Source organism: Streptomyces sp. NPDC048590, from assembly GCF_043199535.1.
Lineage (GTDB): Bacteria > Actinomycetota > Actinomycetes > Streptomycetales > Streptomycetaceae > Streptomyces.
The window spans coordinates 226,020-282,345 of record NZ_JBICWC010000008.1 but is presented as its reverse complement, the minus strand read 5'-3'; the positions used below and the strand labels follow the sequence as shown (position 1 = coordinate 282,345).

The window sequence follows — 56,326 nt, the reverse complement described above, 5'->3', positions numbered from 1 at the left end:
CAGGCGCAGCACCTGACGCTGCGGGCCCGGGAGACGTACCAGCTCGCCGGAGAGGAACACCTGGTCGAGGGCGCCGTCAGGAACGCCGGCCGTCCTGGGGCCGGGCGCCACGGCGAGCGTTCGGCCCGCCGCTTCGACGAGCCGTGCCCGCCTCGACCTGGCCGCGAGGGCGTCGACGGTCTTGCGGCGGGTGATGCCCACGATCCAGGCGCCGAGCGCCCCCTTCTCCGGGCGGAAGTGCCTACGGCCCAGCCAGGCCGCCAGAAAGACCTGCTGTGTCACGTCCTCCGCCTCCTGTGCGTCGCCGAGCGCCCTTGCCGCCATGGCGTGGACGAGTGGGCGCCAGCGTCCGTACACGGCTGCGAAGGCGCGCTCGTCGGATGCGGCGAAGGACCGCGCCAGCTCGTCCTCGGCCGAAGCGCCTTCGTCGGCGGGGGCGGTGCGCCCGGCGGGAATCTCGGTCGTGTGCATCGTCTCGTTCTCCTGGCGGAGAGATCATCGGACGGCGGGTGGCGTGGATCCACCTCGAGAGGCAGCGCTCCCGCGCCTCCCCAGTCTTGGACGCACGAACGACGCAGGGCAACATGCCTCGTTTGTGCGTCGTACGGTGAAGGTGTGGGTTCTCCGGAAGGTGCCGGGCGGCACGAGGGAGGCCTGACGACGGGCGAGGTCGCCAGGCGGCTCGGCGTCGCCCCGACCACGGTGCGTTCCTGGGACCGGCGGTACGGCCTCGGCCCGGACCGGCACAGGGGAGGCGAACACCGGCGGTGGACCGCGTCCGACCTGGCACGCCTGGAGCGGATGTGTGCGCTGACGGCCACAGGTGTGCCGCCCGCGCAGGCGGCGGAGGTGGCGCGGGAGGGACGGAGCCCGGCCGCGGACCCCGTACCGGGAGAGCCCTCGGCCCCTCGCTCCCCGTCGCCCGCCCCGGGTGCCCGGAGCCGGGCACCGACCGGCCTGCGGCTCGGGCACGTACGCCAGGAGTGCCGTGGGCTGGCCCGCGCCGCCCTTCGGCTCGACCCCGGCGCGATCGACGAGGTGCTGGACGCCGTGATCGCCGACCACGGACTGGTCTCCGCCTGGACCGAGGTGATCATGCCCGCTCTGCAGTCGGTAGGGCGCAAGTGGGACACCTCGGGGGAGCGCTACGTCGAGGTCGAGCACCTTCTGTCCTGGCACGTCATCGGCGCCCTCAGGAGGGCCGCCCCGCCGGCACCGGCAGGACCGACGGGTCCCACCGCCCTGCTCGCGTGCGTCCCGGGCGAGGACCACACTCTGCCTCTGGAGATCCTCGCGGCCGCCCTGGCGGAGCGCGGTGTGCCCTTCCGGAACTTCGGTGCGGCCATGCCGGTGGAGCCGCTCGTCGAGGCCGTGCGCAGAACCGGCCCCGCGGCGGTCGGCCTCTGGGCCCAGTCGCGTACGACCGCGAGCAGGCCCCTGGCCAGACACGTGGCCTCCATGGAGTGGGGCGTGCGCGGGGCTCGCCGACGCCCCGTGGTGCTGACCCTCGGCCCGGGATGGTCGGGACCGGCCACGCCGGGTCTGCTGCGGCCCGCGGGGCTCGACGAAGCGCTGACCGCTCTGCAGAGGGTGGGGAACCTGCCGGGCATCGAGACGCACTGACCCAAGGTGTCGCGCCGCAGGTGGTCAGCGCGTACGAGGCCCTGCGGACCATCGGACGGAGCGGGCCGACGGGATCAGCTCCACATCCGAGTACCCACCGTCGTCGAGGCCCTTCACCCGGCCGGTTCGAGCGTGTGCCAGTCCAGGCGCAGCACGGCGAGGTCGTCGGTGTGACGCCCGGCGTTCAGGGCACGGGTCTCCTTGATCAGGAGGTCGATGTGCGCGCCGGGGTCGGCGACCGGCAGCTTCTCGATGAGCGCGAGCAGCCCCTCCACACCCAGCCGTTCGCCGTCCCCGGTTCCGCTGTGGCCCTCGGTGAGGCCGTCGGTGAAGAGGGTCAGTGCCCCGGCGGGCGGGAGCCTGATCACGGTCTCCGGCCAGAAGCGCAGCTCCGGGGCGATCCCGAGGGCGATGCCGTGGGCGGCGTTCGTCGTCTCCGTCCCCGCCGCGGTGGTGAGCAGGGGCACGTCGTGCCCGGCCAGATGTACGACGACGGTGCCCGCCACCCGGTCCAGGGAGAGGAGGGCGCACGTGGCGAACATGGACCGTGTACCGCGTTCCGCGATGAGGATGCGTTCGAGCAGGTGCAGCAGCTCCGTGCCACGGTGACCGCCGAGGACCAGCGAACGCCAGGCTATTCGCAGGAAGACCCCGAGGGCCGCGGCGTCGGGGCCGTGCCCGCTGACATCGCCCACCACCGCGTGGAGCAGCCCGTCGTCCCCTTCGACGACGTCGAGGAAGTCCCCGCCGAGCAGGGCCTGGTCCCGTCCGGGCAGGTAGCGGGTGGTGACGGTGACGGTGCTCGTCGCCAGCATCGGCCGGGGGAGAAGCCCTCGCTCCAGCCGGGCGTTCTCCTCGGCGCGCAGCCTGGTGGCCTGTGCCTCGGCGCTCGCGCGCTCGGTCTGGCCGCGGTAGACCGCGTAACGCACCGTGCGACCGAGCAGGTCGGCGTCGACGTTCCCCTTGACCAGGTAGTCCTGGGCGCCGGCGGCCATGGCATCGGCACCGGCCTGCGTCTCGGACATGCCGGTCAGGACGATGACCGCGGTGTGCGGGGCGAGCCGGCGGATCGTCGTGACCCCCGCGGTCCCGGTGAGGTCGGGCAGGTGCAGGTCCAGGAGGATGCAGTCGGCCTGGCGGACCGCGAGTACGACACGGGCCTCGGCCAGGGTCCTGGCCGGGGTCAGCTCGAAGCGCAGACCCGTGTCGTGCAGCAGTTCCTCGACCAGGAGCGCGTCGGCCGCGTCGTCCTCGATCAGCACGATCCGGTACAGGGGGTCGTCCTGCTGTCGCTCTGTCACGATGTCCGCTCCAGCCCTTGCTGGTCGGCGCCGCGCTCGGCGTCCTGCTCGGGAGCGTCGGTCTCCGGCAGGGCGGTGTCCTCCGGCTGGGCGGCGCCCTCGGGAGGAGCGGCGGCGAGAGTGAAGGCGATGCGGGCGCCCGCGGTGTAGGTGGAGTCGATCTCGATCGTGCCGCCGTGGAACTCGACGATCTTCTTGCACATCGCCAGGCCGATACCGCTTCCGCTGTAGGCGTCCTTGGTGTGGAGACGCTGGAAGATCACGAAGACCTTCTCGGCGTACTCCGGCGCGATGCCGATGCCGTTGTCCGTGACTGCGAAGCGCCACAGCGCGCCGTCACGCTCGGCGGAGACGTGGACCGCCGGGGCTTCGTCGGATCGTCGGAACTTCACGGCGTTGCCGATGAGGTTCTGCCAGAGCATCCCCATCTGAGTGGGGTCCGCGACCAGGGTCGGCAGCGGGTCGTGGGTGATCACGGCCCCTGACTCCTCGACGCTCATGCTGAGAGCCGACAGGGTGTTCTTCATGACCTCGCCGAGGTCGAGATCCTGATGGGTGTGGTGCACCCGCCCCACCCGGGAGAAGTCGAGCAGATCGTTGATGAGCGTCTGCATGCGGTTCGCACCGTCGACGGCGAAGTCGATGTACTGGTCCGCGCGGGCGTCGAGCGCCCCTCCGTAGCGACGCTGGAGGAGCTGGGTGAAGCTGGAGACCTTTCGCAGCGGCTCCTGGAGGTCGTGGGAGGCCACGTAGGCGAACTGCTCGAGCTCGGCGTTCGACCGCTTGAGATCGGCGGCCTGCGCGTCGAGCTGCGAACGGGCCTGCTCGGTGAAGGCGAGTTCGCGCAGGAGCCGTTGCCGCATCGAGTCGATCTCGGCGCCGAGCCGTTGCACGTCGGCGGGCCCGCTCGGGACGATGGTGTGGGAGAAGTCTCCGTCCGCCACCCTGCGGGCGTCGGCCCCGAGCTTCTCCAAGGGGCTGGTGACGCCCCGGCGCATGCCCTCGAAGACCAGCCCGGCCATCGCCAGGATGACCAGTGCGATCGCCGAGAAGACCCAGTTCCGCAGGTCGTAGGTGGCCAGCAGGTCCGCGCGGGCCTTGACGCGATCCGCTCGGAGCTGGTCCTGCTGGGCGGCCAACGCGCTGCGGACGTCGTCGAACGCGGCCTTGCCCTCGGTGGCACGGGCGGCGGCCAGGGGGGAGGCCGTTCCCGGTGGGGAGGCGGCGACCGGCTCGGCTATCCGCTCCTGCCAGATCCGTACGTTCTTCTCGACGGCGGCGGATCCGGCGGCCTCGCCATCGACCAGCTGTGCGAGCTGAGCGGTGTACGTCTTCTGGTCCTGCAGGCCCTGCCGGTAGGGGACCAGGAACTCCTCGTTCCCGGTGAGCCCGTAGCCGCGGATTCCGGTCTCCTGGTCGAGCAGGGCCGATTCCAGGCGGATCGAGGTCGTCAGGGCCGGGGACTTCACGTCCACCAGATCCTCACTGATCGTGGCGGTCCGTCCGAGAATCCACGCACCGGTCAGCCCGAGGAGTGTGAGAAGCACGAGGGACGCCGCCACCCCCGACCGCAGCCACTGCCGGGTCGTCCACGTGGAGAGACCGCGCGGGCGTGATACCCCCGCTTCGCCAGTCATCTCGTATCCCTTCGGCCGTCTTCACGACTCCCCCACATCGGGGTGCAGTGTGCATACTTTAGAGGCACGAAGACAACCCTTGTTGTCGAGCCCCTCCTCGGGCGCCTAGAGTGCCGGGTATGCCGGGCAGGAACTTCGCGCACTTCGCACCGATGACGACCTCGCAGGACACGGCGGCGCTCATGGACGCGGCGGTCGCCGATCTCGCGGACCGTCTCACCCGGCGTCTACTGGACCTGCATGACACACCACGAGAGGGCATGGCGGAGGGGCCCGATCCCACCGAAGGTCTGGCGCTGCTGCACGTGCTCGACCAGGTGCGGCTGACCGCGGAACGCCTTCAGCTGAGGGCGGCCGCCGACGCCGCGAGGTCGGGTGCGGGGTATCCCCAGCTGGGCGACGCCTGCGGCATCACGCGGCAAGGTGCCCGCAAGCGCTGGCCCGGACTTTTCGACCACTCTCAAGACAAGCCAACGGAGCACCCGATGATGACCGCACCCGCCCGTCCTTACGACGTACTGCTGGTCGAGGACGACATGGCCGACGCCATGCTCATCGAGGAGGCCCTGTCGGAGCGAGGGACGCGCAACCTGGTCCAGGTCGCCGACGGCGTCGCCGCGCTGGAGCACCTGCGTGCCCCCGGCAGCGTGCGTCCCGACCTGATCGTGCTGGACCTCAACATGCCCCGTATGAACGGCCGCGATCTGCTGCAGATCCTCAAGACCGACGAGAACCTGCAGAGCATCCCCGTCGTCGTCCTCACCACGTCGTCCGCGCCCGAGGACATCGCCGGTGCGTACGGAAGGCACGCCAACGCGTACGTCACCAAGCCCGTCAACCTGGACGAGTTCGAGAAGGCCGTGCAGAGCATCGACTCGTTCTACCTCGACACCGCCACCCGGGTGCCGCGCGAGCAGTGATCCGACGTGGCTCCTCGCCCTCGGAGCATGCTCATGACGAGACCGCCGGTGCGGAGCGCACCGGCGGTCTCGTCATGGGGCGGTTCCCGTAGGCCGGGCGGGCGGGGGCCGCGATATGCGGCCGTCGTAACCCGACGCGGCGGGCTCGGCCCGTCAGCCCCGGGCGAGGGTTCCCCGGCGGCGGACGAGGAGGGCGCCTCCGACCGCGACCATGGCCGCGGCAGCGGTGCCGACGGCAGCCGCAGGCGTTGAGCCGGTCTCGGCCAGCTCGCCGCTCCGGGCCGCCGGCTGGTTGCCGCCTGCCGAGTCGGAGCCTGAGCCGGCCGTGCCGGAACCGGCCGTGCCTGAGCCCGTCGAACCGTCACCGGTCCCGCCTGTCGAACCGGCGCTCTTCACATCCAGGGTGATGTCGTCCCTGTCGTTGCCCTTCTCGGGGTCGAAGGGCCGATCCGCGGATCCCAGCTCCACCGAGCCCTTGGCGCCCTCGACCTGCTTGTCGATCTTCAGCTGGAAGGTGTAGAGCCCTCCCTCGCCTTCGTTGACCCACCGCTGGTTGGTGCCGCACACGTACGTCCCGTCCTCGGCGTCGCAGAAGCCGTCGCTCTTGACGACCGATGTCCCGGCGGGGGGTGTGATCAGGACCTTGCGGACCGGGTCGCCCTCGTCGGTGAGTACCCAGGCGGGTCCGGCGTTGGTGAACTTCACCTTCAGGGTCACCACATCGCCCACGGCGCCCTCCAGATCGGCGCCCCGCACCTGCCAGTCAGCCGTGTTGACCGCCGTCACCGGTACGTCCACCGCCTCCTCGGAGGCCTTGCCTCCGGCCTGGCTCTCCACCAGCTTCACCGCAGCGGCCGTTCCGGCCACCGGCGGGGTGGCGGCGTCGTCCAGCGGCGGATCGATGTCCCAGACGCTCACCCGCAGTACGTCGTTGAGGGCGTTGTCCAGCGCCTTGAAGGCGAGCGGCGTGGCGGGGGTGTACGCCTTGCCGGGCTCCAGCTCCTGGTCGAACGCGCACACCACATTCGACTTGGCCGTCATCTCGTCGTAGGAAGGCACCTGGTGTGTCCGGCAGTTCGAAGGCACCTCCGCGTAGTCCAGACCGCGGGTGACGGAGTACTGCACCCAGACCTTGTCGGCGCTCGCCGTGCCGTTGTTCGCCACGACGACGGGCCGGTCGAACGTACTGCCGGGCTTCACGCCGTCGACGGGGGCGATGTCGCCCAGGGCGAGATCCGGTGCGGTCTGATCGGCGAACGCGGTGGGCGTGGAACCCAGCGCGATCAGGCCGGCGGCGCCCAGAACGGCGACGGTGGTGCGGACGGCACGGTGGGGGGAGAGTGACATGGAGAAGAACCTCTGTTGCACGTTGTCGGGCGGTTGATGTCCTGAGAAGTGAACGGCCTTTCGCTGATCGAAGACTGTTTTCGTAGTACATCGGTTGCACCGAGGCGCCTGATCCTGTGGCAGCAGTGGCATGCGACGGCCCGTCAGCCCAGGTCGTGCGGGGGGTGGTCCACAAAAAAAGTGAGGCCGCACCGGACGGTCCGGTGCGGCCTCAATCGTTGCCCTTGAATCTCAGGCGGTCCTGCCCGAGCCGGAGGAGGAGCCCATTCCCTCGGCCTTCTTGATGCCCTCGGTGATGTCGTCGAGGACGGAGAGCTTCGGCGCCTCGGAGTTGATGTCGAAGCCGGAGCGGATCACCACCAGCATGTTCTTGATGTTGGGGGAGGGGAAGGCGAGCGACTCGACGTAGCCGTCGTCGCCGTTCTTCGTCACCACCTTCCAGCGCACCGCGAAGCCCTTCTGCCCCGCGACGGTGACGGCTTCGGACTTCAGTACCTCGTGCGAGGTGATCCCGCCGTAGATCTTCTCGCCGTACGACTCCTCGGCGTTGGCCTTGATGTCGCCCTTGGCGGCGGCCTTCGCCGTCGTCGCCTTGTTCTCCAGGGCCTGCGCCGGTGCGGAGAACACGCCCCCGCGTACGCACTTCTCGCCGGAGTCCCCGGGGCACGCGTACTCGCCGGTCGTCACCCCGGCGCCGACCGGGCCCGACTGGCCGGTCCAGCCGTCGGGGACGGGGATGCTGATGCCGCTGGCCGCGTCGGTGGCGTAGCCGTCCTCGGTCTCCGGCATCTGGCCGCCGCCCTGGCCGTCTTCGTCCTGCCCGCCGTCGCCCTGGCCGCGTTCGCCCTGCCCGCCTTGGCCGCCGCCGTTGTTTCCTCCGTCTCCGGGAGCGCCCGGGAGGCGAGGGCCGTCCGAGGGGGCCGTGGCGGCGGAGTCGGAGCCGTTGTCGGAACGGTCGCCGAGCAGGTAGCCACCGCCGCCCACGGCCGCGAGGACGATGACACCGGCGGCTACGCCCGCGCCGATGCGTATACGACGGCGCCGGACCACCGCGGGGGATATTCGGAGCTCGTCGGTCCACCGACTGCCGTCCCACCAGCGTTCCTGAACGGGGCCGGTTCCTGAGTGCCCGGGGTCTGGATGCCAGCCGGGCGGAGTCATCTGCGTCACAGGAGCACCGTAAGGGCACTGGGTGAGAATCGTATGAAACGCACAGGGTGGTGGAGGCACCACCCCTCAGGCTTGGTGCCCGCCGGCGCGGCCCGGCTCCGCATCGACCTGACTCCGGCGTGGTCGCCGGGCCGATTCCCGTCCGGGCGTCGAGAACGACTTTGGTCCGACCACATACGCTGTGTGACATAGTCGGACTCATGTGTATCGCCCGGAGCAGGGAGTAGCGGATGCCCGTCGAGTGGCAACCCGTACGGCAGTCCCGCACGCATGAGCTGGTGCTCCAGAGCATCGAGGAGCGGGTCTTCGCCGGCGAGCTCAAGGCGGGGGACCGTCTTCCGCCCGAGCGTGAACTGGCGCCCGTGCTGGGCGTCAGCAGGTCCGCGCTCCGTGAGGCGCTCCGAGTACTCGAGACCATCGGGGTCCTGGTGGCCCAGCCCGGCCGAGGCCCGGATTCGGGGGCGCGCATCGTGCGCAACCCCGACGACGCGCTGGGGCGGCTGCTGCGGCTCCACTTCGCGCTCGGCAGCTACAGCCTGCACGACGTACTCGAGGCGCGGGTCGTGCTGGAGCGGTCCAGCTGGGACGCCGCCGCGCGCAATGCCAGGGCCGAGGACCTCGACGAGGCGGGCGAACTCGTCCGGCGGATGGGGGAGCCGGACGTGGGGGTGGCCGAGTTCAACGACCTCGACACCCGCTTCCACGTGCTCATCGCCGGGACCTCGGGCAACGCGCTCACCTCGACACTCACCTCCGCCGTCCGCGAGTCGGTCCGCCCGCTGATCCTGCGCGCGCTGGAGGACGCCGAGGACTGGCCGGCGACGGCGGCCGCGCTGAACGCGCAGCACGCGAAGCTGCTCCGCCTGGTCCGCGAGCGACGGGGCGCGGAAGCGGCCGACCTCGTGGAGGCGCACATCCGGGGGCTGCACGGCACGCTGGTCGCCGAGGATGCCGAGAACTAGGAGCTCTTCGAGCAAGGGAAATGCCACTCGTACACTGACGACATGGGGGACCACTCGGCCAGCGGGATCCATGCACGACCTGCGCCCGTCCTGCGCCAGTACGTCGACTCGTACGTCGGCTTCGACCTGCGCGGGCTCCCGGCCGGAGTGCACTGCGGCCAGCCGAGCCGAGGGCTCACCGCGGTGATCAGTCTGTCAGATCCTCTGGCGGTCGCCCCGGGCGTCGACGACGGGTCACCCGTCACCCGGTTCGGCAGCGTGGCGGGCGGTCTGATGTGCCGGTCCGTCGCGATTCACCACGACGGACGCCAGCGAGGTGTTCAGATAGCGCTGACACCGCTCGGGGCCCGGGCCGTCTACGGCATGCCCGCCGCCGAGCTTGCCCACCGGCTGGTTCCTCTCGACGAGCTTCTCGGAGCGCTCGCCGCCGAGTTGGCCGACCGGCTCCGATCGGCGACGACTTGGGCGGCGCGGTTCACCACGCTGGACGAACTGCTCCTGCGAGCCGTTGGCCGTGGCGCCAACGGCGATCGTGTGCACGGGGTGCGCCCCGAGGTGGCCGAGGCATGGCGCCGCCTGGTCGCCGCGCGGGGGCGCGTCCAGGTCGGTGCGGTCGCCGCCGAGCTCGGCTGGAGCCGCCGACACCTCACCGAGCGGTTTCGCGGTGAGGTGGGCCTGTCGCCGAAGACCTGCGCCCGGGTCCTGCGCTTCGAGCACGCGCACGAACTGGCGGCGGCGCAGGACCCGCTCCCATGGGGCGACGTGGCTGCCGTTTCCGGTTACGCCGACCAAGCCCATCTCGTGCGGGACTGGCGTGAGTTCACGGGCCGGTCGCCGACCGCCTGGCGTCGCGGTGAAGTCCTTCTCGGGGCCGGGTAGCCGCGATACGTCCGCCCTTCGCGTCGGTGTCCCTTCCCATTTCTTCAAGACTGCCCGACCATCGGCGTGGACGATCGTCGGCATGAGATTCGTCAATAACGCACGCGACGCCATGGACCTGCGGACCACCCCCGTACATCTCGGACCGGGATCGAGAGCGAAAGCCGTCGAGGGCTTCACCTGGGACCCGGAGGTGCTCCGGGCCTACAGCGCCGCGGTCGGGGCGGACGGCGCCGAGGGCCGGCTGGTGATGATCTTCGACGGCGAGGGGCACGGCGACCACTGGGAGCGCCACCCCGCGGGCGACGAACTGGTCGTCTGCCTCAGCGGGTCCGCGACGGTCACCCGCGACGTGGACGGGGTGCCCGATCGTGTTCGGCTCGGACCGGGCGAGGCCACCGTCAACCCGGCCGGGGTGTGGCACGTGGTCGACACGGACGGGCCGACGTCCCTCCTGGCCATCACCGCGACCCTCGGCACCGACCACCGGCCTCGGACCGGCACCGGCCCGTCCGGACACGTCGATGAGCACGGTCCGGAGGAAGCGCCGTGACGACACACGTCGCGTGCCTCGGCGACAGCCTCACCCGTGCCCAGTTCAGCGTCGATTACCTGGATCTTCTCGCACGGCTTCGCCCTCCCGGTGACGTACGGCTCGCCCGTTTCGGCGTCAACGGCGACTTCGCCCACAACCTCCTGCAGCGCCTCGATGCCGTCGTCGCCGACCCACCCGATGTGATCACCGTGCTGATCGGGACCAACGACGCGCGAGCGAGCCTGCCCGGCTACCCCGTCGAGCAGGCCATGAAGCGCAAGCGGCTTCCCGAACGCCCGTCGGCAGGCTGGTTCCAGCAGAGCCTGGGATCCGTCGTCGCACGGCTCCGGGCGGAGACCGACGCGACGATCGGTCTGCTGTCGCTCCCGGTGCTCGGCCAACGACTCGACGGGGCGGCGGCGCAGGCATCGCTGGCATACAGCCGTCTGATCGCCGAGGTCGCCGTCACCGAGCAGGTGGCCTACCTTCCGCTCCACGAACGCCAGTCCGGGGAGCTGCGCCGAGCGGAGCCGCAGCCGATTCCGTACCGGGAGGCGACGCCCGCGGCGGTCATCGGTGTCCTCGTCCAGCAGGCGGTGCTGCGCCGCAGCCTCGACTCGATCTCGCGACGGCGAGGTCTTGTGCTCACGACCGACCACATCCACCAGAACAGCCGCGGCGCCGCCCTTGTCGCCGAGGTCATCGACGGCGGGCTGCTGTCCCGGGGTGCGTAGCTCGTTCTCGTTCGGGTGCCCTGGTGCGTGCGCACCACCCCGCCTCCGCCTCCCCAGGAACATCGGGCCGCCATGGTTCCCGATGCGGACCGAGGCTAGTATGGTCGGACCATAAACGACCGAGGAGGTCCCATGCGCATCGGACTCTTCGCCACCTGTCTGGGAGACACGCTCTTCCCGGAGGCGGTGAAATCCACGGCGGTGCTGCTCGCCCGCCTGGGACACGAGGTCGTCTTCCCACCCGGGCAGACGTGCTGCGGGCAGATGCACGTGAATACCGGCTACCAGCGCGAGCCCGTCCCCCTGGTGCGCAACTTCGCCGAGCAGTTCGGCGACGCCTCGATCGACGCGGTCGTCATGCCGTCCGGCTCGTGCGCCGGATCCGTCCGGCACCAGCACGAGATCGTCGCCGAGCGGTACGGCGATGCCGCACTGCGTTCCGGAGTCGCGACGGTGAAGGCGAAGACCTACGAACTCTCCGAACTCCTCGTGGACGTCCTGGGCGTCACCCAGGTCGGCGCCTACTTCCCGCACCGGGTCACCTACCACCCCACCTGCCACTCGCTGCGGATGCTCAAGGTCGGCGACAAGCCGCTGCGGCTGCTGCGCGCGGTGGAGGAGATCGATCTGGTGGAGCTCCCCGAGGCCGATTCCTGCTGCGGCTTCGGCGGCACGTTCGCCGTCAAGAACGCCGACACCTCCACCGCGATGCTCCAGGACAAGATGCGCCACATCGCCGACACCAAGGCCGATGTGTGCGCTGCCGGGGACTCCTCCTGCCTGATGCACATCGGCGGCGGACTCTCCCGTATCCGGTCCGGTACACGCACCCTCCACCTCGCCCAGATCCTGGGTTCCACGCGAACCGCGCCCTACCCCCTGATGGAGGCCGCCCGATGAGTACGTTCCTCGGCATGCCGGCCGCCCCGCCCCGTTCCCCTTACGGAACGGGAAATCTGCGCGGCGACCGGAAGTTCCCCGCGGCGGCGCACGACGAGCTCCGCAACGGCCAACTGCGCCGCAACCTCGGCCGGGCGACGCGCACCATCCGGTCCAAGCGCCTCAACGTCACGGGGGAACTGCCGGACTGGGAGGCGCTGCGCGACGCCGGCTCCGCGGTGAAGACCGACACGATGAACCGCCTGCCGGAACTCCTCGAACAGCTGGAGCGGAAGGTCACGGAGCACGGCGGGACCGTCCACTGGGCGCGCGACGGGGTGGAGGCCAACGAGATCGTCACCCGGCTGATCCGGGAGACCGGCAGCAGCGACGTCATCAAGGTCAAGTCCATGGCCACCCAGGAGATCGGCCTCAACGAGCACCTCGAAGCGGCCGGCATCACCCCGTACGAGACCGACCTGGCCGAGCTCATCGTCCAGTTGGCGGACGACAAGCCCTCGCACATCCTGGTTCCCGCGATCCACCGCAACCGCGACGAGATCCGGCAGATCTTCCTCGACCACATTCCCGGCGTCGATCCGGACCTCGACAACGTGCCCGCGCATCTCGCGGCCGCCGCCCGCGCCTATCTGCGCGAGAAGTTCATGACGACCAGGGTGGCGGTCTCCGGGGCCAACTTCGGCATCGCCGAGACGGGCACCCTCGCCGTCGTGGAGTCGGAGGGCAACGGCCGGATGTGCCTGACCCTGCCGGACACCCTGATCACCGTGATGGGAATCGAGAAGGTCCTGCCGCGCTATCAGGACCTGGAGGTCTTCCTCCAGTTGCTGCCGCGCTCCTCGACGGGCGAGAGGATGAACCCGTACACCTCGATGTGGACGGGGGTGACTCCCGGCGACGGACCGCAGAACGTCCATCTGATCCTCCTCGACAACGGACGCACCGCCGCGCTCGCCGACACCATCGGCCGGGAGGCGCTCAACTGCATCCGCTGCTCGGCCTGCCTCAACGTCTGCCCGGTGTACGAACGGGCGGGCGGCCACGCCTACGGATCGACGTATCCGGGGCCGATCGGTGCCGTCCTCACCCCGCAGCTCGCGGGGATGCACGCGGCGAAGGACGACCCCAACAGCTCGCTCCCGTACGCGTCGAGTCTCTGCGGAGCGTGCTTCGACGCCTGCCCGGTGAAGATCGACATCCCCTCGATGCTGGTCGAGTTGCGCCACCAGAGCACCGAACAGAGCGGAACGACGGTGGAGAAGCTGGCGATGAGGGCGGCTGCCGGGGTGATGAGCAGGCCGGGGCTCTACACGGCGGCGCAGAAGGCCGCGGGCTTCGGACGGGTGGTGGGACGGGACGGGAACCTCCCACGGCTGCCCGCGCCGTTCGACGGGTGGAGCGACAGCCGCGACACCGCCGTCCCGCCCAAGCAGACCTTCCGCGCCTGGCTCGCGTCGGCCGAAGGCGCGGCAACCATGCGGTCCGCCGCCGAGGAGGGCGCACGTCGCACCGCCCCGGACACCGAGGAGGACAAGTGACCACCACCCCCACAGCGCGGGACACGGTGCTCGGCAGGATCCGGGACGCCCTCGCCCTGGCCCCGGCGCCCGAGACGACGATCCCCCGCGCCTACCGGACAGGACGGACGCTCCCCGACGCCGAACGCCTCGCCCTCCTGACCGACCGGCTCGTCGACTACAAGGCGCAGGTCCATGCCTGTACGGGCGAACGTACCGCCGAGGTGATCGGCGGGGTGCTCCGGGACCGGGAGGCCCGGCGGATCGGTGTACCGGACGGACTGGACGAGGGGTGGCTGACCGGCTACGACGGTGAGGTCCTGCGCGACTCGGCGGACATCCCCGCACCGAGCCTGGGCGCGCTCGACGGCGTGGTGACCGGATCGGCCGTCAGCTGCGCCGAGACCGGCACGATCTTCCTGGACGGTTCACCCGACCAGGGGCGGCGGGCGCTGTCCCTGGTGCCCGACCTCCATGTGTGCGTCGTCGACCTCTCCACCGTCGTGGTCGGCGTCCCGGAGGCGGTCGCCCGACTCGAACCCCGACGGCCGACGACGCTCATCAGCGGCCCCTCCGCCACCTCCGACATCGAGCTGGAACGGGTGGAAGGCGTCCACGGGCCACGCAACCTCGTCGTGGTGATCAGGACCGACGCCTGATCAGGGCCGACGCTTGATGATCCGGAAGGACGCCGTCTCCGGCGGGTGCCCGCCGGGGACCGCACCGGGCCGGAAGCACGCAGGCGGGTGGGGCGACGGGTGCCTGCCCCGTCGTCCCACCCTCACCTCACCGTGCGTCAGATGTCGAGGTCGTACAGGACGAACTCCTCCCAGGAACCCGTTATCTCCGCGGAGCGGGCACGAAGGACGTACTGGAGCGAGCCGGTGAAGCTGTTCTCCATCGTGACGAACATCCCGTTCAGGGTGGACTGCAGCGCCCAGTGGTCCAGGTCCTCGTTGTAGTAAAGGACGAACCGCTCCCAGCCGCCCACCGCGGCGGAACGGGCGCGCAGAACGTTCTGCGCGTTGCCCGTGTAGTTCTTCTCGACCGCCACGTACTTGCCGTTGGCGAGCGACTTGAGCGCGACCGTCCCGGAGGCCTCGTCGAACTCGAAGGTGAAGCCTTCCCAGCCACCGCCGACCTGGGCGGAACGCGCGCGCAGGACACCCGTGTTCGGGGCGGCGTAGCCGGCCTCGGTGGCGACGAACTTCTCGTTGCGGACCGACTGCACGGCCAGGAGCTCCGGCTCGACAGCGGCGGCGCTGCGGCCGGCTGCCGACGAGGCCTGCCGGCCCTCCGCCTGGTCGGTGATGTGCCGCAACTCGGCACCGTCCACGGCGACCCAGCCGCTGGGAACGGAAGCCGCTCCGTCGGCCTGCGGCGCCGCGCCGGCCTGCGGCGCGGCGAGCGCGGAGGTCGCCAGAACAGCACTCAGGGAAAGAAATACGGACGCTATACGTCGCACAGGACTTCCTCACTCGTCGTCAAGGGAATTCAGTGCGGCGGAAACCTGGGATGAGGTCCGGCAGCGGTGCGCGGACGCTCTGCCACGCCAATGCTCAAGGCGGCACACACGCCGCCCCACCGGTCCCGCCGATCGGCGGAGCCACCCCCGTACGAATCCCCCACACCCCCCGGAAGGCCACCCCCGACGCCTCCCCAGACGTCATCAGCGGCCGCCGCGCCACATGGCGAAGCGGTCATCAGATAAGCGACGGGACGTGTGCTGGGGAAATGAATTCGTGAGTTTATGCGAAGACATGGCGCGGCAATCTTGAATTGTGAATTCCGTAGCCCCAGGTTAATTTCAGGAGTGCCTTTTGTTCGCCCGGTGTTCTTCTTGCCCGGCTCGGCCGCTCCACCACCGGGGCCCCAAGGGTGCGGCGGTGGAACGGCCGTCGTGCGGCGTCACCGGCTGTGCGTGACCTCGAACGGCGCGAACGAGACGCGGGTGACCGAACCGTCCTCGGCCCAGGCGACCTCGACGGTGTCCCCGTCGACGTTCACCCCGCTCACCGCCGCCGCAAGGGGCCCGGAGGCGGGTTCCGCCGTCAGCGACGCCAACGCCACCAGCAGTCGCGTCCCCTCCACATCGGCGCCGAGCCGTGGCAGCACCGCCCAGCGGGTGTACGCGGTGCCCTCCGGGGCACGGACCTCCTCCGGCTCCTCCCAGCCGTGCAGCCCGCGCAAGCAGGAGCGCACCTCGCCGCGCGGGTCCGTCGCCCAGCCGGTCTGCTCGGCACGCGCGCCCGCGGGGGCGCCCAGGACCCGGTGCACCCGGAGTTCGTACCGGCCCCGGACCACGGTGACGCTCTCCACCCGGAGGCCCGGCACGGTCGGAGCGCCCGCGGGGAAGACCGGCACGTGCCAGGAAGCGGCCCAGCCCCAGCCCTCACCGTGTCCCGCGCCCAGCGGACGGATCCGGACGCGTGCGCTGCGGGAGCCGCCGACCCGTAGCGACAGGTGGTTGTCCGCGGTGTTCCCCGCCGAGGTCGGGCCGCTCGCCGTCGAATAGGCGAGACGGGCGTAGAGCGGATCCGAGATGCCCGACGTCTCACCCTCGTGCGGACGGACATGATCGCTTCCGTGGTTGTGCAGCCGTACGATGCCGTCCGCCCGGGTCGACTGGAGCAGCAGCCCCGGAGCGGGGAGCGACAGCACGCTGTCCGGCCCCTCGCTGGGGGCGGGTTCCTCCTCCGCCGTCCACAGCGGGTGCTCCGCCGGAGCCAGCAGCGCGACGAAGGCCTTGGACGCCCAGTAGGGCGAGGAGGGGCCGGAGTACATCTGGAGCGTCGCGTCATGAGGCCCGTGCCAGCCCAGGCTGAGCAGACCGTCGTCCCCGGCCGCTCCCCGGTCCAGGAAGTACCGGAGCGAACCGCTGATCAGCCGACGGGACGTGCCGGGTGACAGAGGGGTGTGCCCGGACACCGCGCCCATCCCGACCGCCGCGCCCGCCGCGAAGCGGTAGGTGAGCGAGCGGCCGAAGTGCATCGGGGCCCCGTCGGCCCCGAACATCAGGCCGAAGCTCTCCAGGTGTTCCCGCAGACGTGCCCCGTAGTGCGCGGCGAGTTCCGCGTCGCCCGACAGATGGGCGTCCAGCACGGGATACAGATGCAGCGCCCAGCCGTTGTAGTGGTCGAACGCGCGCCCGTCACCGTCGGCGTACCAGCCGTCGCCGCGGTACCAGCCCTCCAGCAGGTCGAGAGCGCGCTGCCGAGCCCTTGCGGTCTCCGCGTCGCCCCGGCCCACCGATTCCAGGAACCCGGCCACGGAGAAGGGGAAGAGGTACCAGTTGTTGGGCGCCGGGGTGTGCCGCAGCGCGTCCCGCAGCCACTCCTCCGCCCGGTCCTGGGTTCCGGGGTCCAGCCGGTCCCACAGCCAGGGGCGGGTCAGCCTCAGCCCGATCGCCACCGAGGCGGACTCCACCATCGGCTGGCCGAACACGGTGTGGTCCCGGATCAGCGGCCATGACTCGGCGTCGTCGCGCCCGGCCGTACGGGTGCCGGAGCGCAGCCCGTCGGCGTACCGCTCCAGCCAGTTGTGGGGGTCCTTGCCCTCGGCGCCGGCGACGCGGAAGGCCGCGGTGAGGAAGGTCCGCGCGTACCCCTCCAGGCCGTCGGAGCGTACGCCGGAGCCTGAGGGGCGGCCGGGCAGGTCGAGCATGGCACGGCCGGGGGTGGACCACTTCCAGGCGGCGTCCAGCAGACCGTCCGCCGCCGCTTCCCAGTGGGCCCGGGTGTACCCGGTGTACGGGCTCGCGCCGCGGTCTTCGGGAGGGAGTTCCAGGAAGGAGGAGGTCATGCGAGGAATGCCAGCCTTTCACGTCGTACGGGATGGGCGAAGCCGTCGCCCGCGGCCCAGCGCGCGACCTCACCGACGGCGAGGTCGGCCAGCCGGCGCAGTTCATTGCCCTGGGACCCCGCGAGATGCGGGGTGATGAGCGCGTTCTCGCAGTCCCACAAGGGGTGGCCGGCCGGCAGCGGATCGGGGTCGGTGACGTCGAGCACGGCCCGGATCCGGCCCTTCCGCAGGGTGTCGGTGAGGGCGTCCTGGTCGACGACCGCGCCCCGGGAGGTGTTGATGAGTACGGCGTCGGACCGCATGGCACCGAGGAGCTCACGGCTGACCAGCCCGGTGGTGGCCGGCAGCAGTGGTGTGTGGACGCTGACGACGTCGCTCTCCTCGAAGAGCCCGGCGAGTGTCACCGGCCGCACGCCCAGAGCCTCCGCCTCCGCGTCCGACACGTACGGATCGTGCAGCAGGACCCGCATGTCGTACGGGCGCAGGAGCTCGATCACCCGCCGTCCGATCAGCGAGGCCGACAGGATGCCCACCGTACGGCGGTAGTTGCCGACCTCCTGGGGCTGCGCGAGCCAGTCGTCGCGTACCCGGCCGGCACGGAACGCACCCGCCCGCTCCAGGACCCGCTTGCCGGAGAGCAGGATCATCGCCAGCGTGTACTCCGCCACCGGCAGGGCGTTGGCCGCCGCGGCGGAGGAGACCTCGACGCCCCTGTCCCAGCAGGCGTCGGTGACGTGGCCGCGCACGGAACCCGCGGTGTGCACGACCGCGCGCAGAGCCGGGGCCGAGGCCAGTACGTCCGCGTCGATCGGAGGGCAGCCCCAGCCGGTGACCAGGACCTCCGTGTCCGCGAGCACCGCCCTGGCCGGCTCCGTCGTGAAGTCGCCGATGGCCGGCAGCGGCGCGAGGTCGCACACCTCGGCCAGCGCCGCGAGGGAGTCGGGGGTGAGTACCGCGGCGGCGGCGTCGGCCCCCATGGCGAGTGCGGCTCGCGGCCGGCGGGATGCGGGGGAAGTGCTGGACATGTTTCTCCTGTGCGGTCGTACGGGCACGGCGGCGGGACTACTTGACGGCGCCCGCCGTCAGCCCCGAACGCCAGAATCGCTGGAGCAGGGCGAAGGCGAGGACCAGCGGCACCACCGCGAGCAGGGAGCCCATGATGACGGCGGGGTAGTACTCGGGGGACACGGACGCGGCGCTGTTCCAGGTGTAGAGGCCGAGGCTCACCGGATAGAGGTCCTGGTCGGAGAGCATCACCATGGGAAGGAAGAAGTTGTTCCAGATCGCTGTGAGCTGGAAGAGGAAGACGGTGACCAGACCCGGGCCCAGCATGCGGAGCGCCACCCGGAAGTAGGCCGCGAGTTCGCCCGCTCCGTCCATGCGCGCGGCCTCCAGCACCTCGTCCGGCACGTAGCCCTGGCTGAAGATCCGGCCGAGGTAGACGCCGAACGGGTTGAACAGTACGGGGATGAAGACCGCCCAGAAGGTGTTCACCAGCCCCGTGCCGGAGGCCATCAGATAGAGCGGCAGGGCGAGCACCGTCTGCGGGACCATGACCGCCGCCAGCACCAGTCCGAACAGCTTCTCCTTGTGGGCGAAGCGGTACTTGTCGAAGGCGTAGCCGCAGGCGATGCTGATCAGCGCGCCGAGCGCGGCGCCGAGCACCGCGTACAGCAGGCTGTTCCCGTACCAGCGGCCGTACAGCCCCCCGTCCATCGCGAACAGGTCCTTCATGTTCTGGACGAAGGAGAAGTCGCTCAGCGAAAGGATGTTGCTGCTGAACAGGGCGTCCCGGTTCTTGCCGGCGGCCAGGACCAGCCACAGCACCGGGAGCAGGGTGTACAGCACCGACACGAACACCACGAGGTTGACGACGGAGCGCCCGAGCAGACGGGGGCGCAGGGGTGCGGCGATACGGGATGCGGTCGACGCGCTCATCGGGCGTCCTCCTCGGCGGCGGAACGGTTGGTCCAGCGGGTGACGCCGTACGAGAGGGCGATCGTGCACAGCAGCAGGATGACCGAGGACGCGGCCGCTAGACCGTAGTTGTTCCGGGTGAAGGCGGCGTCGTAGATGTACATGCTGGGGGAGAAGCGCGAGTTGATCATCGGCGTGGACTGGCTGAGCAGCATCGGTTCGGTGAAGAGCTGGAGCGCGAAGATCAGGGTGAACATCGCGACCATCACGATCGAGGAGCGCACCAGCGGGGTCTTGACCTGCAGCGCCGTGCGGACGGGACCCGCGCCGTCGACGACCGAGGCCTCGATCACCTCGTGCGGGACCGCTTGCAGGGCGGCGTAGAACACCACCATGTTGTAGCCGAGGTTGCTCCACAGGGCGATGTTCACGATGGACGGGAGCACCATGTGCACCCCGAGGAAGTCGACCGTGATGTCGGCCTTGCCGAGCAGGTCGATCACCGGGCTGATGCCGGGGGTGTAGAGGTACAGCCAGATCAGCGCGGCGATGATGCCGGGCACCGCGTGCGGCAGGAACAGCGCGAGCTGCGCGGTACCCCGCAGGCGGGCCACGCCCGAGTCCAGCAGCAGGGCCAGCGCGAGCGCGCCGACCACCATCAACGGGATGTAGATCAGGCAGTACAGCGCGACGACGCCGAGCCCTCCGAGGAAGGTCGGATCCGCCAGCACCGCAGCGTAGTTGCGGAACCCGGCGAAGACCGTGCGCTCGGGTCCGAAGCCGAGCCCGGGCTGGTCGTCGCTGAAGAAGCTCAGATACACGGCTGTGGCGACCGGGATCAGGAAGACGGTCACCAGAAGGACGAAGAACGGTGTCATCAGGACACCGCAGGCGCCGAACTGACGGCGTCGGGCGGACCGGCGGGCCGCGGGCGCGGGTGTGGCGGCGTCCGGGCTCTTCGGCGACGGACGGGCGGGGGCGTCCGCGGCCACGGGAGTCGCGCTGGTCATGGGGTGTCACCTGCCTCTCTGCTGCTGGGTAAGGGGGTTGCGGATCGCCGGTCAGGTGGAGTGCTGTGTGGTGGAGAGCCCGAGGGCCTTGAGGTCCGGCATGGTGCCCTCCTGCGCGGCACGGACCGCGTCGATGATGGAGCCCTGGCCGCCGCTCGCCCGTGCCAGTCCGTCCTTCATGATCTTCCCGGTGGCGGTCATGCGCGGTCCCCAGACCCAGTCCGGCCTGATCTTTTGGGCCTCGCGCTCGAAGAGGGAGTAGATGTCCTGGCCGCCGTAGTAGGCGCGGTCGAAGGCCTTGCGGCCGGTGGCGACCAGCCCGGGCGCGGCCGGGTACTGGCTGCTCGCGCCGCTGGAGAGCCGGGCGCGCAGGGCGTCGGGATGCGACACCTGCCACTCGATGAACTCCATGGCGGCCTCCGGGTGGGGGCTGTCCTTGGTGACGGCGAAGGTCGATCCGCCGTGGGTCCCTACACCCGGGTCGGCGGGGTCCCACTGGGGGATCGGTGCCAGCGTCCACTTGCCCTTCTGCGCGGGACGGGCCTTCATCTGGGCACCCGCGTCCCATGCGCCGCTGAGCCGGCTGAGCACCAGGCCCTCGGCGATCTGCACATCGCTCTGCCTGCTCTCCACCGCGTTCATGAACACCAGGTCCTGGTCGGTGAGCCGCTGCCAGAAGGCGGCGACCCGCCGGGTCGGCGCATCGGCCAGCGAGAGGTTCCAGGCACCGCCCGAGGTGTCGAACCAACGCGCGCCCGCCTGCCAGGCGAACGCGGCGAGCTGGGTGTCGCCGTCCGTCGGGAAGAGCGCCATCCGGCGCTCACCGCCCTTGCGGCGTACGGTCCTTGCCGCCTCCTCGAACTCCTCCCAGGTACGCGGAGCGGTCAGCCCGTAGCGCTCGAAGAGGTCGGTGCGGTAGTGCATCACCATCGGCTCTATGTCGAGCGGGACGCTGAACACCCGCTTCTCGAAGGTGGTGAGCCCGAGGGCCTGCGGAAGCAGCTTCGCCCGCAGACCGTCGCCCACCAGGTCCGTGATGTCACGGCACACGCCGTCGATCGCGAAACCGGGCACCTGCGGATACTCGATGGTCGCGATGTCCGGGGCGTTCCCGGCCCGTGCCGCGTTGCTGAGTTTGGCGTACCCGCCCTGACCTCCCGAGGGGATCTGCTGGAAATCGACCTCGATGGTGTCGTGTCCGCGGTTGAACGCGTCCACGACCTCCTGACTGCCCCGCAGCGCGGACCAGAAGGTGATCCGAGTCTTCCTGCCGGTCCTGCTGCTCACTGACGTACCGGTACTGCTCGTACTGCCAGACCGTGTGTCCCCGCCCCCGCCCCCGCAGGCGCTCAGAGCGCCCGTCAGGGGAAGTGCGGCGATCGTGGCGAGCACGGATCGACGGCTCTGTCGACCAGGCATGTTGCGCCTCCCGCGGCTCCTGATTCGAGACACCGGGAATCCTGATCGGCTGAGCGAACGTGGTCAATAGATCGATCAAAAGAAGCTTTAAGTGTTCAATCGATCAGTCCTCGGAGTCCGGGAGCCTCCGTGTCGATCCCCGCACCACGAGATGGGGGAGCAACTCGGTCCGGCGTACCGGGCCGGCGGCCGCCGGACCAGCCAGCCGGTGCAACAGGAGCTCGGCCGCGACCCGCCCGATCTCCGCCCTCGGCGGGGCGACGGCGGTCAGGGAGGTGCTGCCCATCGCCGCGACGACGTCGTCGTACGCCACCACGGAACAGTCCCGCGGAACGAGGATGCCCCGCTCGGCCATCCGCTGGACCAGCATCAGGGCGTCCTCGTCGCCGTGCAGGACGGCGCCGGTCACCCGGCGTTCGCGCAGCAGCGCCGTCAGGTCGGGTGCCTCCTCCCGGGCGCCGGGCTCACCGGGGCCCGCGTTCGGAGAGCTGAGCACCACCGACCACTCCTCCACCTCCGGCCGGGACGCCGCGATCTCGGCGAACGCGGCCCGTATGGAGCGGGCCGTGGGGCTGTCGTTCCTGGCGGCCATCACCAGCCTGCGGTGCCCCAGCGAGATCAGGTGGTCCACGGCCAGATGGACTCCGTACCAGTGGTCCGAGCACACCGTGTCCAGGGCGTGCAACGCGCTGCCGGGCCGGGGTCGTCGCTCCATCAGGACGGTCGGCACGTCCAGTTCGGCGAGCCAGCCGTAGTCGGCCTCCTCCCCGGCGGCGCTGCGCCACCGGGGAGCGATCAGGAGACCACGGGCCCCACCGGCCAGCGCCCTCTCCACCTGCGGCCGTTCGGCCCCGGCGGCCTGCGGCGCGATGTGGAGCGCGATCCGTGCCCCGGCCTCCTCCAGTGCGGTCCGGGCGCCGTGCAGCGTCTCGTGGAGGTAGGAGTGCCGCTCCGGGACGACCAGCGCGATCGCGGCCCCCTCGTCGCCGGGTCCGGACGGTTCACCGCTCCGCGCGGCCGGCACGGCCGTGGACGGTCCGGCCTCGCCCATCGGCCGGACCACGCCGTGCCCCCGCCGCAGCATCCCCGTCCTGGCCAGTTCCTCCACGTCCCGCCGGAGCGTGACCGCGGAGACGTCCAGTTCGGTGGCGAGCGAGCTCACCTTGACCGCGCCCCGCGCGTGCACCACCGCGAGAATGCGCTTGCGCCTCAGCTCGACCGGCTCCCGCATGCTGGCCCCCTTGCCTACTGTGCGATGTTCGTTTGAACGCTTTCGCGAGCGTTCGCAGCATAGTCAGGAAGACGTCATCCAGGTGGTCATGGGATGGGGTGATGATCCGCAGGAAGGAAGATGCGTCTACCATCTGATCCGCGATGGACTCCCTCACACTCTGGCAACTGGCCCTGCTCGCGGCGGCATCCTGCCTTGTCGGCTTCTCCAAGACCGCGGTCAGCGGCGCCAACACGATCAGCCTCGCGGTGTTCGCGGCCGTACTGCCGGCCCGCGAATCGACCGGCGTGCTGCTGCCGATCCTGATCGCGGGCGACCTCCTCGCCGTGCTGGTCTACCGGCGTCACGCGCACTGGCCCACCCTGCTGAGACTGTTCCCCGCCGTGGCCGTCGGCGTGGTGGCCGGGACGGTCTTCATGATGTGGGCCGACGACGAGGCGGTACGCACCTCCATCGGTGCGATCCTGCTCTTCATGGCAGGAGTCACCGTCTGGCGCCGGCGCTCCGGGCCCGAGGCGGTGCCGGAGGAGGACGGCGGGCCCTCGCGCGCCGCGCGGTTCAAGGCCCGCTCCTACGGGACGCTCGGCGGGTTCACCACCATGGTCGCCAACGCCGGCGGCCCGGTGATGTCGCTGTACCTGCTCTCCGCCGGGTTCAAGAAGCTCGGCTTCCTGGGGACGTCGGCGTGGTTCTTCCTGATCGTCAACACCTCCAAGGTCCCCTTCAGCGTCGGACTCGGCCTCATCGACGCCCGTTCGCTCCTGCTGGACGCCGCCCTCGTGCTGTTCGTCCTGCCCGGGGCGTACCTCGGCCGCGCCTGCGTGGGCCGGATCAACCAGAAGCTCTTCGACCGGATCGTGATCGGCGCCACCGTCCTGGGCGGCCTCCAGCTGCTCCTGCGCTGAAGACCGCCCCTCAGGAACGGGTTCAGACGATGCCCTCGGAGATCTCCGCCTGCTCACGGGCGTTGCCGTACGCCGACGGGGTGCTGTACGAACGGCGCGCCACGAACCACCACACCGTGGCCAGGACCAGCACGGCGACGAGGGCGATCGACGCGTAGTTCATCGAGTCGACGGTCACCGGCGAGGACTGCGGCAGCAGGAAGAGCACGCTCACGACGGCCACCCACGCCACGGCGATCCAGCCGATCGGCTTCGACCAGGCGCCCAGATGCCACGGGCCTCGCTGGAACCGGTCACCGGCCCGCAGTTTGAGATAGATCGGGATGGCGTACGCCGGGGTGATCCCGATGACGTTGATCGCGGTGACGGCCCCGTAGGCGGTCGCGGAATACAGCGACGGCACCGCCAGCAGCGCGGCCACCCCCACCGAGAGCCACACCGCGGGCACCGGGGTCTGCGTACGCGCGCTCACCTTGCGCCAGAGCGCGGAACCCGGCAGCGCGTTGTCACGGCTGAACGCGAACACCATCCGGCTCGCCGCCGCGACCTCGGCGTTGCCGCAGAACAGCTGGGCCGCGATCACGATCAGCAGCATCGCGGTGGCCCCGGCCGTGCCCAGGGCGTCGATCAGGATCTGGGCCGGCGGCACGCCGGTGGCGCTGTTCTGGGTGCCCGCGTAGTCCTGGATGGCGAACGTCAGCCCGGCCAGCAGGACGAAGCCGGCGATCCAGGAGACCCAGATCGCCCGGACGATTCCCTTGGCCGCCGTCACCGACGCGTTGGACGTCTCCTCGGACAGATGCGCCGAGGCGTCGTACCCGCAGAAGGTGTACTGCGCGAGGAGCAGACCGATCGCCGCCACGTAGACCGGGTTCTCCCACCCGGTGCCGTTGACGAACTCCGTGAAGACGAACGACGGCGACTGGTGGTTCGAGGGCACCACCGCGAGAACCGTGACGATCACGGCGACACCGGCCAGGTGCCACCAGACGCTGATGGAGTTGAGCAGACTCACCAGCCGCACACCGAAGAGGTTCAGCACGGCGTGCAGCAGGAGGATGCAGAGGAAGATCAGCATCGTGGAGCCCGGAGTGGGATCGAACCCCCACTGCAGGTTGAGCAGGGCACCGGTGAACAGCGCGGCCCCGTAGTCGATGCCTGCGATGGCGCCGAGCAGGCCGAGCAGGTTGAGCCAGCCCGTGTACCAGCCCCATTTGCGGCCGCCCAGCCGGTCGGCCATGTAGTACAGGGCGCCCGACGTCGGGTACGCGCTGGTGACCTCTGCCAGGGCCATGCCAACGCACAGCACGAACAGGCCGACACCCGCCCAGCCCCACAGCATCACCGCGGGACCGCCGGCCGACATGCCGAAGCCGTACAGGGTCATGCAGCCCGAGAGGATCGAGATGACGGAGAAGCTGATCGCGAAGTTCCCGAAGCCGCCCATCCGGCGTGCCAGCACCGGCTGGTAGCCGAGTTCGCGCAACCGCTGCTCCTCGTCCTTCTGCGGAACGGGTTCCGTGCTCGACGGGGTCGAGGCGGATATGGACATGGGGATGACCTCCGGTGGGGGATGGGGGACGTACGAACGGTGGAGAGGGCTCAGGTGGGGCGTGGGACGGATCCCTCAGCCATGGGGTCCTCTCTCCGGCTCGCGTCCGGCCGCCAGACATCGGCTGCGGGCACGCAGGAACACGTCCTCGGTACCGGCCGGATCGTGCGGTGGGCGCGTGCGGTGCGCCCAGGGGAGCGGCGTGAAGTACGGGCCCATCGCCCGGAACACCGGTGCCGCCTCGGTGAATCTGAGCGAGCCCCACAGCGCGTGGGCCAGATGGTTGAGATCGAGCAGCGAACGTGTGGCGGGGTCGGCGACGGCGAACCAGTTCTCCAGGGCGCGCCGAGCGTCACGCTCCCCGTCCTCGGTCACCCAGTGCAGGTCCAGGGCGTGCTCGTATCTGTGCTCCCGCCGGTAGCGCTCGACGCGCACGTACAGCGGCAGCACGTGGAGGGCCGACCCCTCGGGGGCGGACGACGCGGCCCACTGGACGAAGTTGACCGCCTGGGAGAGCGTCCCGCCGGCCTGGCGCGCATAGACGAACTGCAGCATCCGGTGGTAGGCCTCGCGGTTGAAGGGATCGCGCTTGTCCGCCTCGGCGAGCAGCCCCCACGGTCCGGGGAACAGCATCGGGCCGGGCGGCAGCAGACGGTGCTCCTCCAGCCGCTGCCCCTCGTCGATCTGCGAGAGAGCGAGCAGACAGACCCAGGGAACGGGGTCGCCCGGGGCGGTGTCCGCCGCCGAACGGCACCGCTCCCACGCCTCCGTCCACGCTTCGTGGGCGCCCGGTCGCCGCTCCCGGTGGGCGCGGACCGCTCTTTCCACGGTCACCCTGGCGAGCATCACGGTCGCCGCGACGCTTCCCGGCTCCTCCGTCAGCCAGGCGCGTACCGTGTCCGAGCCGGCGGCGACGGCCGCGAGCACCTGGGTCCGCTGGGTCCACGACGTCCAGTCGGGCGTGTTGTCCAGCAGATTCCGCATGGCGAGCCAACGACCGGTCCGGAGGTCCTGTAACGCGACGCGCAGCGCGTGATCGTGGCCGGCTGGGTGGTAGACCGGCCGGAAGTCACCGGCGGCCATGAACGCACCCTGACGCTGTGAGCGCGGTGGGGGAGCGGCGGTGCGCAGGGCATACCGGCGCGGCGAAGTCGGTTCTGGTCATGAATCCTCGAGAAACGTGGGGGGTTGAATGATTCGGCGAGGAACTGTTCCCGCAGAGCGTCCGGTCGGTCGTTCGGCGGTGAGTGTAGGGCTGTTGGCACCAGCGGCTCGGTGCCTTCGTGGATCTTACTCAAGTTGCCCCCGTCGACCGGATGTTGACCCACTCAAGGCGGACTCGCGCGGGATGATCCGGCAAGGGTTGACGCAGGGCCCGCGCTGCACGACTGTGGGGCGGCGACCGGATGATCACGATTCCGCCCGGGTCCGGGCGGCCCGCACGGCTGGAGCGTGGATTGACAGGACCGGTACTCGCCGTCGACCAGGGGACGTCAGGGACCAAGGCGCTGGTGATCTGCCCCGAGCGGGGTGTGATCGGTTCCGCTTCCGCGCCCGTGCGGCCCCGGTACGGCCCCGGGGGGCTCGTGGAGGCCGATCCCGCCGAGCTCATCGGCTCGGTCCTCGACGCCGGCCGGCAGGCCGTGGCGGATGCCGGGGAACCGGTCTCGGCCGTAGGCCTCGCCAACCAGGGCGAGACGGTGCTGGCCTGGGACCCGTCCACCGGCCGTCCGCTCACCGACGCCCTGGTCTGGCAGGACCGGCGCGCGGAACGGCTCTGCGCCGGACTGCAGCCGCACGGTGATGAACTCAAGCGCCTCACCGGCCTTCCGGTCGATCCGTACTTCGCCGCCCCCAAGATGGCTTGGATACGCCGCGAGCTGACCAGGGAGGGGGTCGTGACCACCAGCGACTCCTGGCTGATCCATCAGCTGACCGGAGCCTTCGTCACCGATGCCGCCACCGCGGGACGTACCCAGCTGCTCGGTCTGCACGACGTCGAATGGTCGGCCGCGGCCCTGGACATCTTCGGTCTGTCGGACGAGCGACTGCCCGCCGTCGTCGACTGTGCCGGCCCGGTCGGCACCACCACCGCGTTCGGCGGGGAGATCCCGCTCACCGGCCTCATCGTCGACCAGCAGGCCGCGCTGCTGGCCCAGAACGCCCTGGAGCCGGGTCAGGCCAAGTGCACCTACGGCACAGGGGCGTTCCTCCTCGCGCAGACCGGTGGCCGTCCCGTCACCGGCGCCGGCGGACTGGTCAGCTGCGTCGCCTGGCGCCTCGGCGGACGTACCGACTACTGCCTCGACGGACAGGTCTACACCGCCGCGTCGGCTGTCCGGTGGCTCACCGACCTGGGGGTGATCGCCGGGGCCCAGGACCTCGACCCCGTCGGCGCCTCGGTCCCCGACACCGGCGGAGTCACCTTCGTCCCCGCCCTCGCGGGCCTCGCCGCCCCCTGGTGGCGAAGCGATCTGCGCGGCTCGATGACCGGCCTCGGCCTCGGCACCACCGCGGGGCATCTGGTGCGCGCCCTGTGCGAGGGCATCGCCGCCCAGGTGGTCTCGCTCGCCGACGCCGTCGCCCGCGACCTGGGCACCCCGCTCACCTCGCTGCGGGTCGACGGCGGTCTGACCCGGTCCTCCCTGCTCATGCAGACCCAGGCCGACCTGCTGCAACGACCGGTCGAGGTGTCGGCCCTCCCCGACGCGACCGCCCTGGGAGCGGGCGTGACGGCACGGCTCGGGCTCGAGCCGGGGCTGCCGCCGGGCCGGGTGACACCCGAGTGGCGGCCGTCCGCCGTGTACGAACCGATGATCGGTCCCGCGGAGGCGGCGGAGCGACTCGCCACGTTCCGGACCGCGGTGGACCACCTGCTGGAGCGCGCATGACCCCCACCCTCACGACCACCGGCCCGCTCGCCCGGGAGCGGGGAGCACAGGACATCTACGACGTCACCGTCGTCGGGGCAGGCGTCGTCGGCGCGGCCATCGCCCGTGAACTCGCCCGCCACCCCCTGCGCACCGCGCTGCTCGACGCCTCCGACGACATCGGCAACGGCACCTCGAAGGCCAACACCGCGATCCTGCACACCGGATTCGACGCCGTCCCCGGCTCGCTGGAGGCCCGGCTCGTACGGGAGGGGCACGGTCTGCTCGCCACGTACGCCGCCGAATCCGGGATCCCCGTCGAGCGGGTCGGCGCACTGCTCGTCGCATGGGACGAGGACCAGCTCGCGGCACTTCCGGAACTGCGGGCCAAGGCCGGACGCAACGGCTGCCACGACTCCCGCCTCATCGACGCGGACGAACTGCGCGCCCTGGAACCGCACCTGGGGAGCGGAGCGCTCGGCGCCCTCCACGTACCCGGCGAGAGCATCATCTGCCCGTGGACCACCCCGCTCGCCTTCGCCACCCAGGCCGTCAGGGCCGGCGTCCACCTGCACTTGAACTGCCGGGTGCGCGACGTGGTCACCGACGCCGGCGGGCACACCCTCACCACCTCGCGCGGCCCTCTCCGGACCCGTCATCTGGTCAACGCCGCGGGACTGTACGCCGACGAGATCGACAGGCTCCTCGGCCACGACGTGTTCACCGTGACCCCGCGCCGCGGCCAGCTCGTCGTCTTCGACAAGGCCGCCCGCGACCTCGTGGGCCATATCCTCCTGCCCGTCCCCGGCCCGGCCGGAAAAGGCGTCCTGGTGGCCCCGACCGTGTTCGGCAACATCCTGCTCGGCCCCACCGCCGAAGACATCGACGACAGGACCGACACCGGATCCACCGCCGAAGGCCTGAACCTGCTGCGCGAGAAGGGCCGCCGGATCGTGCCCGACCTCCTCGACGAGGAGGTCACCGCCGTCTACGCCGGCTTGCGCGCCGCCACCGGGCAGGAGGACTACCGCATCCAGGAGTACCCCGGACTGCGCTACGTCGCCGTGGGCGGCATCCGCTCCACCGGCCTCACCGCGTCCATGGCCATCGCACGCCACGTCATGGCCCTGCTGGAGGAGACGGGCCTGAGAACCGGAGAGCCCCGCCCGCTGCCACCCGTGACCATGCCCGGACTCGGTGAGGCGGGCGACCGGCCCTACCGAAGTGCCGCGATGATCGCCCGGGACCCGGCGTACGGCACCGTCGTCTGCCACTGCGAACAGGCCACCCTCGGAGAGATCCGGGACGCGCTGGCCTCGACGATCCCACCGCGCTCCCTGGACGGACTGCGACGCCGCACCCGGGCCAGGGGCGGCCGTTGCCAGGGCTTCCACTGCGGCGCCGCCGTCCGCGCCCTGTTCGAGGAGGCACGCCGGTGACCAGAGCGGAACGGCAGGTCGACGTACTGGTCGTCGGGGCCGGCCCCGCGGGCCTCGCGGCGGGAGCCGAACTCGCCGCGGCCGGAACGGACCGGGTGGAGATCCTGGAACGCGAGCGGCAGGCCGGAGGCATCCCCCGCCACTGCCACCACGGCGGCTTCGGCGGCCCCCTCGACAGGTCTCTGTACGCCTGGGCGTCGGCGGCCGGATCCGCGTACGCGCGGAGGGGGCGGACCGGACCCGACTTCGCACGGCGCGCCGTGGCGGACGCCGAGGCAGCGGGCGCCACCCTGCGCACCGGGCTCACCGTGACCGGCTGGGCGGGCGAACGCACCGTGGACGTCACCGGCCCGCACGGGCTCGAGAGGATCACCGCCCGGGCCGTGGTCCTTGCCACCGGCGCCCGCGAACGCCCCCGCAGCGCCCGCCTCATCCCCGGCACCCGTCCGGCCGGGGTCTACACCACGGGCGAACTCCAGCAGGCCGTCCATCTGTACGGACAACCGGTCGGTACCGACGCGGTCGTGGTGGGCGACGAACCCGTCGCCCACGCGGCCATCGCCACCCTGCGCGAAGCCGGGGTCCACGTCGTGGCGGTGGTCACCGGGCGTCCCGCACGCGGGCTCGGCCCCCGCTTCGTACGCGTCCCGCTGCTCACCGGCGCCACCGTGACCTCACTCACCGGGAGTCCCCGGCTGACCGGGGTCTCGGTCCGCCACGAGGACGGACGCACCACCACGCTGCGATGCGACACCGTCGTCCTGACCGGGGACTTCATCCCGGACCACGAGTTGGCCAGGCGCGGCGGCCTCCAGCTCGACCCCGGCACCCGGGGCCCGGCGTACGACAGCGCGTTCCGCACCTCGCGGCCGGGCGTCTTCGCCGTCGGGAACCTGCTGCACGCCGTGGAACGAGCGGGGTTCGCGGCAGAGGAGGGGCGGGCGGTCGCCGTGCCGGTGCTGCACCGGCTCGCCGGTACCGACGTGGTCGACGGTGGGAGAGGGACACCGCTCGCCGTCGAGCCGCCGCTGCTGTGGATCGCGCCCAATGTGACGGGACCGCACCGGACCCGGCCGCAGGGGGACCGGTTCCTGCTGCGCTCGGCGCGGCGGCTGTCCCGTCCCCTGCTCGCCGTATGGCAGGGCGACGACGAACTCCACCGCAGGCGGCTGCTGTCGACGGTCGATTCCGGGAGGACGTTCTTCCTGGACGCCGAGTGGCTCGACCGGGTCGACCCGGACGGAGGGCCGGTGAGCATCACCGTGTCCTGAGTGGCCGGCGGCAACCGCCCGCTTCAGGGAATCAGCAGCCAGTCGGCGCCCACGGCCGCGATCAGCCCCGCGGCCAGCAGCCAACTGCCCAGCCGGGTCCTGCCGTTCCTGCTGAGCTCGATCACGACACCGCAGAGTATGAGCGCCAGCCCGTACACACCGACGACCAGCACCGAGGAACGGCTCGCGATCCTCAGGGCGAGCACGACGGCCATGGCCGCCATGCCCACCGAGGAGAGCACGACGCGCAGCCGACGCGCCTGACGTGGCGTCAGCCTGCTTTCCGGGCCGTCGGCCCCGGGTATGTCATCGGGGCTCACGTCCTGTTCACCCGCCGACACCGGACCGGCGTCCCCTTTGGGACCCGTCTGCCCCGCGAGACCGGCGCCCTGGGCGCGACCGGCGTCCTCCGTGGGTCCGGCGTCGCGCACGGGTTCCGGCCGGCGTTCCGGCTTCTGATCCTGCTCCTGGTCCGAGATGCTCATGAGGCCGGATCGTAACGGCTGGGCCGCGCCGTGTTCGCCCGGCTGTGCGAACACGGCGCGTGGATCAGGCGATCGACGCCGACACGATGGCCGAGACCGCCAGGTTGCACGCGGCCGTCACCCATACCGCGGGGTGCGGTTCGCGCTCCACCAGCGTGGCGCCCAGCTTTCCCGGGGTGACCAGGTCGACGACGAGGAAGGCCACCGCCATCATGACCAGCCCGAGCAGCCCGAACGCGGCCGTGGAGGCGAGTCCCTTGCCGAAGTCCTCGTACGTCGTCCAGATCGAGGTGAAGACGATGCCGCCGATGCCCAGCAGGGCGGAGCTGAGGAGGAGCGCCGCGTTGCGGTTGCGCTCCTCCCATATCTGACGGCCGAGCTTGCCCGGCGTCAGGGCGTCGATCAGAAAAATGCCGAGAACAAGCAGTACGACGCCGAGGGCTCCGTATGCGGTGGCGCGGCCGAGGCCGTTGACGATGTCGGTCATCCGGGCGTCCGTCTCCTGAGCGAGTGGTCGAGGAAGGGCACGTGAACCTGAGCCGCGTGATCGACACGCGGTCAAGAAGGAGCAAAACCTACCGCACGCGCGTGCGGGTTACATCGACCGGTCCCTCACCTCGACCGAACCGGTCCCTCACCTCAACCGAGGAGCCTCCGCGGCCGCGTCGACGACCGGTACGGCCCCGGCGTCCGGACGCCCGCCCTCCGGTGACCGCCCGGACCCCGGAGGGCGGCTGCCGGGATCCACCCGGTCCGCCAGCTTTCGCGCCCAGTCCACCAGTCCGTCCACCCGGAGCCCGTACGGCGCCTGCTCCCGGAAGCTCTCCAGCGCGGTGGCGCCCCGCCTGAGCAGCCGCGCCCCGCCGACCGAGTTGCCGCGAGCCGCATGCGTCAGGCCCACCGCCAACTGTGCGAGTCCGCGCCAGAGTTCGCGTTCGCCCTCCCCTCCCGACTTCCAGGCGTCCTCGAAGACCTCGTGGGCGTGGAAGGGCATCCCCGCGTCCAGCAGCCGCTGGGCCTCGCGCACCGTCCCGTCCGGGGAGCGGACCACCCCTTCGGGCTGGCGCTCCACCCCCGGGGTCCCGTACGGCAGGGGGCGCCCCAGCCCGTCCCGGGGGCGCGCGTTGCGCGCCCGCCCTTCCTCGTCACGGTCCCTGCGAGATGAGTCCACCCCTCGATTGTGCCTCGCACCTGCGGAGAAACCTGAGAACCCTGTCCGCGAACACCCGCGCGCGACTAGGCTCGGAACCCTCCGCAACCACCCTGGAAGGGGAGGCATGAAGCAGTCTCGGCCGTTGTACGAGCGCGAACCGGAACTCGCCGCAGCCGCAGAGGCGGTGGACGCCCTCTGCGGAGGACAAGCAGTCGGCGGACTGCTCGTCTTCAGCGGCGAGGCCGGCATCGGCAAGACGGCGCTGCTCGGCGAGATCCAGGCCATGGCCGCCGACCGCTGCACCGTCTGGTCCGCGCGTGGCGGCGAGACGGTCACCTCGGTGCCCTTCCACGTCGTACGCCAACTGCTCCAGCCCGCGCTCGACCGGCTCCCCGCCGACGAGACCCGTGCCCTGTTCGGCGACTGGTTCGACATCGCCGCGCCCGCCCTGGGGCTGGCCGACCCCAGCGGCCCGCAGCCGGACCCGCAGGGCGTCAGGGACGGCCTCGACCACGTCGTGTCCCGGCTCGCCTCCCGTCTCAGCCACCGTCCGCTGCTGCTCGTCGTGGACGACGCGCACTGGGCGGACGGTGAGTCCCTCGCCTGGCTCGCCGGGTTCACCGCCCGGCTGACCGAACTGCCCGTGCTCGTCGTCCAGGCCCACCGCCCGCAGGAGTTCGCCGACCGCGACGCCGACTGGGCGCTCGCCGGCGCCCCGAAGGACGGCGGCCCCGCGTCCCACCCGGCGCTGACCCGGGTGGCCCTGCGCGCCCTGACCCCCGAGGCCACGGCCGAACTCGTACGCGCCGGCCTGGGGGAGCACGCCGACGATCCGTTCTGCCGCGAGGTGTGGGCCGTCACCGGGGGAAATCCTTACGAGGCGGTCGAGTTGGTCGCCAAGGCCCAGGACCGCGAACTGGCGCCCATCGAGGAGTCGGCCGGCCTCCTCCGCGAGCTCGGCGCCTCGGCCCGCGGCAGCGGTCTCGTCGCCCGCCTCGAACGCCTGGGAACCAACGCCAACCGCTTCGCGTGGGCAGCCGCCGTCCTCGGCACGGAGATCTCGCAGGACCTCGCGGCCCGGCTGGCCGGCATGAGCTCCGCCGAGGCGGCCGACTGCACCGCGCGGCTGAGGGACGCCCGAATCGTCACCGGCTTCGACCCCCTCGAGTTCGTCCACCCGCTCATCGCGAGCGCGGTCTACCGCTCCATCCCGCCGGCCACCCGTACCGCCATGCACGGACGGGCGGCCTGGGCCATCACCCAGGCAGGGCTCGGTCCCGCGGCGGCCTCCCGCCACCTGCTCGAGGTACACCCGGACGACGACCAGGAACTCGTCGCCCAGCTCAGGGAAGCGGCCCGCCAGCATCTCGCCGTCGGCGCCCCGGAAGCAGCCAGGCGCTGTCTCGACCGCGCCCTGGAGGAACCCCCGCGCCCCGACGACCGGGCCGCCCTGCTCTACGAGCTCGGCTGCGCCACCCTGCTCTCCTCGCCGGCCACCACGGTGCAGCATCTGCGAGCCGCCCTCGACACCCCGGGGCTGGACGGGGCCATGCGGATCGACGCCACCTTCCGGCTCGCCTCCGCCCTGTCCCACAACAACCAGCTCAAGGAGGCCGCGCTCTCCCTGGCGGCCGAGGCGTCCCGCACGGCTCCCGGCCCCGGCCTCATGCGGCTCCAGGCCGCGCACTTCCTCTGGGAGGGCATGCAGGCCAGCGAGGACGACGGGCCGGGGCGGTCCGCCCGGCTGGCTCGCAACGCCGACCACCTCAAGGGCCGCGACAACGCCGAGCGCGCCCTGCTCACCCTGCGGGCCTTCGACGCCATGCTCCGCGGTGAGAACGCCCAACTCGTCGTGGACTTCTGCGAACGAGCGCTCGTCGACGGCCGGCCCGCGCGAGGACTCGGCTGGACCGACACGGAATGGGGCTTCGAACTCCCCACGATGGTCGGCATCACCTACGCCTTCACCGACCAGCCCGACCGTGCGGAGGCGCTCTTCAGCGAGGCGGTGCGCGCCTTCGAGATCTCCGGGTGGAGCGGTGCGCACCTCGCGTTCGCGCACACCCTCCTCGGCCTGGTCCACCGCCGGCGGGGCCGCCTCGCCGAGGCCGAGGGCTTCCTGCGCGAGGGTCTGCGCCGTGCCGACCGGGCGGGGAGCGGACTGCCCGTCCACTGGGACGCCGCCTGCCTCCTCATAGACACCCTGCTCGCCCGCGGCCGGACGGCCGAGGCGCGACTGGTGGCCGACCGGTACGACTTCGGCCCTCCGTACCCGAGCGCCATGGTCCTGCCCGACGCACCGTGCGTCCGAGGCCGGCTGCTGCTGGCGGAAGGGCGTACGGAAGAGGCCGTCGCCGAGCTCGAGGCGGCGGGAGCCGCCCTTGAGCCACGCGGCCGCTTCAACGGTGTCTGGGCCCCCTGGGCCGGCGACCTCGCCCGCGCCCTGGCCGACACCGACCCGGCCCGCGCCGCCCAGCTGGCCGCTCGGGCCAGGGTCCACGCGGAGCGGTTCGGCACGGACACGGCGATCGGAGAGGCGCTGCGCTGCGTGGCCCTCTTCGCCCCCGAGGAGGAGGCTGTGCAGCTGCTGGCGGATTCGGTACGCCACCTCGAGGCGTCCTCGTCCGCCTACGAGCACGCCCTGGCCCGGTTCGAGTACGGGGTCGCGATCAGCTCCCAGCGGGAGCTCGCCCGTGCCCAGAAGCTGGCCACCGCCTGCGGCGCGGAAGGGCTCGCCACCCGCGCCCAGCAGGTACGCGCGTCGATCCGGCCCCTGGAGTGAGGTAGTGTTTGTCCTGCGAGGCCGACCGGGAAGACCGGACGGAAGCGCATCGGGACGTGGCGCAGCTTGGTAGCGCACTTGACTGGGGGTCAAGGGGTCGCAGGTTCAAATCCTGTCGTCCCGACTGGAGACAGTCGCAGATCAGGGCCGGTTTCGGAGAAATCCGAAACCGGCCCTCGGTCGTTCCTGGAGACCGGATCCCCCGTTCCGGCCTCCGGAGCTCGTCAGTGAGTGCCGCTACGTGCGGGAGACCGGGAGAAGGTGAGGGCGCTCGGGACGAGGGCGGCGGCGTCGCGGAGCCGCATGCCCCGGTCGCCGTCAGGCTGTGCCGCCATGGCTCGGCCGGCTTTCGGATGCCGGCCATGGCCGCCTGCTCAGGGCTCGGCACCGCAGCGTCGCGCGATGGTTTTCAGACGCTCGAGTTCCCGCCGGGCCGCTGTCGGATGGGCGAGATCAAGGGCCATCCCGGCGCGAGCCGAGATGTAGAGAATGTCCTGCCGGGTGGCGGCATCGAGGCCGGAGGTGGTCCGGAGCCGTCGGCACGTGACACTCAGGAGGATCGCGATGGTGTCGAGATCCTCGCGCAGCCGCACGGGAAGAACCCGCCGTAGTTCGTCCTTGGCGTAGTCGCGCGTCTGCCGGTCAACTTCGCAGGGGCGAGGCGGCACGGGAGCCCACGGTAGGCCGGCCGCTCCGGCGTCGTCGTACATCTCCGCCACCAGGGTGCGCGCGGAGGCCGGATCACCCTCGGCGGCTGCCTCGCGGGCCGACCGCAACGTGGCGCGAAGCCGTGCACGCACAAGCGGATCCTCGCCGGTCCGGGCGTCCAGATAGCTGGACCAGACATCGAACGCCTTCCTCAACTCGGAATCCAGCATGCTCTGGTACACGTCCGGCACTCGGCCACCTTTCCGTCGGGTCCGCCCCGCGTGGACGGCAGCGGTCAGGATAGGACTGGCGTGGGGCGGAGTGCCCGTGAATATCCGGCGCTCGGCCGACGGAAGCCGGCGCCTCGGGCAGCATGCCGTTTCGGGCTGGACGGAGAAGTGGAACGCACCCCCGGGAGCGGTGGTGCCTTCCACTTCTCCGTCCGTGCGCTGCGGCGCGTCTCCGCCCCGGGGGAGCTCGCCGCACTACCGGTTCGAGTACGGAAGTAGCGCCATTTCCCGGGCGTTCTTGATGGCGGCGGCGAGCTGCCTTTGCTGTTGGGCGGTGACGTGGGTGACGCGGCGGCTGCGGATCTTGCCGCGGTCGGACATGAACTTCCGCAGCAGGTTGGTGTCCTTGTAGTCGACGTAGGTGATCCCGGCCGCATCCAGGGGGTTGGGGCGGGACTTCACCGGTTTGGGGGTTTTGCGTGGGGACACGGATGCTCCTTGGGTGAGGGGTGGGTGTGGGTGCCGCCGAGGTCAGGTGACGGGGTCGAGCAGGGAGTCGAAAGCGGCCGGGAGCTTCTTCCAGGACTCGACCCCCGCGCCGTATTCAGCGTCGGTGAGGAGGCAGGATGCGAGGACTCGTTCGAGTCCGTCGTGGTCGAGGCCGGGTGAGGTGAAGACGAGGTGTTGGCAGCGGTCGCCGTGTTCGGGGTGCCAGTCGAGGGCGGCGGCGGCTCGGCGGACGGGGGGTTCCATCTCCCATGCGGCGTCGGGGAGGGAGGCGAGCCAGGGTCCGGCGCTTTCGACGCAGAGGGCTCCGCCGGCGGCGTCCCAGGCGAGGAGGGTGTCGGGGTGGTCGGCGAGCCAGAAGCGTCCGCGGCCGCGGGCGGCGGCGCAGCAGAGTTCTTCGAGTGCGTGGTAGAGGCGTTGGGGGTGGAAGGGGCGGTGGCGGCGCCAGACGAGGGTGGTGACGCCTGCGTTGTCGGCTTCCTGGGGGAGTAGTGCGCAGGCGGGGTGTTGTGCGGCTGCGGCGGCTTCGATGTCGAAGCCGGCGAAGGCGAGGTGTGCGAGTTCGGGGGAGTCGGCGTTCACCTGGTGGGCGGTGGGGTGGAGCTGGGTGAGGAGGGCGCGGTCCTGGTCGTCGGCCTCGTCGCTTTCCACGACGGCGATGACGGGGGCGTATTCCAGTTGGCGTGCCCAGGTGTCGCCGACGGTGCGCTGGTCGGATGAGGCGGCGGCGAGGCCTGCTTCGGAGAGGTCGTCGCCGTTGCCGAGGCAGGGGAGGGCGAGGGCGGGGTCGACCGCTGTGATCACGTTGGTGAGCCGGAGGGTGCGGGCGCCGTGGTGGGCGATGACTTCGGCCATTCCCTTGGGTTCGACGGAGTCCCAGAGTTCGACGACGGCCAGCCGGGTGAGGCCGGCGTCGGCGAGCCGTTCCAGTTCAGGGATCAGGTCCTCGCGCAGGGCGCAGCACGCGCAGTCGTTGAACAGTGGGGCGTGGCCCCGGGAGAGTTCGCCGGATGCGTCGCTCACTCGGCGTACGACGGAGCCCTCGGTCGCTGTGGACAGGTCGTGGTGGAGGGCGACGCTGCCGGGAACGGAGCGCAGCAGGTGCTCCACGACCTCCCTGCGCGCTTCGGAGTGGAGTCCGCCGACGATGACGACGGGCAGTCGGGTGTCGTCCTGCATCAGTTGGCCTCGCGGCGGCCGTAGCGGCGCTCGAAGCGCTCGACGCGTCCGGCGGTGTCCAGGACGCGGGCGTTGCCTGTGTAGAAGGGGTGGCTGACGTTGGAGATCTCGACGTCGACGACGGGGTAGGTGTTGCCGTCCTCCCAGTCGATGGTCTTCTCGCTGGTCATGGTCGAGCGGGTGAGGAAGGCGTGGTTGGCGGCGCGGTCACGGAAGACGACGGGAGCGTAGGCGGGGTGGATTCCGGGCTGCATGGGGTGTCCTTCGGGTCTGTGGGCGGGGCTGGGGCGGGGTGGCGTTTTTGGTCGGTCAGCGTTCTTCGCGGAAGTCGACGTGGCGCCGGATGACCGGGTCGAACTTGCGCAGGACCAGGCGGTCGGGGTTGTTGCGGCGGTTCTTGCGGGTGACGTAGGTGTAGCCGGTTCCGGCGGTGGAGCGGAGCTTGATGATCGGGCGGATCTCGTTGCGTGCCATGGGGGTACTATATGGGAATGGTTTTCGTTACCAAAACCAGTGACCAGACGAGAGGCAGGTAAGACTTTGTCCGCCCACTGCCAACTGACCGGTGCCAAGCCGGGCTTCGGCAACAACATCTCCCACTCGCACCGGCGTACCTCGCGTCGTTTCGACCCGAACATTCAGAAGAAGCGCTACTGGCTGCCCAGTGAGGGGCGCAATGTCCGGTTGACGCTGAGTGCGAAGGCGATCAAGACGGTCGACACCATCGGTATCGAGGCCGCCGTGGTCCGTATCCGTGCCCGGGGAGTGAAGGTCTGATGGCGAAGAAGAGCAAGATCGCGCAGAACGAGAAGCGCAAGGTGATCGTCGAGCGGTACGCGGCCCGGCGTGCGGCGCTGAAGGAGATCATCCGCAGGCCGTCCTCCAGCGACGCCGAACGTGAGGCCGCCGTGGCTGAACTGCGGCGCCAGCCCCGTGACGCGAGTGCCACCCGGGTGCGTAACAGGGACAGTGCGGACGGCCGTCCCCGAGGGCATCTGCGCAAGTTCGGCCTGTCACGGGTCAACGTGCGCCAGCAGGCCCACGCCGGATTTTTGCCGGGAGTCACCAAGTCCTCCTGGTGACCCAGCCGCCCGCGCGGCGGGCGCGGCGATGCCGGTCGGGACTCCACGGCGTCCCGACCTGCATCGCGCAGGCCATGCGCCGAACCGGTTCCGGTGTGTTCCCCGGGGCCCGGCATACGCGACGGGTCGAGGCCGTTCCGCCACCTCAGAGGTGGGCGCGACGGCCGCTGTGTGAGGGTGAGGCGGTCTGCCGGTTCTGCCGGCCGTCCGCCGGCGATGAAGCAGGCAGGCCCGTTCGAGGCGTTCGACTAGGCTGGCAGCGTCGGCACACCTGAACGAAGGACGCACATGGCTCGCCCCTACGCCCCCGGACCGAAGCAGTTCGTCTTCGCGGCCGGTGACGGCGACGGCCAACTGGTCTCCGTCGGCGATCCGCAGGAAGCCTACGTGGCGTTCTCCGCGTTCTTCCGGGAACGTGAGTCGGACACCTATACGATCAACGACGCGGCAGCGGGGCAGAGCCTGGTGCTCATGCCCGGACGAGGCATGATCTCCCGGATCAAGGATGCGAACCGTCCTCGGTCGGAACACCTCAAGGTCGGCAGAGCCAACCGCTACCTTCCGAGCGCGATGCTGTTCTTCGAGAACGGATATGCCGGCCTCGACCATTTCGGCCAGTGGTTCCCGGAGCCCGCCGACCTCGAAGCGTCCCCGGAGGATCGGGGCGCCGCCCGCGCCGCCACCATCACCACGGAAGCCGCGGCCATCGAGGAAGTCGGGCGCATCTGGGGCGATTCAGGGATCGTGGACCCGAGTGACCGGTACTACGTCTTCTTCGACTCGCATGACGCCGACGACGACCGGGCCGAACGGGCCGAGCTGCTCCAGCTGGTGGAATTCCTTGGACTGGAACGCGTCGACGCCCCGGCCGAGGCCGCCGGCGGCGAAGTCTGGGTGCGCACCGACACCCGTCTCGACGTCGAATTCGCCCGGTGGTCGTGAACAGCCGGTGCGGGGTGGGGCGGCTTCACCGGCGGAACGCCGTCCACGGATCTGGGACGACCACGTCCATCGGATACGGAGACGGGGAAGCCTGAGCTCATGAGAGAGATCGTTTTCACGCGCGCCGTCGGCTGGATACCGAACGTGATCCGCGAGAACGGCGAGCTGAAGCTGATGCTGGGTGCCGGGGCGGACGCCAACCACGAGCCCCGCACGTTCACATTCCCCATCGGGGAAGCCCATCTCGAGGTGATCCGGGAGGACCTGGCCCGGCATCTGCTGCTGTGGAGCGCGGTCCTTCCGCTGTGCCACGCCGCCGGAACCCGGGGCCCACTCGACGAGCAGGCCGCCGTCGCGCTCCTGGACCCTGTGCTCCTCTCCCCGCCCGCCGATGTCGACGCGCTGTTCCGGCGCATCCGGTGGGAGAAGAGCCGTCTCATCGCCCATGGGGCCGACATCGCTCTGCTCGAACGCGGTCAGGTCTGCGCCGCGATGCGCGCGGCGACGGAGACGTCGAACAACGAACGCGCTCAGAAGTATCACGTGGACCGTCGCCGCGCCGAGCGCGGAGTGGTCCTCGGTCCACTCGACACCGCACTTCTGAGGTACACGGGGCAATATCCGCACGGTGCGACGATTCCGAAGAGGAAGCCCGACGCCGTCGACCCCGCGCTGCTGCCCGAGGTCATGCGTGTGATCGCCACCGCCGAGCAGGCGTGCGCGGGGATGCGGATCGGCCTCGATCCGCGACGAGGACGCCGCGCCACCGACAAGCGTGACTGGGACCGGATGACCAAGGCGGTGGATGCGGCCGTGCGCCGCGCCCACCCCGAACTCGTCGACGACTCGGTGCGGACGGTGAGTTTCCTGATGTGCTCGGAGGCCTCGGACCGTTCCCGGAGCATGCCCGTCGAAGACGACGAGGAGGCCGACGACGACGGCGCCGGCCTCGGGGGGAGCGCGAGAAAGACGGCTCTGTCGTTCACCGACGACAAGGGTGACGAGAAGAATTGGCTACGGACCGGCCCGCGCACCGCCGGCGCGGAGTTCTGGGACTTCGTCGCGGATCGATCCGCCGGGGACAACGAAGTGTTCACCATCGAGGACGAGGGGATGGGTGAAGGGATCCAGTTCCACTTCTACGCGGACTCCGTCGCCCGGGTCACGACGGTGAGAGAGGGGCGGGGTGGGGCGGAGCCGGAGTACCGGGTCGAGTACGGCCTCGTCGACGGGATCGCCGGCTACCGGAAGCTGGTGAGCGCCTTCGTCCGCGGCGGGTGCGCCGCACTCGACCGGTTCGGCCCCTGGACGACGGATGTCGCCGAGTTCGAGCGCGCGCGTCGGGGGCGCGACGGGACGTAGTGCCGGCGGACGTCGCGTGTACCGAGCGCTTCCCGAGGCCGTGGAGGGACGGCCCTCCGGGCAGGGGTGGGGCGCGGACTCAGTCCCGGAGCAGCTCCCTGGCCACCTCTACGTCGGTGATCAGGATGTTGACCCAGCCGCCGCGAGCGGCACCCCGGATCGCGGCCACCTTGTCCATGCCGCCGGCCACGCCGATCCGCCGGTCGACGGCGCGGAGCCGATCGGGTTCGATGCCGATGATGCGGTCGTTGAAGGGGGCGTCGACGGCTTCGCCGTCGATGTCGAAGTAGCGGGCGCACACGTCGCCGACCGCCCCCAGCTCCCCGAGGTGCCGCTGGTCCTCGGCGGTGATGGCGTTGCCGGAGCGGCGCAGGAGCGGGGAGGGGGCGAGGCTGCCGATGCCGAGCAGTGCGACGGTGAGCCGTGACCACGCCTTCATCGTGTCCGCCATCGCGGGCTCCCGAGAAAGCAGGTCACGTAGCTCGCGGCTCCCCACCAGAGCAGCTGACGGGGCGAACACCGGCTGCGCACCCGTGAGTTCGGCGAGGCGGCTGGTCAACCGGGTGGCGTGCAGCTGCACTTCCGGGCTGCCGGAACCGCCCAGGAGCTGGATCACCTCGCCGGCCACGGGGGGAGTCCTGGCCCGCATCACCTTCACAGCTTCCAGGAGAGTCGCGCTCCAGGACGAGACCCCGATCGTGTCGCCGCCCTTCAGCGTCGCGTCCAGGTAGGTGGCGGTGGCCGCGGCGAGAGCGGGAATGACGTCGATGCCAGGTCCCTCCGCCTCGATCACCACGGCGTCCCGGAGTCCGTACCGCTCCGCGAGCGCGTCCTCCAGCTCCGCGTGCACACCGTCGGGGGACACGACCACGGTACGCACCACCCCGCGGTCCACGGCCTCCTTAAGGAGCCGGGAGACCCGGGGCTGGGACATGTTCAGCTGCGCCGCGATCTCGGGCTGCCGTACGCCGCGCTCGTGGTACATCCGGGCCACCTTGACCAGCAGCCGCACGTGGTCGGGGCCGGGCGTCGACGACGCTGCCACCATGTTCCGGGCCTCCGTCCTTCCGTCATCCTGGTTCCGCCGGGTGCCGCAGGCATTATCGCCCGAGGCGCCGGCGCTGATGCACCGTCGCCCGGCCCGGCAGCCGCTCACCGCCCGTGGCCGCCGAGTCCACGCGCGGCCTCGACCCCTCGGTGCCAGCGGGCGAGAGCGGCACCTCGACGGGCGGAGCCGTCCCGGGCCGGCCGCGTGGTCCGCAGCCCGTCCCGGGCGCGCTCCTCCAGCGCATGGGACGACCACAGGCCGATACCGAGTCCCGCCAGGTGCGCCGCGCCTGCTGCGGAGAGTTCATGGTGCGAGGTCCGGACCACGGCGACCGCCGCGAGATCCGCCTGCAGCTGCATCAGTGTGTCACTTCGGCTCAGGCCGCCGTCCGCGACGATCTCCCGCACACCGGGAAGCGCGGCCAGCACGTCCGTGACCTGGAACGCGACCGACTCCATTGCCGCGCGGGCGAGTTCGGCGCGCCCCGTGCCGAGACCGAAGCCCGCCAGGACGGGCACGGCACGGGCGTCCCACCAGGGAGCGCCGATGCCCCCGAAGGCGGGCACCAAGGTCAGTTCACCGGCGTCGGCGTCGCCCGCGAGCCGGATCAGTTCCTCGGGTGTGGTGTCCAGCAGGTCGGCCAGCCAGGTGAGGGTCCGCCCCGCGGAACGGATGTTGGCCTCGTGGGCGTAGGCCACCCCTTCCCCGGCCGTGGACCAGGCGATGGTGGTGCAGAGCCGATCCGCCGTATCCGGCGAGTCCGCGGCGGTCATCACGGAGGATCCGGTGCCGTACGTGACCTTGACGATGCCCGGGCGCCAGCCGGCGTGGGCGAACAGCGCGGCATGCGAGTCACCCATGACAGCGAGCAGCGGCGTGCCGTCGAGGAGCGGCGCGACACCGCGCAGAGAACCGAACGGGCCGGTGGAGGCGACCACTTGGGGCAGGGCCTGTCGGGGGATGTCGAAGAGCGAGAGCAGTTCGCCGTCCCAGTCCCCGGTCGTGAGGCCGAGCAACTGGGTGCGTGAGGCGTTGCCGATCTCGGTGACGTGCTGCCCCGTGAGCGCCTGCACCAGAAAGGCATCCACGGTGCCCAGGCGCAGGGCACCCGAGCGGGCCCGCACACGACCTGGGTCGTACACGTCGAGCACCGACGCCATCTTCAGCGCGGAGAACATCGGGTCCAGCGGCAGACCTGTGCGCCGGCGTACCTCCGCACCGTGCCCCGCGAGGACGAGGCGTTCGGCGAGCGGCCCGCCGCGTTGGTCCTGCCAGCCGACCAGCGGGGCGACCGGCTGTCCCGTCCTCCCGTCCCAGGCCACGACGGACTCGCGCTGAGTGCTCAGCGCGAGTCCGGCCACACCGGCCGGATCGCTGCCCTCCATGCAGGAGGCGATGGCCGTGCGCACGCTGTCCAGCACCGTCGACGCGTCCTGCTCCACCAGGCCCGGACCCGGATGTGACTGTGTCAGTGGGACCTCGGAACGGGCGACGACCTGGCCGGCCGCGTCGATCAGCAGCGCCTTGGTCGAGCTGGTTCCCTGGTCGACGGAGAGCAGATGCGACTTCACCGTCGCACCTGCCCGAGGGCCTGGCGCGCCGCGTCCCGGATGCCCTCGGCATGGAGTCCGAAGTGATCGAGGAGGAAGTCCGCGCTGCCCGTCGGTGCGAACCCAGGAACTCCCAGCATCCGTACCGGCACCGGATGGTGTTCGGCCACCAGCTTCGCGACCGCCGCGCCGAGCCCGCCGGAGACGAGCCCTTCCTCCACCGTCACCACGGCTCCCGTCTCCCTGGCGGCCGCGATGACGGCGGCCTCGTCGATGGGTTCGACGAACGCCATGTTGAGGACCCGCGCGGAGATACCGTCCGCCGAGAGCAGTCCGGCCGCGTCGAGCGCTCGCGACACCATCGTGCCCACGGCGATCAGGGTGACATCCCCGCCCTCGGCCAGGCAGGTGGCCCGGCCGGGCTCGAACGGCGCGCCGTCGGGCGTGACCGTGGGCACCTTGAACCGGGGAACCCGCAGATAGACCGGCCGGCCCGAGGAGGCGGCGTACCGCACGGCCGCGCGGGTCTCGGACGGATCGGCCGGCACGATGATCTCCAGCCCGGACACCGCGCGCATCCACGACAGATCCTCGATGGAGTGGTGCGTGGGGCCGAGTTCGCCGTAGGCAATACCCGGGCTCTGCCCGCACAGCACGACATGCCGCCCCGTGTAGGCGATGTCCGCCTTGATCTGCTCCATCGCGCGGCCGGTCAGGAAGGGAGCGGCGGCCGATACGAAGGGCACGAAGCCGGCGTTGGCGAGACCTGCCGCCACACCGACCATGTCCTGCTCCGCGATACCCACATTGATCAGCCGGTCCGGGAACTCATCACGGAACCCGACGAGGTTGCTGGATCCGACGGAGTCGTTGCACACGGCCACGATCCGGTCGTCGGTGCGGGCGAGCTTGGCCAGCTCCTCGGCGAAATCGGCTCGGCAGTCGTACCGGGCGGGTTGCTGCGTCACTGAGGTCACCGGCTCAACTCCTCCAGAGCGAGGGAGAACTGCTCATCGCTGGGTACCTTGTGATGCCATTCGACGCGGTCCTCGATGAAGGAGACTCCCTTGCCCTTCACGGTGTCGGCGATGACTGCGACGGGACGCCCGGACGTCGACGGCGCGTACGCCTCCTTGATAGCCGCGTGGTCGTGCCCGTCGATCACGCGTACCTCCCATCCGAAACTCGACCACTTCCGGTCCAGTGGCTCAAGGCTCTTGGTCTCCTCCGTACGCGCCCCCTGCTGCAGCCGGTTGCGGTCCACCACGGCCGTCAGGGACGGGAGTTCGTAGTGGGCGGCGGTCATCGCGGCCTCCCAGTTGGAACCCTCCTGCAACTCGCCGTCGCCCAGGACGACCATGGTCCGCCAGCTCTCACCGCGCAGTCGGGCGCCGAGGGCGCAACCGACGGCAACCGGGAGCCCATGACCGAGTGGCCCGGTGCTGGTCTCCACGCCGGGCACCTTGAGCCTGGCCGGATGACCGTTGAGCGGAGAGAGCGGTGCCATGAACTCGCGCAGGCGCTCCCGCGGGAAGAACCCGCACGAGGCGAGCGTCGAGTACAGCGCCGCGGCGCAGTGCCCCTTGCTGAGTACCACGCGGTCCCGCTGCGCGTGGTCCGGCCGGTCAGGGTGCATCCGCAGAGCGCCCCACATCGCGGTGACGAGCAGATCGGTGACGGAGAGATCCCCGCCCACGTGTCCCATGCCCGCGGCCCGGATGGTGGTGAGGACGTCCCGTCGTACGAAAGTGGAGAGCGCGGCGAGTTCGCGTGCGGCTTCGGCCGACGACGCGGAGCGCAGCCGCGTGGCCCGCGCGTGGTAGACGCGTGAGGCGTCGGGGTCGGAGACCAGCGGCGGTGGGACCTGCGCTACCCCGGTCACGCGGATCCCCCTTCCGGTTCCGACTCCGATTCGGCCAGAGCGCGGAACAGCGCGCGCTTCGCGATGCGTTGGGCACCGAGCGCGTCCTGCGCGGCCTGCGCTGCTGTCAGCTCGGCACGGTCCAGGTAGCCAAGTGCCCGGTGGAAGGCGCGCATCGTGCGAATGCCGGTCCGTGCGGCTTCGACGGGATCCTCACGGAAGGGGAACTGGTCGAGCTGCCAGACCCCGGACCAGCCCCCGTCCTGCAACGCGTGGAAGAACTCGAAGGTCTCCAGGAGGTGGACGGAGCCGACGACCATGTCGTCGTCCCAGCCGCGGAAGTTGTCGTTGACGTCGATGGCGAAGAGCTTGTCGCGCGCGATCGCCAGCCGGGCTGCCTCTGCCGGGGTCTCGCCACCGTAGAGGGAGTGCCCGAAGTCCAGGAGCACGCCGACGTTGTCGACACCCATGTCCTGGATGGCGAGGAGGGTGCGGGCGACGGAGGAGAACACCATGCGGTTGCGGGGCTCACGCGGCTTGTACTCGATCGCGAACTTCAAGTCCGGGTAACCCTCGGCAAGTTCACGCAGAGCGTCGACGGACTTGGTCCACAGATCGGTGTAGTCGGCCTGGAAGGGGTAGTCGTACCCGTCCTGCCCCGGCCAGATCTTGACGTAGTCCACGCCGAGCTCGCGGCCGACCTCGGCGGAGGCGGCGACCAGGTCGATGGCCTGACGGCGCACCATGGCGTCGGGGTTCGTGAAACCGCCCTTGGCGAACTTGCCGGTGTAGAACTCGGGCGTCACGGCGATGGCCCGGAGGTTCTGCTCGGCCAGCGCGTCACGCACCTCGGAGGTCGTGATGTCGCCCGGCGGAAATGGCCAGTTGAGGTCGAGCACCGAGAGGTCCCCGACGGATCCGGCCAGCTTGATGGCGTCCAGGACGGTCCGCGGCTCGCCGTATCCGTCGGTGGCGTACCGGTCGACATACGTGGCGAAGTGCCAGACCCCGGCGCCGTATACCGGTTCACGCCGACTGGTTGGAATGTCTATGCGTGGTTGAGTGGACATGCGCGTCAAGCTATGGAGGTAGCCCCGTCACGTCAACCCCTCGTGCGTGAACGGTGCTGCCAGCGAGGTGAGTTCACGTGAGGTCCGCCGACATGGACCTTGGAGCGGCGCTGCTTGAGCGGGGGCCGACGGCGGACCAGCGGGGTGGCTGACCAGGGGGCTGCGCGCCGGGCGCGGAGCGCCGACGGGCCTACGTGGCTGCCGCACCGGCCTTGCGCCCTCGCTGATGGTGCCGCCCATCGGAGAGTCGTGCCCAGGTGTTCTGTCGTGGTCGGCCCGGCACTTGCATGAATGTCAACCGGCGGTGCGATTCCGGCCCGACCTCGCGACTCCGGCGACCGGGGCCGTGCCGGTGGACGGGTGCCGGCCGTTCGTCACCAAGAGCGCTGTAGGTGGGGTAGTCAAGCGGTTCTCCCCGACGGCGTCCCCCTCCAACCTTGAGTTCATGGACGAGCGCACCTTCAGCGGCCGACTGATCCAGGCACCGGGTGAGCCGCGGCGGCCGGTCCCACCAGGCCGGAGGCCGCGCCTCCGGACCAAGGACCTGGAGTGCGGCTCCGCCTGCCCCTCATCGGGCCGCCGCATGGTCCGAGGGCGACGCGACCGGGTCTCCGCGTCTCGGTTCCCAGGCGGCCGCGCACAGCGACTCGGCCACGGCTGCCGTGTACCGGGCCGAGGCGAGCCAGTGGGTGGCGAAGTCGTCGGTCTCCGAGGGGAGAATGCGGCCGAAGTGGTCACGATCACGCGCGGCCGCCGATGCGCACAGGGTGGTGAGGAGCCCGGCGGCCGTGGGCAGTCCCGCGCGGCGGAGGCGGCGGGCCTCGGCGGTGACATCGCCGAGCATCGCGAGTGCCGCACGGCCCGCCGGCACCGTCTGTTCGACCCTGCGCTCCAAGAGGTACAGGGGCGAGGAGTGCGCGCCCGCTTCGCCGGGCCGGAGCGGGGCAGGGGCCACGCGAGCGGTCGGGTCCGGGAGGTCGGCGCGGCGCAGGCGGTCCAGGCCGAGATCGATCGAGCCCTCGCCGGTGGGATGCGAGCAGGCGAGGAGTGCGAGCCGGGGATGCGGAGCGGGAACCAGACGGCCGATGATTCTCAGCCGTGCCCCGGGCGCTGTGGCCAGCAGCATGAGGTTGTCGCGGTGGGCCAGCGCGGGGTCGTCGTCGGCGGCCGTGAGCCGGACATGAGTGCCGTCGTCACAGCGCGCGAGCAGACAGCTGCCGCCCGACTCCTCGACAGCTCCGAGAAGTTCGACGTCCAGGAAGAGCAGATCGTCGCCCGTACCGGCCTGTTCGGTACGACGGGAGGCGGTCCGCAGAGCCCGCGCCGCCTGCACGGACGGCGAGGTCTCCCACAGAGCGGCGAGCGGAGGCTCCGTCCACCGAGCGCCACGGGCCGAGACCGCTCTGACACCCTTTCCCGCGCCCAGTCGGCCGTCCGGGGACACCGTCGCCCCCGAGACCGCCAGCCCCGCCCGGCCCAGCTCGCGATGGGTGAGAGCCGTGTCCCCGAGACGGACCGTCCGGTCCGCCACGCCCACGGCCCGCCCCGCTCCGCCCGGTGCGACGTCGCCGACCGTGAAGAGCCGGCCGCCGGGGCCGGCGACCCAGGTGCGGACCCCACCGTGCCCCGAGTCCGTGACCACGGGTTCGGTGAAAAGGCCGTACAGGCGCAGCGAGCCGTCCGGGCTGTAGGGACGGCGCGCCGCACCTCTGACGCCCGCCAGCTCCGCCCCGGCCGCTCCGCCCACCCGGTGCGCGGTTCCCAGCAGTTCGGACAAGGCCGTGACGAGCTCGGCGGTGCGGTAGGCGGGGTCACCGGAACGGGCAGCGCGCAGCAGTGTGACGACCGACAGCGCGGCGCCCGCGGGACGTGGCAGATGCCGCAGGCGGGCGGTGTGCGCTGCTCGCAGGAGTGCCGACTGCACGACGGCGCCCGCGCCGTCGACGCCGGCCTCCAGCACCGCGCAGCCCGCCGACCAGAGGGCCTCGGCCGCGGCGCGCTCGGCGGGGCCGGCCGTCTCCTGCGAGGGGGAGGGCGAAGCATCCGGTCCGGGGGCGGTAGGACCGACCGTGCTGCCGGAGCTGCCGGAGCTGCCGGAGCTGCCGGAGCTGCTGGAGCTGGCGGGGCTTTCCGAGCCGTCGGCGGGGGCGAGCATGTCGGCGCGCGAGCCTGCCTCGGTGACCTTCCCGGGCTGCGGCCCGGACGCTTCCTCCGACGGTTCCGCCATGGGCGCCGCGCACGCGGCGGCCGCCCGGTGGACGCAGGCCGGTGCGAGGAGACATCCGCAGACGATGGAGTCCGCCGAAGTCACCACGCCGCCCGGGGCGTGCAGGCGCAACTCGGTCTCCTCGTCGACCGAGACGGTCACGGTGTCCCCGTCGCGCTGCGTCGGGCGGGTGCCGAGCTTCGTGACCGCGGCGTCGAGCCGCTTGCGAAGGCGGGGAGACAGAGCCTCCACCAGCGTCGCTGTGACCTCCGGCGCGACGGGCGGCAAGGGTGTGGCTGTCATGCTGTCTTCTCCCCGATCCAGCGGGCCAGTTCGAGTGGGCTGAGTGCTGCCACGGGCATGCCCGCGGCCACGAGCTGCCCGGCCACGCCCGTCGAGTAGCGCGGCCGGCCGGCGTCGTCCAGGCTCGCGCAGCCGAGGACATGGCAGCCCGTGTTCACGAGAGCCCGTACTTCGGCGAGCAGTCCGCCGAGCGGTGCTCCCTCCTCGAAGTCACTGATGACGACGACGAGCGTGCGGCTGGGGACCGTGATCAGGCTGCGGGCGTGACGGAGTCCGGCGGCGATGTGCGTCCCCCCGCCCACGCTCACCTCCAGCAGGAGCGAGAGGGGATCGTGCACATGGCCGGTGAGGTCGACGACGTCGGTGGAGAAGGCCAGGAAATGGGTGCTCAGGGTCGGTACCCCCGCCAGCACCGAGGCGGTCAGCGCGGACCAGATGGTCGATGCCTCCATGGACCCGGAGACGTCGGTGACCAGGATCAGACGCCAGTCGGCCGAACGCCGGGCGCGACTGCGGAACACCGGCCGCTCGGGAACGACCTGCACCGTGCCGTCCGCCGTCCGGCGGGCGGTCGCCAGGTTGGCGCGGAGGGTGCGCGGCAGATCCAGCCGGCCCCCGGGCCGGCGGGTGGGACGGGCCGTCATCGCACCGGTCAACGCCGGCCGCAGCCGGGTGGCGAGCTGCCGGGTCAGTTCCTCGACCAGGCGGCGGACCAGGGGACGGAGCGCCGCGAGGCGGGCCTCCGGGAGCCCGCCGGCGTACCGCAGGACGGTCCGCAGCAGCTCCACGGAGGGGGTGGCGGCGGCCGGGTCGAGCTCGGCGAGGACATCGGGTCTGCCGGTCGCTGCCGCGGCGGCCAGAACCTCCTCGCGGACCCCGGGACCGAACAGCGCGGCCAGTTCCTCGGACCACTCACGGACGCCGGGGAACGAGGCCTCCCGGCCACCTCCCGAACCGGAACCGCCACCGGGCAGCCCGCCGCGCGAGCCCTCGCCGCGTCCCGCACCGTAGAGCTCGTCCAGAGCGGTCGCCAGGCGGGCGGCCCCGGACGGCAGCCGGTCGGGGCGACGGCCGAGCACGAGGCGCCACCGGTCGGCGGGCGCGAGTGTCCTCGTGGAGGTGCTGGGCGGGGGGACGGCGCCCGAGCCGGTCGGGTACGGGGCCCCGGAAGCCGTGGGACCGGGGAGTGCGGGGGAGGAGGCCGACGAGTTGTCCGGCAGCTGTGGTGACCGGTCGTCCGGCACGGGCTGCGGGACGGGCAGGCCGAGACCGGCGAGGAGCTCCCGGGCCGCGAGGTCGGCGGCGGTCCGTTCGGCCAGCTCGGCCGGATCGTCGTCGTCGATACCGTCGACCCGTTCGCCCAGCCGTTCCTCGACGGTGTCCAGCAGCCGGTCCCTGGCAGCAGGGCTCAGCGTGTCGAACCCGCCGCGAAGGGCGGGCAGCCGGGTCAGGAACGCCGTGTCGTCCAGTTCGACGACGCGGCGCAGCAACGGATCCAGGGCGCTGACGCCCACCGTCAGGAGGGGCCCTGCCGCCGTGAGGACGCCGGTGAGGCGAGCGGTGAGTGCGGTCCGGGACCCACTGTCCACGGCTCCGTCCACCCAAGAGGCGACGCGTGCCCCGAAGGTCTCGGCCTGCTCGTGGCCGGTGAGCACCCGGACGGCCGCTGCGGCCGCCGACATCAGCGGGGTGCCTTCGGAGACCAGCCGGGCGAGCGCGGCCGTGAGCCTGATGCCGCCCACCCGATCGGCCCGCTGGGCGAGTTCGAGCAGGGCGCGGGCGTCCTCGGGCTCCTCGGACCCGGTCAGGCCGTCCACCTGACGGACCGCGGCGGAGGTCAGGAGCTCCGTCGCGCGCGCCACGCGGGTGCCGCGACCGGAGGTGCCGGCGGTGGTGGGCCCGACGGTTGCCGGGTCGGCGGACTGCGAGGACGTCCCGGTGGCCGACGGGGCGCCGGGCGTGGACATGCCGGGGAGGTGACCCGCGTCGATACGGTCCAGAAGGTCCAGCGCGGTGAGGAGTTCGGGGAGGGTCCCGACGGCGGGGAGCACGTCCGACAGTTCCGCGAGACGCTCGTCGGCCAGGGCGGGGAGGCCGCACTCGGCGGCCTCGGTCAGCCCCCGAACGACCTGGGCAGCCGTGGGACCGCCGTCAGCCAGCTCCGCCGCGTGCCGCTGCCGCAGCACACCTTCGGCCGCCTGGGCCGCGGTGACACCGCGCGCACCGGCGGCGGTGAGCATCGCCGCGGTCGCCGGGGTCCACCGCACCTGCCAGCGGGTCGTCAGCCCTTCCGACCCCGCTGCGCCCACCACCGCCTGCTCCTGCGCGTAAGGGATGCCGCACACCGTGAGCCTGCGCAGCAGCAGTTCGCGTCGTCCGTCGAGAGCGGAGCGGGCAGGGTCGAGCCGGAGGTCGCGCGCCTCTCTCTCGTGCGTGTGTTCCGGGCCGGGGAGCGAGAGCGCGACCGTCTCGGCCTCGACGGCCGGGCCGAGCCCGCCGCGAGGAGCGGAGCGGGTGGGACGGCCGGTGCGGGTTCCGACGAGTACGCGTTCGAGTGCCCGGGCCACCGCCCGACCCGTGCCGTAGGTCTCACCGCGCCCGAGCACCGTCTGCACGGCTTCCAGGAGTTCGCCGCGCCCGGGAGCGGGCAGACCACGGAGGCGGGCCAGGTCACCGGCGACCCGGACCACCTCCCGGCCGTCCGCCGGTCCGTACGGATGGCCCTGGCCACGCAGGTCCGCGCAGACCCGGACAGCGGTGCGGATCAACGCCTCCTGCAGCGCGCCCGGATCCCCGGCCGCCTCCAGAACCGTGTGCTGCCACTCGGGATCCCGGATGCCTGCCGGGTAACCCGAACGTGAGTCGAGCAGCGGGTAGGTGTACGGGATCAGCGACACCGTGCAGGCCGCCGCCCCGGTGTCGCCCGCGGCTCCGGCGCCCGGCCCGCGCGAGGCGGACAGCTCCTGGGCCTCCGAAGGGCGGTCCCCGGTGGCCGACGGCAGTAGTGCCGGGGTGTGGAAGGCTCCCACGACCACGGCGGGCCGCCGGCCGCTCGCCAGGGACTCGGCGATGTGCCGGCGCATACAGGCTTCGCGTACCAGGTCGGTGCCGTCGACACCGCCGCGCGCCTCGGCCTCGTGCCGCAGTGCCCATCCGGTGAGGAGAGCCGCGCGACGCAGCGCCTCCGGCGGCGAACCCGGTGCGGGCGCCTCCACCAGGCGGTCCCACAGGTCGTCGCCGTCGCGACCGGTCAGCCGGGACCTGAGCGCGGTGGACAACCCGTGTCCCGTACCGTGCGCGGAGTCGGCGCCCGGTACGGGGGCGGTGGCGTCCGGACCGCCGCCCCCTGCCCAGGCCCGATCGGCCAGCGGCAGGTCGCAGGCCACGGCCGGTACGCCGTTCCGGGCCGCCCAGCGCAGGGCGACCAGTTCGGGCGAGAAGTCCGCGAACGGGTAGAAGGCGGGGCCCCGTTCGCCCGCCGCCCCGGGACCGTCGGCGGGCACGGCGGCCAGTGCCACCGGGGCCTCGGTCTCCTCGTGGGCGAGCCAGGCCAGCCAGGGCTGGAACTCCGCCGGCAGTTCGACGAGGAGGACGTCGGGTGCCTCGGCGTCCAGCAGCGCGGGGAGGGCCGCCGCCAGCGACGGGGCGTGGTGGCGTACCCCTATCAGGAGCGGCCGCCCGGGGCCGGTCGCCGCGAGGGCCGCCACCGCCGCCTCCGGGGTGGTGGCGGGTCCGGCCGCGGTGTCCTGGGCCGTGACGGCGCAGGGCACCCGGTTGCCGGCCGCCCCGGCCGCGGACCGTGGTCCGTCAGCGGCGGACGGCGTCGCGGGAGTGATGGGCAGGCTCATCCGTCAGTTCTCCAGGACGCCGCGCAGGTCCCACAGGGCGCGCCAGGTGGCGGACCCCTGCTCGGCGCGCCTGCGCACCGGGCCGTCCCAATACCCCAGCAGCCGTGCCGCGTCCGCCGGATCGTCCTTGCGGACGACGCCGAGCAGATGACCGGGCAGGAGCGAGAGCACGTCCCGGTCGCCAGGGAAGTAGGCGGCGGCCAGACCCAGGGATCCGGCGACGGAGACCGCCTCGGCGGTGCTCATCACCGTGGACGGACGCTCGACCTCCCAGCCCTCCACGGAGCGGCCCTCCCGCAGATCCCGGAATGCCGTGACCAGCGCTTCGAGGACCGCGTCGTCCACCTGACAGGTGGCGCCGGCGCGTTCCACGGCGGCTCGCGACTGGCGCCGGACAAGCGCGGTCTCCGCCTCGACGTCCCCGATCGGGCCCACCGTCTCGAAGTTGAAGCGCCGCTTCAGAGCCGCGGACATCTCCGAGACCCCCTTGTCGCGCAGGTTGGCGGTGGCGATGAGGGTGAATCCGGGGGCGGCGTGCACCAGCGCGTCCTCGCTGCCCGCGAGTTCGGGGACGGCGATCCTCCGCTCCGAGAGCAGCGAGACGAGAGCGTCCTGCACCTCGGGAAGACAGCGGGTGACCTCCTCGACGCGGGCCACGGCGCCCCGGGTCATCGCGGTGAGGACCGGTGAGGGCACGAGGGCCTGCCCGGTCGGGCCCTGGGCGAGGAGCAGCGCGTAGTTCCAGCCGTACTTGAGCTGGTCCTCGGTGGTGCCGGCGGTGCCCTGCACGGTGAGCGCGCTGGTCCCGCAGACAGCCGCCGACAGCAGCTCCGAGAGCATGGACTTGGCGGTGCCCGGCTCACCCACGAGGAGGAGACCGCGCTCCCCGGCGAGGGTGACCACGCACCTCTCGACCAGGGCGCGTTCGCCGACGAACTTCTGCTCGATCACCAGACGCCGGGGCACCCCCGCCCCCGGCCGGGCCCCCCTGGGCAGGCCCAGGGCCTCGCCCGCGCTGCCCATCACGAAGGTGACGACGGCGCGCGGGGTGAGAAGCCAGCCGGGCGGGCGCGGCCCGGCGTCGTGGGCGGCGAGGAACGCCAGCTCGGTGGCGTACCGGTCCTCCGGCGGAGTGATCTGGCGGTGTGCCTCACCGGGGCCCGCGGACTGGAGCGGAACCCCGCCGGTCGCGGAGATCTCGCTGGTGGTCGTGGTGTCGCTCGTCATCGGCGGCGGGCCTTCCGGGTCGCGCGGGTGTCCAGTTCTTCGAAGGCGGGGGCGTCGCCGCCCCGGACCCGTGACCATGCTGCGGCGAACAGCTCGTGCACGGGGAGGCGTGGCAGGGTCCTGGCGGACCCGGCCACGGGATACAGCTGCTCCTTCCAGGTCTCCAGCGGCAGCCCGGGAGCGCCGCGTTCGATCCAGCCGCACGGGAGGAACAGGGTGCGGCCCGCGCGGGACCGCTTGGCCTCCACGACCAGGGGGGTACCGGCGAGCTCCGCGCGGGCCTTCTTGATCCGCGCGGGCTTCCACCCGGTCCAGCGGACGCAGTTGCGGTCCGTCGGGTCGGGCAGGGCCAGCAGCATCAGATAGAGCGCCGCGGCATCCGCGCTCAGCCCAAGCGTCGCGGCGGCCTCGGCCACCAGGTCCGGCGCCGATCGCGTCGGATCCTGGGCCGGGTGGTGCTCCGCGTCGTCAGGGGCGCCGGCGGAGACCAGGGCGTCGCTCTCCGCGCTCAGCAGGTCGCCGAGGGCGCGGAGTTCGGCCCGTCTGTGCGTCGCGACCGTGCCCTCGAGCAGCCCGAAGACCGGATCCCCGGGGCCTTCCAGTCCCGCAGGCCGGATCAGCGCCTTCTCACGGTCGCCGTGGCCGGGCGCCAGGAGCAGCGCCTCGCCGACCCGCACCAGGCCGTCGGGACCGGCGCCGCCGGTCTCGGGGAGCTGGTGGGCGGCGCGGATCACGGGGCCGATGGAGCTGCCCTCCTCGGTCCAGTCAAGCCCGAGGTCCAGCACCAGTCGAGGGTCGGCGAGACGGCTGCGCAGGGCGGCGAGGCCGACGGGGAGATGCTCCCTCAGCGGGTGCCCGTACGGCAGCGCGTAGGCGAGAGTCCGCAGGGCCGTGAGGGCGGAGGAGAGCGAACCGTGGGCACCGACCAGGCGGAGACCCGGCCGGCCGGTGCCGTCCTCGACCGGGGTGCCGTCGCCCAGCCACGTCCGGGTACCCGTGTTGAGGACCAGGTCGACGGCGCCCGGGCCGGTGCCCGACAGATCGAGGTCCAGCTCCTCGGGAACACGGACGAGGAACGCCAGGCGCTCCTGCCAGACCTCCGCAGCCGCCGATACATCCGGCCCCAGCGACCACAGTTCGGCCGGATCGGCGGGCAGCAGCGCGTGGAGCAGCGCACGCCGGTCGGCAGGGGGCAGGGCGTCCAGCGCTGCCTGGGCGGCCTCGAAGGCACGGGTCTTCACACCCAGCGTGGCCAGCGCCTCCGCGCCGGGCTCGGCGACGGCGGCGGAGATCAGGGCGGCCGCCTGGAGCGGGCCGATACCCGTGGCGCTGTGGAACGCGTCGACGGCCTCCGGCCGCCACGGTGCCGGACCCTGCTCCCGCACGAGGGCGGCGAGCCGGGTGAGGCGCTCGGCGGAGACGCCCTGCCGGTGGACGTGCTCCTGGTCGAGGGCGAAGCCGGCGACGGGGCCGAAGGCACCCGTGGGATCGTGGTCCAGGGCCAGCCACTGTGCCGTGTCCTGACGGTGGTTCCAGCCTCCGTCGGCGACCACCACGACGGTGCGGCCGCCCTTGCGGAACACGTGCCCGAGGAGCGAGGCCGCGCCGTGACGGCCCCGGCGCGCCGCGCCTGCGGAGACCGGCTCGGTGAGCCTCACCTGGCGGACCGTGCCCGCCGGATCGGCCAGCGGGCCTTCGGCCAGAGTGCTGAGCAGGACCAGCAGCCCGGCCCGGTGCTCCACCGAGGTGACCGCCGACGCGGCCCGGTAGGCCAGTTCGGGCAGCCTGTCGAGGAGGGAGGTCCAGCCCAGGGACTCCCCGGGCACCGAGAACTCGTCCCGCTGCCAGCCGTCGACAGGGGTGAACGGGGCCTTGGGCGGTACGGGCGGGCCGAACGCGGGCT

49 protein-coding genes and 1 tRNA gene (2 of these 50 only partly in view) are annotated in these 56,326 nt (G+C 71.6%); 19 read left to right on the top strand and 31 right to left on the bottom strand.

The window, feature by feature from the left end; all coding sequences use genetic code 11:
* Positions 1–471, bottom strand: partial view of an RNA polymerase sigma factor gene (locus tag ACGFNN_RS24170; RefSeq protein ID WP_393558855.1) — the 5' portion only. The gene continues 138 nt to the left of window position 1, outside the view; 471 of the gene's 609 nt are visible here — the first part of the coding sequence; it begins with the start codon at positions 469–471; its stop codon lies beyond the left edge, outside the window.
* 144 nt (positions 472–615) lie between these two features.
* Between ACGFNN_RS24170 and ACGFNN_RS24165 the strand changes: the two genes are divergently transcribed.
* Positions 616–1,623, top strand: a complete 1,008-nt coding sequence (locus tag ACGFNN_RS24165) for a MerR family transcriptional regulator (protein ID WP_393558854.1) — start codon at positions 616–618, stop codon at positions 1,621–1,623.
* Between the two features lie 113 nt (positions 1,624–1,736).
* On the opposite strand, the gene ACGFNN_RS24160 is transcribed toward ACGFNN_RS24165, so the two are convergent.
* Together ACGFNN_RS24160 and ACGFNN_RS24155 are read right to left on the bottom strand one after the other, a co-directional pair.
* On the bottom strand, positions 1,737–2,924 hold the full coding sequence (locus ACGFNN_RS24160; protein ID WP_393558852.1) for a PP2C family protein-serine/threonine phosphatase: 1,188 nt from the start codon (positions 2,922–2,924) through the stop codon (positions 1,737–1,739).
* A complete protein-coding gene (locus ACGFNN_RS24155) occupies positions 2,921–4,561 on the bottom strand; it encodes an ATP-binding protein (protein ID WP_393558850.1) in 1,641 nt (546 codons plus the stop codon). The genes ACGFNN_RS24160 and ACGFNN_RS24155 overlap by 4 nt, the downstream gene beginning before the upstream one ends.
* Positions 4,562–4,680: 119 nt before the next feature.
* On the opposite strand from ACGFNN_RS24155, the gene ACGFNN_RS24150 reads away from it, so the two are divergent.
* The gene (locus ACGFNN_RS24150; protein WP_393558848.1) at positions 4,681–5,481 is read left to right on the top strand and encodes a response regulator; all 801 of its coding nucleotides are present in this window, start codon (positions 4,681–4,683) and stop codon (positions 5,479–5,481) included.
* A gap of 153 nt (positions 5,482–5,634) precedes the next feature.
* Here the strand turns inward: ACGFNN_RS24150 and ACGFNN_RS24145 are convergent, their stop codons facing one another.
* Together ACGFNN_RS24145 and ACGFNN_RS24140 are read right to left on the bottom strand one after the other, a co-directional pair.
* Positions 5,635–6,828 carry a hypothetical protein gene (locus ACGFNN_RS24145; RefSeq protein ID WP_393558846.1) on the bottom strand — a complete coding sequence of 398 codons (1,194 nt, stop codon included), beginning with the start codon at positions 6,826–6,828 and terminating at the stop codon, positions 5,635–5,637.
* A 231-nt stretch (positions 6,829–7,059) separates the two neighbouring features.
* Complete coding sequence (locus ACGFNN_RS24140) at positions 7,060–7,989, bottom strand: DUF2510 domain-containing protein (RefSeq protein WP_393559106.1); 930 nt, start codon at positions 7,987–7,989, stop codon at positions 7,060–7,062.
* A 239-nt stretch (positions 7,990–8,228) separates the two neighbouring features.
* Here ACGFNN_RS24140 and ACGFNN_RS24135 point away from each other — a divergent pair, with 239 nt between their 5' ends.
* From ACGFNN_RS24135 to ACGFNN_RS24105, 7 genes are all read left to right on the top strand, one after another.
* A complete protein-coding gene (locus tag ACGFNN_RS24135) occupies positions 8,229–8,960 on the top strand; it encodes a FadR/GntR family transcriptional regulator (protein ID WP_393558845.1) in 732 nt (243 codons plus the stop codon).
* Between the two features lie 42 nt (positions 8,961–9,002).
* A complete protein-coding gene (locus ACGFNN_RS24130) occupies positions 9,003–9,839 on the top strand; it encodes a helix-turn-helix domain-containing protein (RefSeq protein WP_393558843.1) in 837 nt (278 codons plus the stop codon).
* A gap of 82 nt (positions 9,840–9,921) precedes the next feature.
* Entirely contained in the window at positions 9,922–10,392 is a 471-nt protein-coding gene (locus tag ACGFNN_RS24125; RefSeq protein WP_393558841.1) for a cupin domain-containing protein, read from the top strand.
* Complete coding sequence (locus ACGFNN_RS24120) at positions 10,389–11,108, top strand: SGNH/GDSL hydrolase family protein (RefSeq protein WP_393558839.1); 720 nt, start codon at positions 10,389–10,391, stop codon at positions 11,106–11,108. The genes ACGFNN_RS24125 and ACGFNN_RS24120 overlap by 4 nt, the downstream gene beginning before the upstream one ends.
* A gap of 132 nt (positions 11,109–11,240) precedes the next feature.
* Positions 11,241–12,008, top strand: a complete 768-nt coding sequence (locus tag ACGFNN_RS24115) for a (Fe-S)-binding protein (protein ID WP_393558837.1) — start codon at positions 11,241–11,243, stop codon at positions 12,006–12,008.
* On the top strand, positions 12,005–13,546 hold the full coding sequence (locus ACGFNN_RS24110) for a lactate utilization protein B (RefSeq protein ID WP_393558835.1): 1,542 nt from the start codon (positions 12,005–12,007) through the stop codon (positions 13,544–13,546). Before ACGFNN_RS24115 ends, ACGFNN_RS24110 begins: the two co-directional genes overlap by 4 nt.
* On the top strand, positions 13,543–14,184 hold the full coding sequence (locus ACGFNN_RS24105) for a lactate utilization protein C (RefSeq protein WP_393558833.1): 642 nt from the start codon (positions 13,543–13,545) through the stop codon (positions 14,182–14,184). The genes ACGFNN_RS24110 and ACGFNN_RS24105 overlap by 4 nt, the downstream gene beginning before the upstream one ends.
* A 137-nt stretch (positions 14,185–14,321) precedes the next feature.
* Here the strand turns inward: ACGFNN_RS24105 and ACGFNN_RS24100 are convergent, their stop codons facing one another.
* From ACGFNN_RS24100 to ACGFNN_RS24070, 7 genes are all read right to left on the bottom strand, one after another.
* A complete protein-coding gene (locus ACGFNN_RS24100) occupies positions 14,322–14,990 on the bottom strand; it encodes a hypothetical protein (RefSeq protein WP_393558832.1) in 669 nt (222 codons plus the stop codon).
* Positions 14,991–15,433: 443 nt separating this feature from the next.
* Complete coding sequence (locus tag ACGFNN_RS24095; protein ID WP_393558830.1) at positions 15,434–17,326, bottom strand: DUF2264 domain-containing protein; 1,893 nt, start codon at positions 17,324–17,326, stop codon at positions 15,434–15,436.
* Positions 17,323–18,351 carry a hydroxyacid dehydrogenase gene (locus ACGFNN_RS24090; protein WP_393558829.1) on the bottom strand — a complete coding sequence of 343 codons (1,029 nt, stop codon included), beginning with the start codon at positions 18,349–18,351 and terminating at the stop codon, positions 17,323–17,325. Before ACGFNN_RS24090 ends, ACGFNN_RS24095 begins: the two co-directional genes overlap by 4 nt.
* Before the next feature lie 37 nt (positions 18,352–18,388).
* Complete coding sequence (locus tag ACGFNN_RS24085) at positions 18,389–19,264, bottom strand: carbohydrate ABC transporter permease (protein WP_362554094.1); 876 nt, start codon at positions 19,262–19,264, stop codon at positions 18,389–18,391.
* On the bottom strand, positions 19,261–20,253 hold the full coding sequence (locus ACGFNN_RS24080; protein WP_393558827.1) for a carbohydrate ABC transporter permease: 993 nt from the start codon (positions 20,251–20,253) through the stop codon (positions 19,261–19,263). The genes ACGFNN_RS24085 and ACGFNN_RS24080 overlap by 4 nt, the downstream gene beginning before the upstream one ends.
* A 51-nt stretch (positions 20,254–20,304) precedes the next feature.
* The gene (locus tag ACGFNN_RS24075; RefSeq protein ID WP_393558825.1) at positions 20,305–21,672 is read right to left on the bottom strand and encodes an ABC transporter substrate-binding protein; all 1,368 of its coding nucleotides are present in this window, start codon (positions 21,670–21,672) and stop codon (positions 20,305–20,307) included.
* A 103-nt stretch (positions 21,673–21,775) separates the two neighbouring features.
* Entirely contained in the window at positions 21,776–22,903 is a 1,128-nt protein-coding gene (locus ACGFNN_RS24070) for a substrate-binding domain-containing protein (RefSeq protein ID WP_393558823.1), read from the bottom strand.
* 143 nt (positions 22,904–23,046) lie between these two features.
* On the opposite strand from ACGFNN_RS24070, the gene ACGFNN_RS24065 reads away from it, so the two are divergent.
* Positions 23,047–23,808, top strand: coding sequence for a sulfite exporter TauE/SafE family protein (locus ACGFNN_RS24065; RefSeq protein WP_393558821.1), 762 nt, complete (start codon positions 23,047–23,049; stop codon positions 23,806–23,808).
* Positions 23,809–23,830: 22 nt separating this feature from the next.
* Here ACGFNN_RS24065 and ACGFNN_RS24060 read toward each other — a convergent pair whose 3' ends face one another.
* Together ACGFNN_RS24060 and ACGFNN_RS24055 are read right to left on the bottom strand one after the other, a co-directional pair.
* Entirely contained in the window at positions 23,831–25,360 is a 1,530-nt protein-coding gene (locus ACGFNN_RS24060) for an amino acid permease (RefSeq protein WP_393558819.1), read from the bottom strand.
* Between the two features lie 75 nt (positions 25,361–25,435).
* Positions 25,436–26,443: a hypothetical protein gene (locus ACGFNN_RS24055; protein WP_393558818.1), complete on the bottom strand. Its 1,008-nt coding sequence runs from the start codon at positions 26,441–26,443 to the stop codon at positions 25,436–25,438.
* A gap of 374 nt (positions 26,444–26,817) precedes the next feature.
* Here ACGFNN_RS24055 and ACGFNN_RS24050 point away from each other — a divergent pair, with 374 nt between their 5' ends.
* Genes ACGFNN_RS24050 through ACGFNN_RS24040 form a run of 3 tightly spaced genes read left to right on the top strand, consistent with a single transcriptional unit; the run spans position 26,818 to position 30,940 of the window.
* Positions 26,818–28,251, top strand: a complete 1,434-nt coding sequence (locus ACGFNN_RS24050; RefSeq protein ID WP_393558816.1) for an FGGY family carbohydrate kinase — start codon at positions 26,818–26,820, stop codon at positions 28,249–28,251.
* On the top strand, positions 28,248–29,669 hold the full coding sequence (locus ACGFNN_RS24045; protein ID WP_393558814.1) for an FAD-dependent oxidoreductase: 1,422 nt from the start codon (positions 28,248–28,250) through the stop codon (positions 29,667–29,669). The genes ACGFNN_RS24050 and ACGFNN_RS24045 overlap by 4 nt, the downstream gene beginning before the upstream one ends.
* On the top strand, positions 29,666–30,940 hold the full coding sequence (locus tag ACGFNN_RS24040) for an FAD/NAD(P)-binding oxidoreductase (RefSeq protein WP_393558812.1): 1,275 nt from the start codon (positions 29,666–29,668) through the stop codon (positions 30,938–30,940). The genes ACGFNN_RS24045 and ACGFNN_RS24040 overlap by 4 nt, the downstream gene beginning before the upstream one ends.
* A 23-nt stretch (positions 30,941–30,963) precedes the next feature.
* On the opposite strand, the gene ACGFNN_RS24035 is transcribed toward ACGFNN_RS24040, so the two are convergent.
* The 3 genes from ACGFNN_RS24035 to ACGFNN_RS24025 all read right to left on the bottom strand — a co-directional run bounded on the left by ACGFNN_RS24035 (position 30,964) and on the right by ACGFNN_RS24025 (position 32,596).
* Positions 30,964–31,425: a hypothetical protein gene (locus tag ACGFNN_RS24035; RefSeq protein ID WP_393558810.1), complete on the bottom strand. Its 462-nt coding sequence runs from the start codon at positions 31,423–31,425 to the stop codon at positions 30,964–30,966.
* 64 nt (positions 31,426–31,489) lie between these two features.
* The gene (locus ACGFNN_RS24030; protein WP_362554125.1) at positions 31,490–31,912 is read right to left on the bottom strand and encodes a DUF350 domain-containing protein; all 423 of its coding nucleotides are present in this window, start codon (positions 31,910–31,912) and stop codon (positions 31,490–31,492) included.
* 147 nt (positions 31,913–32,059) lie between these two features.
* Entirely contained in the window at positions 32,060–32,596 is a 537-nt protein-coding gene (locus ACGFNN_RS24025; protein WP_393558809.1) for a DUF309 domain-containing protein, read from the bottom strand.
* Between the two features lie 106 nt (positions 32,597–32,702).
* On the opposite strand from ACGFNN_RS24025, the gene ACGFNN_RS24020 reads away from it, so the two are divergent.
* Together ACGFNN_RS24020 and ACGFNN_RS24015 are read left to right on the top strand one after the other, a co-directional pair.
* Entirely contained in the window at positions 32,703–35,360 is a 2,658-nt protein-coding gene (locus ACGFNN_RS24020; protein WP_393558807.1) for an ATP-binding protein, read from the top strand.
* Positions 35,361–35,410: 50 nt separating this feature from the next.
* A tRNA-Pro gene (locus ACGFNN_RS24015) sits at positions 35,411–35,484 on the top strand.
* Positions 35,485–35,734: 250 nt separating this feature from the next.
* Here the strand turns inward: ACGFNN_RS24015 and ACGFNN_RS24010 are convergent.
* From ACGFNN_RS24010 to rpmG, 5 genes are all read right to left on the bottom strand, one after another.
* A complete protein-coding gene (locus ACGFNN_RS24010) occupies positions 35,735–36,259 on the bottom strand; it encodes a hypothetical protein (RefSeq protein ID WP_393558805.1) in 525 nt (174 codons plus the stop codon).
* A gap of 234 nt (positions 36,260–36,493) precedes the next feature.
* A complete protein-coding gene (gene rpsR, locus ACGFNN_RS24005; RefSeq protein WP_393558803.1) occupies positions 36,494–36,727 on the bottom strand; it encodes a 30S ribosomal protein S18 in 234 nt (77 codons plus the stop codon).
* 42 nt (positions 36,728–36,769) lie between these two features.
* Positions 36,770–37,924 carry a CobW family GTP-binding protein gene (locus ACGFNN_RS24000; protein WP_393558801.1) on the bottom strand — a complete coding sequence of 385 codons (1,155 nt, stop codon included), beginning with the start codon at positions 37,922–37,924 and terminating at the stop codon, positions 36,770–36,772.
* Positions 37,924–38,178 (bottom strand): type B 50S ribosomal protein L31, encoded by a 255-nt coding sequence (locus ACGFNN_RS23995; protein ID WP_393558799.1) that lies wholly within the window; start codon positions 38,176–38,178, stop codon positions 37,924–37,926. Before ACGFNN_RS23995 ends, ACGFNN_RS24000 begins: the two co-directional genes overlap by 1 nt.
* A gap of 55 nt (positions 38,179–38,233) precedes the next feature.
* Positions 38,234–38,398: a 50S ribosomal protein L33 gene (rpmG, locus tag ACGFNN_RS23990; RefSeq protein WP_362554145.1), complete on the bottom strand. Its 165-nt coding sequence runs from the start codon at positions 38,396–38,398 to the stop codon at positions 38,234–38,236.
* Between the two features lie 66 nt (positions 38,399–38,464).
* On the opposite strand from rpmG, the gene rpmB reads away from it, so the two are divergent.
* The 4 genes from rpmB to ACGFNN_RS23970 all read left to right on the top strand — a co-directional run bounded on the left by rpmB (position 38,465) and on the right by ACGFNN_RS23970 (position 41,310).
* Complete coding sequence (gene rpmB / locus ACGFNN_RS23985; protein WP_393558798.1) at positions 38,465–38,701, top strand: 50S ribosomal protein L28; 237 nt, start codon at positions 38,465–38,467, stop codon at positions 38,699–38,701.
* A complete protein-coding gene (gene rpsN, locus ACGFNN_RS23980; protein WP_393558796.1) occupies positions 38,701–39,006 on the top strand; it encodes a 30S ribosomal protein S14 in 306 nt (101 codons plus the stop codon). The genes rpmB and rpsN overlap by 1 nt, the downstream gene beginning before the upstream one ends.
* Before the next feature lie 288 nt (positions 39,007–39,294).
* Entirely contained in the window at positions 39,295–39,948 is a 654-nt protein-coding gene (locus ACGFNN_RS23975) for a hypothetical protein (protein ID WP_393558794.1), read from the top strand.
* Positions 39,949–40,047: 99 nt separating this feature from the next.
* Positions 40,048–41,310, top strand: a complete 1,263-nt coding sequence (locus ACGFNN_RS23970) for a DUF6357 family protein (RefSeq protein WP_393558792.1) — start codon at positions 40,048–40,050, stop codon at positions 41,308–41,310.
* 79 nt (positions 41,311–41,389) lie between these two features.
* On the opposite strand, the gene ACGFNN_RS23965 is transcribed toward ACGFNN_RS23970, so the two are convergent.
* From ACGFNN_RS23965 to ACGFNN_RS23925, 9 genes are all read right to left on the bottom strand, one after another.
* The gene (locus ACGFNN_RS23965) at positions 41,390–42,358 is read right to left on the bottom strand and encodes a sugar-binding transcriptional regulator (RefSeq protein ID WP_393558790.1); all 969 of its coding nucleotides are present in this window, start codon (positions 42,356–42,358) and stop codon (positions 41,390–41,392) included.
* Positions 42,359–42,462: 104 nt separating this feature from the next.
* Positions 42,463–43,929 carry an FGGY family carbohydrate kinase gene (locus tag ACGFNN_RS23960; protein WP_393558788.1) on the bottom strand — a complete coding sequence of 489 codons (1,467 nt, stop codon included), beginning with the start codon at positions 43,927–43,929 and terminating at the stop codon, positions 42,463–42,465.
* Positions 43,926–44,885 carry a transketolase family protein gene (locus ACGFNN_RS23955; RefSeq protein ID WP_393558786.1) on the bottom strand — a complete coding sequence of 320 codons (960 nt, stop codon included), beginning with the start codon at positions 44,883–44,885 and terminating at the stop codon, positions 43,926–43,928. Before ACGFNN_RS23955 ends, ACGFNN_RS23960 begins: the two co-directional genes overlap by 4 nt.
* Positions 44,882–45,790, bottom strand: coding sequence for a transketolase (locus ACGFNN_RS23950; protein WP_393558784.1), 909 nt, complete (start codon positions 45,788–45,790; stop codon positions 44,882–44,884). The genes ACGFNN_RS23955 and ACGFNN_RS23950 overlap by 4 nt, the downstream gene beginning before the upstream one ends.
* The gene (locus ACGFNN_RS23945; RefSeq protein WP_393558783.1) at positions 45,787–46,839 is read right to left on the bottom strand and encodes a TIM barrel protein; all 1,053 of its coding nucleotides are present in this window, start codon (positions 46,837–46,839) and stop codon (positions 45,787–45,789) included. The genes ACGFNN_RS23950 and ACGFNN_RS23945 overlap by 4 nt, the downstream gene beginning before the upstream one ends.
* A 568-nt stretch (positions 46,840–47,407) precedes the next feature.
* Positions 47,408–49,348 carry a hypothetical protein gene (locus ACGFNN_RS23940; protein ID WP_393558781.1) on the bottom strand — a complete coding sequence of 647 codons (1,941 nt, stop codon included), beginning with the start codon at positions 49,346–49,348 and terminating at the stop codon, positions 47,408–47,410.
* On the bottom strand, positions 49,345–53,196 hold the full coding sequence (locus ACGFNN_RS23935; RefSeq protein WP_393558779.1) for a DUF5682 family protein: 3,852 nt from the start codon (positions 53,194–53,196) through the stop codon (positions 49,345–49,347). Before ACGFNN_RS23935 ends, ACGFNN_RS23940 begins: the two co-directional genes overlap by 4 nt.
* Positions 53,197–53,199: 3 nt before the next feature.
* Positions 53,200–54,423, bottom strand: a complete 1,224-nt coding sequence (locus ACGFNN_RS23930; RefSeq protein ID WP_365097682.1) for an AAA family ATPase — start codon at positions 54,421–54,423, stop codon at positions 53,200–53,202.
* A protein-coding gene (locus ACGFNN_RS23925; RefSeq protein WP_393558777.1) for a hypothetical protein crosses the window boundary here: on the bottom strand, positions 54,420–56,326 show its end. 3,271 nt of this gene lie beyond the right edge of the window; only the last 1,907 of its 5,178 coding nucleotides appear in the window; its start codon lies beyond the right edge, outside the window; it ends in the stop codon at positions 54,420–54,422. Before ACGFNN_RS23925 ends, ACGFNN_RS23930 begins: the two co-directional genes overlap by 4 nt.

What these genes read in the sequence shown, in the direction of transcription:
- ACGFNN_RS23940 (WP_393558781.1), bottom strand. Translation starts at nt 49,348, where the DNA reads ATGACAGCCACACCCTTGCCGCCCGTCGCGCCGGAGGTCACAGCGACG.
- ACGFNN_RS24135 (WP_393558845.1), top strand. Translation starts at nt 8,229, where the DNA reads ATGCCCGTCGAGTGGCAACCCGTACGGCAGTCCCGCACGCATGAGCTG.
- ACGFNN_RS24000 (WP_393558801.1), bottom strand. Translation starts at nt 37,924, where the DNA reads ATGCAGGACGACACCCGACTGCCCGTCGTCATCGTCGGCGGACTCCAC.
- ACGFNN_RS23975 (WP_393558794.1), top strand. Translation starts at nt 39,295, where the DNA reads ATGGCTCGCCCCTACGCCCCCGGACCGAAGCAGTTCGTCTTCGCGGCC.
- ACGFNN_RS24095 (WP_393558830.1), bottom strand. Translation starts at nt 17,326, where the DNA reads ATGACCTCCTCCTTCCTGGAACTCCCTCCCGAAGACCGCGGCGCGAGC.
- ACGFNN_RS23965 (WP_393558790.1), bottom strand. Translation starts at nt 42,358, where the DNA reads ATGGTGGCAGCGTCGTCGACGCCCGGCCCCGACCACGTGCGGCTGCTG.
- ACGFNN_RS24065 (WP_393558821.1), top strand. Translation starts at nt 23,047, where the DNA reads ATGGACTCCCTCACACTCTGGCAACTGGCCCTGCTCGCGGCGGCATCC.
- ACGFNN_RS24080 (WP_393558827.1), bottom strand. Translation starts at nt 20,253, where the DNA reads ATGACCAGCGCGACTCCCGTGGCCGCGGACGCCCCCGCCCGTCCGTCG.
- ACGFNN_RS24055 (WP_393558818.1), bottom strand. Translation starts at nt 26,443, where the DNA reads ATGGCCGCCGGTGACTTCCGGCCGGTCTACCACCCAGCCGGCCACGAT.
- ACGFNN_RS24060 (WP_393558819.1), bottom strand. Translation starts at nt 25,360, where the DNA reads ATGTCCATATCCGCCTCGACCCCGTCGAGCACGGAACCCGTTCCGCAG.
- ACGFNN_RS23930 (WP_365097682.1), bottom strand. Translation starts at nt 54,423, where the DNA reads ATGACGAGCGACACCACGACCACCAGCGAGATCTCCGCGACCGGCGGG.
- ACGFNN_RS23935 (WP_393558779.1), bottom strand. Translation starts at nt 53,196, where the DNA reads ATGAGCCTGCCCATCACTCCCGCGACGCCGTCCGCCGCTGACGGACCA.
- ACGFNN_RS24030 (WP_362554125.1), bottom strand. Translation starts at nt 31,912, where the DNA reads ATGACCGACATCGTCAACGGCCTCGGCCGCGCCACCGCATACGGAGCC.
- ACGFNN_RS24150 (WP_393558848.1), top strand. Translation starts at nt 4,681, where the DNA reads ATGCCGGGCAGGAACTTCGCGCACTTCGCACCGATGACGACCTCGCAG.
- ACGFNN_RS24075 (WP_393558825.1), bottom strand. Translation starts at nt 21,672, where the DNA reads ATGCCTGGTCGACAGAGCCGTCGATCCGTGCTCGCCACGATCGCCGCA.
- ACGFNN_RS24045 (WP_393558814.1), top strand. Translation starts at nt 28,248, where the DNA reads ATGACCCCCACCCTCACGACCACCGGCCCGCTCGCCCGGGAGCGGGGA.
- ACGFNN_RS24070 (WP_393558823.1), bottom strand. Translation starts at nt 22,903, where the DNA reads ATGCGGGAGCCGGTCGAGCTGAGGCGCAAGCGCATTCTCGCGGTGGTG.
- ACGFNN_RS23945 (WP_393558783.1), bottom strand. Translation starts at nt 46,839, where the DNA reads ATGTCCACTCAACCACGCATAGACATTCCAACCAGTCGGCGTGAACCG.
- ACGFNN_RS24085 (WP_362554094.1), bottom strand. Translation starts at nt 19,264, where the DNA reads ATGAGCGCGTCGACCGCATCCCGTATCGCCGCACCCCTGCGCCCCCGT.
- ACGFNN_RS24110 (WP_393558835.1), top strand. Translation starts at nt 12,005, where the DNA reads ATGAGTACGTTCCTCGGCATGCCGGCCGCCCCGCCCCGTTCCCCTTAC.
- ACGFNN_RS23995 (WP_393558799.1), bottom strand. Translation starts at nt 38,178, where the DNA reads ATGCAGCCCGGAATCCACCCCGCCTACGCTCCCGTCGTCTTCCGTGAC.
- ACGFNN_RS24140 (WP_393559106.1), bottom strand. Translation starts at nt 7,989, where the DNA reads ATGACTCCGCCCGGCTGGCATCCAGACCCCGGGCACTCAGGAACCGGC.
- ACGFNN_RS24130 (WP_393558843.1), top strand. Translation starts at nt 9,003, where the DNA reads ATGGGGGACCACTCGGCCAGCGGGATCCATGCACGACCTGCGCCCGTC.
- ACGFNN_RS24020 (WP_393558807.1), top strand. Translation starts at nt 32,703, where the DNA reads ATGAAGCAGTCTCGGCCGTTGTACGAGCGCGAACCGGAACTCGCCGCA.
- ACGFNN_RS24035 (WP_393558810.1), bottom strand. Translation starts at nt 31,425, where the DNA reads ATGAGCATCTCGGACCAGGAGCAGGATCAGAAGCCGGAACGCCGGCCG.
- ACGFNN_RS23970 (WP_393558792.1), top strand. Translation starts at nt 40,048, where the DNA reads ATGAGAGAGATCGTTTTCACGCGCGCCGTCGGCTGGATACCGAACGTG.
- ACGFNN_RS24145 (WP_393558846.1), bottom strand. Translation starts at nt 6,828, where the DNA reads ATGTCACTCTCCCCCCACCGTGCCGTCCGCACCACCGTCGCCGTTCTG.
- rpsN (WP_393558796.1), top strand. Translation starts at nt 38,701, where the DNA reads ATGGCGAAGAAGAGCAAGATCGCGCAGAACGAGAAGCGCAAGGTGATC.
- ACGFNN_RS24090 (WP_393558829.1), bottom strand. Translation starts at nt 18,351, where the DNA reads ATGTCCAGCACTTCCCCCGCATCCCGCCGGCCGCGAGCCGCACTCGCC.
- ACGFNN_RS24125 (WP_393558841.1), top strand. Translation starts at nt 9,922, where the DNA reads ATGAGATTCGTCAATAACGCACGCGACGCCATGGACCTGCGGACCACC.
- ACGFNN_RS24115 (WP_393558837.1), top strand. Translation starts at nt 11,241, where the DNA reads ATGCGCATCGGACTCTTCGCCACCTGTCTGGGAGACACGCTCTTCCCG.
- ACGFNN_RS24155 (WP_393558850.1), bottom strand. Translation starts at nt 4,561, where the DNA reads ATGACTGGCGAAGCGGGGGTATCACGCCCGCGCGGTCTCTCCACGTGG.
- rpmG (WP_362554145.1), bottom strand. Translation starts at nt 38,398, where the DNA reads ATGGCACGCAACGAGATCCGCCCGATCATCAAGCTCCGCTCCACCGCC.